The organism is Dactylosporangium sp. NPDC049525 (assembly GCF_040676755.1).
Lineage (GTDB): Bacteria > Actinomycetota > Actinomycetes > Mycobacteriales > Micromonosporaceae > Dactylosporangium.
Genome location: NZ_JBFAPO010000015.1, coordinates 1 through 57,671 on the forward strand (window position 1 = coordinate 1; position 57,671 = coordinate 57,671).

Sequence of the window (57,671 nt, forward strand, 5' to 3'; positions counted from 1 at the left end):
GCCACCAGCGCGACGGCAGCCGCCCGTCGGGTCGTGGGTCCTCGACCCGGGTCCGGCCGGCGAGGGCGACGCCGGCCCCGCGTCCGCGGCCGCCTCCCCCGGGCGCGGCGAGGTCCCGGCGTCCGTGGCCGCCTACCCCGTGCCGGCCACGACGGCGCTGTCCACCGCCGTCGACGAGCTCGTCCGGCGGGCCGAGGCCGAAGACTCGCGGGCGATCGCCGCGCTCGCCGACGCCGGCAACTGGCTGGGCATCGGCGCCGCCGCCGTGTGTGCGATCCTCGACCCCCGCCTCGTCGTCCTCGGCGGCCACTACACCCGGCTGGCGCCGTGGATGCTCACGTCCGTGCGGAGCTCGTTCGACGCGTCCCTGCTGGTGACCGAGGCCGACCCGCCGCAGATCGAGCAGTCCGTCCTCGGCGCGTGGGGCTCGGTCGAGGGCGCGGCGCTGGCGGTGCTGGAGCAGATGCTCGACGGGATCCGGCCGCTACCCATCGCCCTCCATCAGCCGCTTCAAGATCGGGAAGCGGCCGGGTAGCAGCGAAGTATTTTTGACGCCTTGGACAACAAAAATGCCGCCAAGGTCTTGCGGCGGCACATCCGGCGGGTTCACCATCCCCGATAGGTGCCGTCCGGGCACTTGCGACCGCTCCGCCACAGCCGTCGCCACCCCCGCCTTCGCAAGGAGAGTCCCTCCGATGCGTCTCAACCGCCCGAGAACACTCGCGGTCACCCTCTGCGCTGCCCTGATCAGCACGTGGATCGTGACCTCCGCCAGCCCGGCGGCCGCCGCCACGGTCGCCCAGGTCGGCCCCAACCCGATCGTCATCACCCCCGGCACCGGCTCCGACGACCTCGTCGTGCTGATGGCCTCCGCAGCCGAGCGCACCTCCACCATCACCGTGCACAACGAGGGCGACGTGGCCAAGAACCTCCACGTCGAGCACTTCACCACCGCCGCGGACTACCTCGCCTGGACCGTGTCGGTGCCCGCCGCCGCCTCCTACCGGTTCGCCGTGCTGGTCAACGCCTCCGCGGGCCAGCAGTTCAGGCTCGCCGTGCGCGGCACGAGCACGGCGGTGCCGTTCACGACCGCCGGCGGTTGGCTGAAGATCGACGTGGGTGCCCTCGCACTGCCCGCCGGCGCGAGCACCGTCGAACTGCGCCGGACCGGCACCATCAGCGGCGACGCGCAGGTCAAGTCGGTCGAGCTCATCCGCTCCGTGGACTACGCCGCCTACCAGGCGCGCATCGCCTCCCGCCGGGCGGCGGCCAACCTCAGCTGGCTCCGGCAGGCCAAGTACGGTCTGATGTTCCAGTACGGCTCGTGGGGCTTCCCCAGCGGCGGAGGCCCGGCCAAGAGCCTCGAGGCGCAGGCCAACGACTTCAACGTGGCGGGCTTCGTCAACACCGTCAAGCAGACCGGCGCCGCCTACGTCATCTGGTCGTTCAGCTGGTGGGGCTACCGGCCCGACATGCCCAACACCGCACTGGACAACATCATGGCCAACGGCGGCGCCTTCACCGCGCAACGGAACCTGATCGGCGAGATCGCCGCAGCGCTGCACGCGGAGAACATCCGCTTCGCCCTGTACTACCACGAGGGCAAGGAGGAGTCCGCCTTCTGGCAGAAGCAGAACTTTCCCGCGTCGTTCGCCGGTACCGGTACCGGCGACCGCAGCACCTTCTTCACCAACTGGAAGAACATCGTCGGCGAGATCGGCCAGCGCCTGGGCACGAACCTCGACGGGTTCTTCTTCGACGACGGCATGGTCTACTACCCGGCCCGGTTCGAGGAACTCGAGACCGTCGCCCGCACCGGCAACCCGTCCCGCACCGTCTCCTGGAACAGCTGGGTCTACCCGCGCTTCACCGAGTTCCAGGACGTCTGGTTCGGCGAGCTCAACACCGGCCAGGGCACCCCGCCCGGAGCGCCCGCCGGCGGCAACGGCATCCTCACCGCTGGGCCGAACCAGGGCCTGCTGGAACACGGCATGTTTGCCATGGAGAGCGACTGGGGCATCCACGGCCGGGGCCAGCAGATCGGCGGCACGAACTTCGACAGCAACTGGGCGATCGCCCGCGTCACGGCGGCCGCCGCCCGGTCCGTGCCGCTGTCGTTCAACATGATGATGTACGAGGACGGCACCGTGTCCGCGCAGAGCCTCGGCGTGCTCAGCCAGCTCAACAGCAGCGTGCGCGGCACGCCGTCCGGCCAGTTGGTCAACAACACCAACCCGTCGATCACGTACACCGGTGCCTGGTCCGTCTCCAGCGGCCGCGGCGTCGGTGACTACCTCGACGACGTCCGCTACACCACCACCAACGGCGACGCCGTGTCGTACACGTTCACCGGACGTGGCGTGGATCTGGTGACGGAGAAGTTTTCCGACCAAGGCAACGTCGACGTCTACCTCGATGGCGTGTTCCAGCAGACGGTGAACACGTCCAACCCGACTCGGCTCGCTCAGCAGACGGTCTACTCCAAGAACTGGACCGCGTCCGGCAGTCACACCATCAGGGCCGTGAAGCGGGATGGCCGCTACATGCTCCTCGACGCGTTCAGGGTCCGCGCGTAGCACGGCCGACGCTGCCGCGCCTCCATGGCGCGGCGGCATCGCGACACTGCCGCGCCTCCTCTGCGCGGCAGCACCGTGACGCTCCGCGCCGGATCGAGCCGGGCCCGGTCGCGGACTGCCACCAATCTCTACTTCACCGGCACGCCCCGGTTGCAGACCGGCAGGCCCCGGTTCCGGACCGGCACGCCCGGTTCCAGGCACGCAAGAGGAGGAATCAATGAAACCCCCGAGATGGAGAGTTGCGGTCACCGCTGCGACCATCGTTTTGTGCGCGGCGGTCGTGCAGATCGTGATAGCGGAACCTGCCCCCGTTCTTGCCAGTGGGACGCCTGTCTTCAACCCGGACTACAACCAGCTCGTCTCCCGGTCCGACCTCACGCAGACCGGAATGATCACCTCCGGCCCGCAGGGCATGCCGATAGCCAACGGCAAGTTCGGCGGTCCGGTCTGGGAACCGACGAGCAATGTCCTGAGTATGCAGGTAAATCACACGGATACGTTCGTTGCCAACGATGCCTCCGCCAAGGCAAACAACAGCGGCGGCGGCCTCGGAAGGATCAACCTGGATTTCGGCGGCGCCGTCTTCAACTCGGCGACCACCCAGCGCCTGTCCCTCTACGATGCGCTGCTGAACATTGACGGCAATCTGCTGAACGCCAAGGTGATCGCGAAAAACGACTCCGACACCGTTGCCATTCAGATCACCGACAACCGTCCCACGCCAACCCCGGTCAACATCGATCTGAAAATGCTCAGGGCCCCCTCCGTGAACACCGGCACCGGCGGCGCCAACCACGCGGTGTCCACGATCAGCCAGGAGCCGGGCAACATCATCGCTCTCAAGCAGGTGTTCTCCGAAGCCGCCTCCACCGGTATCACCAGCAACAACTTCTACTGCAGCACGGCCGTGGCGATCAAGGTTCAAGGTCGCACAGGAACGACGAGCACGGTGGACTCGCAGACCGTCCGGTTGACGGTGCCCGCCTCCGCCGGCACGTTCACCGTCCTGATCGGTGGCGACACCAGCATGAACACGGCCACCGACGTGAAGAGCAACGCGATCGCCCAGGTCAACACGTCGTCCACCTACAGCTCCATCTTTGCCTCCAACCAAGCCTGGTGGCACAACTTCTGGTCCAAGTCCTACGTCTACCTCCCCACGCAACTGAACTTCGAGAAAAGACGCACCTACTACATGTATTTGGCGGCGATCTCGAACAGAGGCAAATACCCGGGCAAATTCAACGGCTCCATCTGGATCGCCGAGGGCGACACCCGAGACTGGGGTGGCAGCTACTGGAACTGGAATCAGGACTCCCTGTATCAACCTTTCGACGCCGCCAACCACACGGAACTCAAAGATCCGCTGTTCAACATGAGAACGTCGAACCTGGGCAGATATCAGACTGCGGCGTCACAGATGTGGGGCAGCCAAGGCGTCTTCATCGGAGAGACCTCCGGCTTCTCCGGATTTGAAACGCTGCCGACCTCGACCGCCAACGACCTGAAAACATTTCTCACCTACCAGGGGCCCAGAACATCCGCTCTCAATGCTTTCGCCGGCAACAGGGACGGTCTGCTGTCGACCTGGAGCTGGGCGGGTAGCGCAGTGGCGCCGGCATCATGGGTGGTACACACCATGGTTGCCACGCAGGAGACGGCCGAGTACTTCTGGCAACGCTACCAGTACACCAAGGACCTCGCGTTTCTGCAGAATGTTGCCTACCCCTTCATCAAAGGCGCGGCGGAATTCTACCGCACCTATCCCGGCTTCACTTTGGACGCAGATGGCAAGTACCATTTTCACAACACGAACCTGCATGAACACATCTGGGCCGGCACGGACGTCATCGACGATCTCTCCCTGGCCAGGGGTATATTCGCGGTGGCGATCCGGGCATCGCAGCTGACCAACCAGGACGCCGCACTGCGACCGCTGTGGCAGGACCGGCTCGACAAGATTGCCCCCTTTCCGCTCAGCAGCCAGCCGGGAGCAATCGGGGGGTTGACCTCCACCGGCCCACCTGGGCGGAAGGCCGCCAGCCGGCCGCGTTGACCCGGGACAACTACGGATCCGAGAGCCCCAGGTTCAAGATGCTGGAGAAGTTCGATGTCCTGACCCTGGAATCAAGGGATCAGGGAATGGACGGCGGCGACTGGAACACGGCCATCAACACCTACCTGGCGTCCCCGGGATATTCGAACATCCGCAACAACGGTCAGGCGGCCCATCCCACCAGCAGGTTCCTGGTGGATGCGGCACGACTGGGGCGGGCCAATGACCTGGCGGTCATGTTCCCCGTGCAGTACCGTCAATTCTTCGATACGCCCAACCTGCTGCAAAAGGAATCCGACTACTATTCGGCCCAAGGATACGGAACCTGGTCGGCCGCACTGCAAGAGGCATTGTCGCAGAGTGTGGCCCCGAAACCGGCGCTGGACCCGGTGATCCGGGTGTTCCCCGCGTGGCCGACGGCCTGGGACGCCAAATACAAGCTGCTGGCCAAGGGCGGCTTTGTCGTCTCCTCCTCCATGGCCAGCCAGGATGTTCAGTACGTAGAAATCGAATCGCAGCTCGGCGGCACCGCCAAGGTCAGAAATCCGTGGGCCACCAACGTCGTGCTGTATCGCAACGGCGTGCAGGCCGAAACGCTGTCGGGGTCATTGCTCAGCTTCGCCACGACGGCCGGTGAAACCATCGTCATGGTCAGGCCCGGCACGACCCCTGACCAGTACAGAAGTTCCTCGGTGGTGGGAACGGGCGCAAAGGTCAACGACACGGACAGCAACATCTCCTACGGCGGCAGCAGCTGGGCCTACAGTTCCGGACGGAATTCGGGCGACTATCAGGCCGACGTTCACTACGCCACGGCCAACAACGACTCCTTCCAGTTCACGTTCACCGGAACCGGCGTGGACTACGTAACCGAAAAGAACAGCGATATGGGCCAGATCGACATCTACATCGACGGCGTGTTCCAGCAAACCGTGGATTGCGCCAATCCGACCCGGCTCGCACAACAGGTTGTGTACAGCAAACGAGGCCTGGCCACCGGAACGCACACGATACGGGGCGTCAAGAAGACCGGTCAATACATGCTCGTGGACGCCTTCGCCCCGTCCAACGACGGTGCCGGCGGTGGCAGCACAAAGGTCAACGACACGGACAGCCGCGCTGCCTATGTCGGCGGCACCTGGACCTACAGTTCCGGGCGGCTTGAGGGCGACTATCAGGCCGACGTTCACTACGCCACGGCCAACAACGACTCCTTCCAGTTCACGTTCACCGGAACCGGGGTGGACTACGTAACCGAAAAGAACAGCGATATGGGTCAGATCGACATCTACATCGACGGCGTGTTCCAGCAGACCGTGGATTGCGCCAATCCGACCCGGCTCGCACAACAGGTTGTGTACAGCAAACGAGGCCTGGCCACCGGAACGCACACGATACGGGGCGTCAAGAAGACCGGTCAATACATGCTTGTCGACGCCTTCACAACGTACAACTGACGGCTGGGTTGGCGCTCGGGTCCGCGCGACCCTGCAGGCGGCCGGGCGCTGACTGCCCGCCTGCAGGGTCGTGACCCGTCAGAGGTTCTGCCCGCCGGAGACTTTCGACGTCCTGGCCGGTGATCCAGCGAGCGGCCTTCCTCGGAGACGTGGGTGGCGATCAGGCTCCCGTGGTCTTGTCTTCACCACCGTCTATCGCCAACTCCAGAGGAACCTGAGGAGGCTCAGAAGGGAGCGCCAGCCCAGTGAAGTGGCTGTCTGTGACGGTGCCGGTGAGCTGGCTGTTTGCGATGGTGCCGGTGACGTGGCTGTCTGTGACTGCGCTGGACTGCCATTGGTGGCCAGTTGGTAGGCCACGTCCGGCGAGAATGTGCCCGCACCGCCTTGGCAGCCGTCCGCCTCGCCCGGCGGCTTGATCCACAGGAAAGCGTCCACGGCGGGGTCGCCCGTGTTGAGGGTCGGTGCCTCGCCGATGGCGCGCCCGGCGGGGTCGCACCACTGATCGCCCAATGATCCGCTGCCGTTGCGGCTCGTGTCCACGACAAAGTGCAACTGGGGCGCGTTGAGTTGCGTGAGGACGGCCTTGCCGTATGCGACCTCGTCGGCCGTGCGACGGAAGTTCGACGCGTTGGTGTAGAAGCCGTCCGCGGAGGTCTTCACGCCGGCCGCGACAAGCCGTCGGGCCTGCTCGTCCGGCGAGTTCCAGTTTGAGTGACCGCCGTCAAGGTACACCTTGGCAGCGGGGTTGGCGTCCTTGATGGCCTTCGCCGCGAACGCGACCGCACCGTCACGCTCGGCGATCTTCGAGTCGTCGAGGCAGGTTTGCAGCGCGAGCGCGTCCGGCTCGACGATGACGATCGCGCGCCGCGAGCCCAGTCCCTTGGCGAACTGCTGCGCCCACGTCTTGTAGCTTGCGATGTCCGGGGCCCCACCTGCGCTCGCCCCACCGCAGTCACGGTTCGGTAGTGCGTACATGACGAGCAGCGGCACGCTTCCGGCGGCGTTGGCCTTGCCGACGAACCCCGCGACCTCTGATGTAACGGAGTTGGGCTGGTAGGTGGTGAACCATCGGCCATTGGGCTGGCTTGCGATGCGGTCGCGTATGACGCCCGCTCTGGAGTCATTGGGGTTGGCCGCCAGCCAGCGCACGGCCTGTGACTCTGGGTCCCGGAACAGGACACCGGGGGTGGTCGCAGCCGACGCGCTGCCGACCCAAACCATTGCCCCTGCCGAAGCGGCCACCATGACGCCGGTGAGTGTTGCGGTCACGGGACCGCGTGATCTATTGCCTGACAAGAACGCCTCCTCTCACAGATGTTCTTTCAGGGGAGCGCTCCCATGGGACGGTATCGGCTTACGGGGCAGCTTCAAGCTCTGAGCAGGCAACTTAAGGAAAGTTTCAGATATCCGGCTGCGTAGATAGTCACCCGGATCTACGGTCTACCGCAGTCCGGGGTCGCATCGGGCGTGGTCGAAATGACCAGATTTTCCGTTTGGGGGGACGGTTCGGATCCCGTCGCCTGGCCCCCTCCTGGAACTCGCTCGGAGCGGCCCTCATCCCGGTCCGGCGCCACCGCGAAGCATGCCTGTCATGGATGCCGGCAAATCGGTCAATGCCCGCGAACGCGGCGGCCGCTGCCGGGCGGGCAATCGGGAGCGTCAGCGCGGAGCGCAGGTGAACTGGACCCGACTCCAGGCGTTGTTCATGTAGCCCAGCGGGTTCCAAAGGTGCTCAGCGTGTTCGGGTTGACTGGTCGCGCTGGTGTCCCAGGCCCTGGCCGTGATCTGTGCGGGCCCCGGCGGAAGGTGCACGGTCAGCTGCCACAGTCGCCAGGCCCACGGGCTCGGCGCCGCGGCGAGTTCCGCCTGCTGCCAATGCCGACCGCCGTCGACGGACACGTCGACCCGCGCGACCTCGCGGTTGTCACCCGCGTACGCGTAGCCGCTGACCTGTATCGGGCCGGCGGGCACGGTCTGGCTCTCGTTCGGTGACAGGATCGCGGCGTTCAGGGCGGCCACGCCGAGGGACATGCCTCGTCCAGCAGCGACCTCGGCCGGGTCGGCGTCGGCCGGCAGCAGGAGGTAATCCATTGCCTGGAAGTAGTTGCCGGAGGGATGTTCCTGCGCGGTGATGCGTTGCAGCCACTTGACGCTACGCGCGCCGACATAGCCGGGCACCACGATCCGGACCGGTCCGCCGTGCACTGCGGGAAGCGGTACACCATTCATCTGCCAGGCAAGCAGCGCCTCACCGGCCATCGCCTTCGCAACCGGGATGGACCCGCCGAACAGCCGGGACCCGCCGGGCCGAGGTGCCGCATCCGCTTCAACGAACGCGACATGGCCCGCCCGCGGGCGGAGACCGGTGTGGCCGAGCACGTCGGCGAGCGCGGCACCGGTCCATTCGGCAGTGGAGATCGCGGCGGGCCCCCATGGGGTCTGGCCCGGAATGGGCCGGACGGCACTGAGCTCGGCCCGGCGGTTGCCGGCACATGCCAGCGTGGCCACGACCGTGCGGTGGCTGAACTGCTGCTGGAGCTCAGTCAGGGAGAGCGTGAGGGTGCGGTCGACGAGCCCGCCCACCTCGAGGCGCCACGCATCCGGGTCGATCTGCTGGATCGGGCCGTGATTGCGGCTGTAGAACGTGTCCAGCGGGGTGAGCGGCAGGCGATCGAGCGCGGACAGGACCGGCTCCGCGTTGTACGGATCTTCTTCATGCACGATCGTGTCGTCGCGCTTGGCCCACTGCCCCACGCCGTCAGCGTATCGGCGTACCGGTGCCCGCACCGACGAAACACCCGGTCCGCCTGGTTTATCACCTCAGGTGAACCTGAACGTGACCGGTTGCGGTGGGTGATGGGTCGGCTCAGATCGTACGAGCGTCCGTGTCGCACAGGTGCGGTGATCGTCCACAGTGGACAGCTACCGGATCAGTTGGCCGGGGAGGCGGGGTATGGGGATGTTCTGTTCGGCGGCCGGGCCCGTCATCGCGGTGTCGGCGCCGATGAAGTACGCGGGGCGGCCCTGAATGGTGGTGTAGATACGGCTGATGTATTCGCCCATCAGCCCCAGGCACAGCAGCTGAACGGCGCCGATGAACATGATGGCCAACGACAGGGATGTCCAGCCCGGGACCGTGACACCGCTGATGAACGCGATCACCGTGGCGATCGAGAGCAGGATGCAGAGCACGAAGCCGAGACTGCCCATCCACGTGGCCAGTCGTAGCGGCAGCGCCGAGAAGCTGGTGATGCTGTCCATCGCCAGCCGGACCATCTTGCCGAAGGGGTACTTGGTGCTTCCCGCGACCCGCTTCTCCCGGGAGTAGTGCACCTCGCCGCTGGGCAGGCCGAGCCACGGGATCAGCAGCCGGTACACCGGGGCCTGCTCCGGCAGGCTGCGCAGCGTCTCAACCGCCCTGCGGCTGAGCAGGCGGAAGTCGCCACCGTGCGCGGGGACCCGGTTGCCGACCATTCGGCGCATCAGCCCGTAGTACATCCCGGCGGTCGCCCGTTTTGTGACGGTGTCGGTGCGCCGGTCGTTGCGGACTCCGTACACGACGTCGAGCTGCTCGGACCGCGCCAGCGTCAGCATCTCGGCGATCTTTTCCGGCGGGTCCTGCAGGTCGGCGTCGATGCTGATCACATAGTCGCCGTGGGCACGATGCAGGCCGGCGGTGAGGGCGGCCTGATGCCCGCAGTTGCGACTGAACGTGATCACCCGCAGTTGCGGCCAGGTGGTGCGCATAAGGTGCAGGATCGAGCCGGTCGCGTCGACGCTGCCGTCATTGACCGCGACAACCTCGTAACTTTCCGTTATTGCGTCGAGTGCCGGGCGGAGACGCTCCACCAGCAGGGGCAGCGCATCTTGCTCGTTGTACATCGGCACGATGACAGACAGCAACGGCATTGTACTTTCTCCGTTCCGACAACACTGAGTCGCGACACTACACGTGAAGTCAGTCCGCAGGGATCTCTCATGTTCTGGCGGCTGGCGGTAGGCTGCCGCGCAACGGAGAGCCTAGAGCGGAGTCCATCGACCTATGACCATCGCCGCAGAAGAGACCGACGCGCGGCCGGCCGGAGAGGCCGCAGCACCTGTCCGGCCGCTGAGCCGCCTCCTCGGCTGGCTGCCGGCGGTCCTGCTCGCCGCGATCACCGCGGTAGGCCTGCGAGTCTACGACGTCCCGCTGCCTGCGACCGGGTTGTTCGCCCTTTACATCGGGGTCGGCGTGATCTTGCCGGGCACACTCGCCTGGCGCGCGCTGCGCGGCCGTGCCGGCTGGTTCGTCGGTGACATCGCCGCAGGGGCGGCATTCGGGTACGCGCTGGAGACACTCGCCTATATCGCTGCCCGCGCGGCCGGCGCGCCGCTGCTGGTACTGCTGTTCCCCGTCGTCACCATCGGCGCCTTCCTGGCCGTACCGACCTTGCGGCGACACTGGCGAGGAAGCTGCGATCCGGCGGACCGGACACCGTGGTGGCTCGCCTGGACGTTCAGCGGGATCCTCGCGGTGCTGCTTTTCCGGGCCACCAGAGGCTTCCAGTCACACCTCGTCATGTGGCCGTACAACGGCGTCTACGACCCGGACCCGAGCTTCCATCTGGCGATCATCGGCGACGCCAAGCACCACATGCCGCCGGTGACGCCGTGGGTGGCCGGCGAACCGATGCTGTATCACTGGTTCGTCTACGCGGAGATGGCCGCAACGAGCTGGGTGACCGGAATCCAGCCGGTGGTGCTGCTCAACCGGCTGTCCCTCCTGCCTATGATCGCGGCGTTCCTCGTACTGATCGGGGCGATCGCCCGGTCACTGACGGGCCGGTGGTGGGCGGCCGCACTCGCCCCCGCGGCGACGTTCTTCGCGTTGAGCCCAAACCCGTACTCGTGGCGGTTGCAGGACAGCTGGTTCGGCTTCTCCGCGTTTGACGACGGCTCCGTGTTCACGATGGTGACCTGGACCAGTCCGACCCAGACGTTCGGCATCACGATCTTCGCCGCGGCCATGCTGCTCCTGCTCGAGCTGCTCCGCGCGGACCGCCCGTGGCGGGCTGAGCTGCCCAGATGGGTGCTGCTGGCGACGTTGCTGGCGACGCTGACAGGCGCCAAGGCCACCCTCTTGCCGATGCTCCTCGCCGCCCTCCTCGGGGTGATCGTCGTGCGGCTGCTGGTTGCCCGCCGTCTGGACCGTCCGGCAGCCATCGCCGCCGGCATGGCCGGGCTCGGGTTCGTGTTCGCGCAGCTGGTGCTGTACCGCGGCGCGAACCTCGGACTGAGCCTCGACCCACTCGCGGCCCTGCGGATGTTCTCCGCCGCCGCCGCCAGCAACACCGGCTACTCGACGACGGACTCACCCTTGCGGCGGGTCGCGCTCATCGCTGCGATCACGCTCGTGTGCTGGCTGCTCATGTGGGGCGGGATCATCGTGCTGGCCCGGCGTCGGCGGTTCCTCGAGCCGGGGGTGTCACTGCTGTTGAGCCTCGGCGCGGTCGGGCTCGCGATGTTCCTGCTGCTCGGGCACATCGGCGGGGCGCAGGGCTACTTCATCAGCTCGGCCCGGCCCTACCTGACGATCGCCGTCGTCGTGGGGCTGGCGCACGTGCTCGACGAGCGCCTGACCCGCCGGGCCGGGTTGGCGCTCCTGGGCTCCGCGGCAATCGGCGTGCTGGCCATCTACGTGATCCGGCTCAAGGGAGGCCCGTACATCCCGCGGGCGAATCAGGGGTACAGGCACGTCGCCTGGGCGCTGGTGTGGCCGTACGGCGTGCTCGTAGCCGGTTTCCTGCTCGCCGGCGCCGCGCTCGTCGTGGCCGTGCGGCGTGGCCTGCTCACCCGGAAGCTCGCGGTCGGGCTGCTCGTCGTCCTCGGTCTCGGCACCAGCCTGCCGTCAGTCGGTGACGAGCTGCGGCTGATGGTTGACGCCGGACGCACCCAGGGCTGGCGGCGGCCGCCGGACCGCGCGTACCTGTACCCGAACGACATGACGGGCGCGGGCGCGATGTTCCCGCGTGACGCCGTCACCGTCGCGCTCTGGCTGCGGGACCACTCCGACCCGGACGCGCTCGTCGCGACGAACGTGCACTGCCTGTGGGACCCGGACCCGAAGCCAGGCAACCCGTGCGACAACCGGCACTTCGGCCTCACGGCGATCAGCGAGCGCCGGATGCTCGTCGAAGGATGGGGCTACGTCAGCAGCGCCTACCGAGAGGCGGACAAGGCGGGTGTCCCGCTGTGGTTCGCCCCATTCTGGGACCAGCAGCTGCTCGCCGACAATGACGCCGCCTTCAGCGCGCCAACCGCCGATACTGTCGGCCGCCTGCGTGACCGCTACGGCGTCACCTGGCTGTTCGTGGACGAGGCGCGCGGCAGCGTCGGGACTGACCTGCCGAAGTTCGCGACGCTGCGGTTCCGTTCCGGGACCGCTGCCGTATACGAGATCAACCGCTGAACGGCGGGAAAGGCGGGAATACACGGTGGAAGCCACCGAAGTTCGTAAGCTGGTCGAACTCGAGGACCGCCACTGGTGGTACCGCGAGCGCCGGGCGCTACTCGCGCGGGAGCTGCGCAGGCTCGGCAGCGCACCCGGCGTGGCGCTGGACATCGGCGCGGCCGGCGGCGGCAACAGCAGGGTACTCAAGGCGCACGGCTGGCACCCGATCGCGCTGGAGTACGGCGAGGAGGGCGCCAAAGCGGCGGCCGAGCGTGGCCTGGCTGCGATCCGCGCGGACGCCCGACACCTGCCGTTCGCGTCGAAGTCAATCGACCTGGTGCTCGCCTTCGACATCCTGGAGCACATCGAGGAGGACGACCGGGCCGCCGGCGACATCCATCGCGTATTGCGGCCCGGCGGCACCGCCCTGATCGCCGTGCCGTGCGATATGCGGCTCTGGTCGGCCCATGACGTCGCGGTCGGGCACGTGCGCCGCTACACCCGTGACACCCTCACCACGGTGATCGAGAAGGCGGGCCTGCGCATCGACCGGCTGTGGAGCTGGAACGTGCTGATGCGCCCGGCCGCCGCATGGCGCCGCCGCCGCGCCACCAGCAGCGACCTCGACCACGTTGGCGGCCTGCTCAACGCGACCCTCACCACCATCATCAAGACGGAGCGGTACCTGCCGGTGCAGTCCCTGCCGGGCGTCTCGCTGGTCCTCCGCGCGACCCGCAGCTGAAGGGAAGATCCAACATGCTCGACAAGGCCAAGGACCTGCTCGGCAACGTGCAAATGTACGTGGCGCTGCAGAAGAGCCTCGGCGCCGACCGCCTTCGCTACCGGTGCCTCGAGGCGATCGAACCCAAGCCCGGCGACGCGATCCTCGATGTCGGCTGCGGCCCGGCGTACTACTACGAGCGCCTCGGCGACGTGCGCTACTACGGCTTCGACACGTCGCAGCGGTACATCGACTATGCCCGCGGACGCTGGGGCGACCGCGCGGAGTTCCACTGCGCCGTCTTCACCGAGGAGCACCTGGCGGTGCTGCCGCCGATCGACAAGGTGCTGCTACTGGGACTGCTCCACCACCTGTCCGACGAGCAGTCCCGCGACCTGCTGCACCTCGCCGCCCGCGCGCTCGCCCCCGGCGGCATGGTCGTCACCGTCGACACCTGCTACGAGCCGTCGCAGGGCAAAGTGTCACGGTGGATGTCGAAGAACGACCGCGGCGAGTTCGTCCGCGAGCCGGCAGGCTTCGACGCTCTGGCCCGCGAGGCGTTCGGCGACGTGCAGGGCGAGGTGTGGACCGGGATGACCCGCATCCCGTCGAGCTTCTACGCGATGCGGATGACCGCCCCGATCAACGCTTCCCGCACCGCCTGACGCCCGATCGCCGCCCGACGGCGCCGTCGCACGACGGCGCCGTCCTGGCGTTGACCAACACGGCGTTCCTGCCCACCGGCACGATGCCCAGCCGGCAAGGGCCAAGGGCGCGTACCGCAGACGAACGGCGTACTCAGGCCCGCGATACGCGCTCGACCACGGCGCGCCGAAGAACCGCACTCTCGGCTCCAGACCCTCGCGGTCCGCGGCGGCAGCCACGCGTAGGCATCCGCATCCAGGGCCTGCTCCCTGCAGAACACTGCCGCCCAGCGGCGGAACGCCTCGGACCGGTCGAAGAGCACCAATCGGTGCGACCCCGGCGGCGTGCATGAAGAGCCAGCCGACCACGCGCTCGGCCCGCCTCACGCGGCGGCCTGACCACCATGACCCATCTGGCCTGCGAACAGGGCCAGAAGGTCCTGGCCATGACCCTCACCGCCGGTCAACGCGGCGACAGCAGGCCACCCGCGTTCGATCCGATCGTCTACCGGCAACGCCACGCCACGCCGTCGAATGCGGCATCAACCGCCTCAAACGACACCGCGGCGTCGCCACCCGATACGACAAACTCGCAGTCCGCTGCCAGGCAGTCCTCACCATCACCATCATCAGCGGGTGGCTCTGACCGGATTATGAAACGCGCCCCAGAGGACCTCCGGCGCGGCGATCCGCTGTTACGAAGATGCCGGAGGAGTGCTGCCAGAATTATACGACGGCAGCCCGAGACTGTTCAGGATCGCGTCATGGTGCTCCTCGGCGAAGGTGTACTCCTTGCACGCGAGGAGCGCCGCCCGCACACGTTCCGGATCGACCTCCCCCATCGCGAACGGCATGAACCACGCGGGATCCGCACCGATCGGCCCGCTCGGCGACTCGCCGTCGGCGAGCACCCTGCCGTCGAGCATGGACCGGAACACTCCGTCCTCGTCCTCGAACATCTCGACCAGCATGCCGATGTCCGAGACGTAGCGGTGCACCCGCGCCCCGCCGGCATACATCCGGCACTCAACTACGTCCGAGTCGAACACGAACGTTGTGAACGCCGGCCGTCCGGTCCGCTCGGTGATCTCCATCGCCAGACCCCGCGGCCGGTCCTCCGTGTCCACCAGGATCCGCTCCCCGGCGATCTGCCGGACGGTCGCATCCCGGCCGACCGCCCGGATCACCGCCTCGACGGCATCGAGCGGTGCCGCGACCAGAATCGTCTCGTACGTCGTACCCATGGTCTCTCCGATCAGCGTTCCTGTGCGCCGAGCTCCGCCGCGTCACGCAGCACCACCCGATACGGATTCTGACCCGGGTGCAGATACTGGTCCAGATCGCGGGGCCAGCCCGGGCCGCAGCGCGGGCGCCACCGCCTCGAACACCCGGGTCAGGGCAGCCTCGTCGAACTCCCCGTAGCCCTCGGTGGGGTGCAGTTGCGTTGTCTGTTCGTAGTGGCCGCGTCGAAGGTTCTGCATGAAAGCGTGTCCAGCGATGATCACGGTAGCGGTTCGGTCGGTACGCAGTCCGCGCATCGGTCTGAGACGGTGCTTGAGCTGGCTGTGATCGGCCTCGATCGGATTGTTGGCGTAGCGCTCGACGTGATGCCACGCCGACGGAACCAGTTCGTCGAGCACTGCCGGGTAGACCGGTGCCAAGTCGGTGACCACCTCGCTCGGTGTCACCTTCAACATGGCCAACGCCCGTAGGAAGAACCGCCGAGCCGCAGCCGCATCCCGGCGTGCCGAGACCAGCACATCAATGACCTGGCCGTGCTGGTCGACTGCGCGATAGACGTACCGCCAGACCCGTTGACCTTGACATACGTCTCGTCCACGTACCACCTGTCACCAGGCGAATGCCGGCAGAACCTGACCGCGTCGACCATCAGCGGGGTGAACCGCTGCACCCAACGGAACACCTTGACGTGGTCGACCTCGACACCACGTTCGAGGAGCAGTTCTTCGACGTCGCGGTAGGAAAGGCCGAACCGCAGATACCACCGGACCGCGATCACGATCACCTCCGGCGGGAACCGGAACCCCACGAACGCAGACTGCGGCGGAGAGGGCGGTCGGCGGCTTGGGGTCTTCACTGCTCGAGTCTGCCTCAACCTTGCCAACGGCCAATGGTGTCGGGTCGCCGTGCGGGCCCGTCTGCCACAGCCACAGCGTGCCGTCGGCCACTGCGGCGGCGAGATGCCGGCCGTCCGGGCTGTAGGTCAGCCAGTACACGTAGCTGGTCGGGCCGCGGAGCACTCCTCCCACCGGCCTTGGGTGGCCGTCGACGGAGAGGTCCCAGAAGCGGATCGTCGTGTCGGCGCTGCCGACTGCGAGGGTGCGCCCGTCCGGGGTGAAGGCAACGCTGTAGGCGTAGCCGTCGAACCCGCCGAGGGCGGGGCCGAATTCGACCGGGCGGCGGGCGTCGGTGAGGTTCCACACGTGAGCGTTGCCGTCGGTGTCGGCGGAGGCCAGGAGATGGCCGGCGCGGCTGAACGCGATCGCCAGGACCTGGCCCGCGGCGTTCAAAACGGCGACTGGGGCGTCCGTCGCGGTCGCGCGGTCCCATAGATACACCCGGCCGTCGTCGCCTCCTGCCGCGAGCAGTTGCCCGTCCGGGCTGAATGCGACGGACTCGACGAGAGCCGTCGGCCCGTGCAGGAGCCGACCGGCCGCTGGGTGGGCCGGGTCGGTGACGTCCCACAGCTGTACCGCGCCGGTGCGGGTGCCGACGGCGAGGGTGCTGCCTGTGCGGTCGATCGCTGCGGCGGCCGAGTAGGCAGGTGAGCCCGCCGGGGTGCGGATCGGGGGGCCCGCACGCCGGGGTCCTCTCGGCGCTGTGACGTCCCACAGCTGCAAGGTGCCGTCGTGGCTGGCCGTGACGAGGGTGCTGCCGTCGTCGCTGAACCCGGTGTTGAAGATTGCGTCGGTGCCGTCGGCGACGGGGCGGGCACCGTCCACAGCCGCAGGATGCTGTCGGTGCCGGCGGTGAGCAGCGTGTCCTGGTCGCGGTAGCTGACCGCGGTGACCGGGGTCGCGTGGGGCAGGGTCAGGGTGGTTGCCGCGGTGGCGGTGTCCCAGATCGTCACGGTCTTGTCGGAGCTGCCGGCGGCAACGCTGGTGCCGTCCGGGCTGAAGGCGACGCTGTTGATCCACGAGTTCGGGCCCGTCAGCGGATTGCCCCGCGGGCTGGGCCGGCCGGGATCGCGCACGTCCCATAGCCGGACGCGGGCGTCGCTGCCGCCGCTGGCCAGGGTGGCCCCGTCGGCGGCGAACGCCAGAGCGAGGACCGTTCCGTCGGCGGCGCCGACGGGCGGGCCGGCCGGCAATTGCGCGTCGGTGCGGTACAGCTCCACGCGGCCGGTGCTGCCGCCGGCGGCGAGCACGCTGCCGTCGGGGGTATACGCCAGCGCGAACAGCGGCCGCATGGACGCGGTCACCGCCGCTCGGGCGACGGGCGCACGGCTCGGGTCGGCGTCGTCCCAGAGCCGGATCACGCCGTCGAACCCGGTAGCGGCCAACAGCCTGCCTCCGGAGCTGTATTGCGCCGCCTGCAGGGCGCGGGGGGACGCCAGCAACCTGGTCACCGTGGGTTCGACGGGCGCGTCGAGCAGGCTGGAGCGGGCCTCCGTCGTCGGCGAGATCCGGTATGCGGCAAGACTGAGCTGCTTGGCCAGCGCCGGATCGTAGTCGCGCAGCCGCTGCGCCTGCCCAGCGACGAGCCGGGAGATCGCCCGGTCGCGTTCGGCGATGGCCGACTGCCGCTGGCTGAACCCGTATCCGGCGGCCGCGACGGCCGTGACCAGCAGGGCCACCAGCGCGGCGACGACGCCGTAGACCCCGACTCGCGCCGGCAGCGGCAGCCCTTCCACGGCATATCCGGTCAGCACGAACATCGCCCGGCGCCGGCCAGGCTCACCAACACAATGAGCATGCCCGTGTTGATGTATCGGTTGCGCTCGGCCCGGTTCAACAACTCGGGGCTCGCGCCAGCACACCAGATCAGAATCCGCCCACGTCGTGATCTTTTGTCAGCCGGTCGGCACAGACAAGGACCCAGCGGACCGGATCGCCGCCGAAAGAGCCACCCGGTCCTGTCAGCAGTGGAATGGGCCGGCGGAGCCGGCGGCGGCATGCGGCTCCAAACGATTGCGGCCGCTGCCGTGCCGCGGCGATCAGTCGGGTGGCTGGTTCGCCTCCGGGTTCTGCAGGGCGTCGGCGAGCTGGCCGCGCTGGCGGATGCCGAGCTTCTCGTAGGCGCGTTGCAGGTGGTTCTCCACTGTGCGGACGGACAGCACCAGCTGCGCCGAGATCTCGATGTTGCTCAGGCCGGCGGCGGCCAGCGCGCAGATCTCCTGTTCCCGCCGGGTGAGGACGGTCACCGGTGCCGGCTCGTCCAGCCACCTCGGCCAGTGCCCGTCGCAGCGGGCCCGCAGCTCGGCGATCCGCCGGGTCAGCCGCCCCCCGGTGCGCTGGTCCGGGTCGGGCCGCGCCTGTCGCGCCCGCACCGCCGCTTCGAGGGCGAGCGCGGTGTAGTCGCGGTGCTCCCAGGACAGGCTGAGCTCCTCGAGCTGGTCGGGGTCGCCGGCGGCGAGGGCGTCGGCGTAGTCGGCGAACCAGGAGAACAGCGGGCTGTCCGACATGTCCGCGACCCGCCGGGTCTCGGCGGCGACCTCGACGGACGGTTCGATCCGGGACCACAGGTGCAGCGCCTCCATGGCCGAGGCGACGACGCCGGATGCGGTGAACTGCTCGGCCAGCTCGCGCAGGACCTTCACCGCGTCGGTGGGCTGGCTGGTGCTGGCCAGCAGCAGCGCCTTCGCCAGCCGGGCGTAATCGCCGCTGCGGCTGTCCGCGGGCAGCAGCTCGTCGACGGCCTGCAGCGCACGGGTGGCGCGGTCGACCTGCCCCTGGTGCGCCGCCCACCAGGCCTGCATGCTGAGGATGTTCGCGCGGATCGGGAAGAGGGTCAGCGCGTCGGTGACGGCGAGCGCCTCGTTGGTCCACCTCCCGGCCTCCGCGACCCGGCCGCGGTCGCCGTGGCAGATGCCGACCATCATGGCGATCAGGCCCACCCCGTCCGGCGAGCCGTGCGCGACCGCGTCCTGGTAGTACCGGTCGGCCAGGACAGTGGCGTCCGCCAGCTGCCCGCACATCACGAGTGCGTGGATGTGGCACGCCTGGGCCGCGGCTCGCATCGTCGGCCAGGCCGACTGCGGTGATACGGCGCCGGCCAGCTCGGCCGCGGCCTGTTTCGGTGCTCCCGCGTACGCCAGGACGAACGGCAGCAGCGGGGTCAGCGCGAGAGCCAGCAGAGGCTCCTGCGGCGGCCGCTGCAGCGCCGCGACGACCACGGCCGCGGCGTTGATGTCGGACTCGTAGAACACCGCGATGCCGGCCTCGGCGACCAGCATCTCCCCGTGCACCTCCGCTGGGAGCCACTGGCGCGCCTTCTCCAGCAGCGACAGCGCGACGTCGGGCTGCCGCAGCCCCCAGAACAGGTTCAGGGCGCGCAGCGCCGCCGCCCGCGCCTGGATCATGGGGTCGCGCAGCCGCTCGTACGCGGTCGCCAGTAGCGGCTCGGCCTCCTGGGAGCGGCCCAGCGCCACCTGCGCCCGGCCCAGGTACCACGCGCCGAGCGGGCCGGGGATGCTGCGGGCGAGCCGCTCGGCCAGGGCGGCGCCGCCGCGGTCCAGGGCGGCCTCGGCGGCGGCGAGCACGTCGGGGAGGTCGACCGGGAGCTCGGCCTCGCACCGCCAGGACATCACCCGGATGCGGTCCTGGACCGACGCCATGTCGTCCTGCATCGCCCCGACGAGCTCGCGCAGCAGCCGCCGGCGGCGCAACGGTTTCGTGCGGGCGCGGATGGCCTCGCCGAACAGGGGGTGGCCGAGCCGCACCAGGACGCCACGGCCGTCGTCGACCAGCCTGATGAGGCCCCGCTCCTCCAACCGCTCGGCCACCGCCGGTGCGACGAGCCGGTCCAGCACGGCGGGGCGCAGCGGCTCGGCGTAGGCGACGTATGCCAGCGCGGCGGCCTCCTCGTCCGACAGGACCCCGACGGTGAGTTCGACCGCGTCGTACAGCCGCGGTGTTCGCCGCCTGCCGGGCCGCCACTTCCACACGCCCTCCTGGGACCGCAGGCTGCGTTCGGCGATGGCGGCCCGCAGCGTCTCCCGGGTGAAGAGCGGGTTGCCCAGCGTGGTGCGCCACAGCGCGTTGAGGGCGAGGCCACTGACCGGGCCGCCGAGCACCGCCGTCACGAGCTCGTCGTGCCCGGCGCGGTCCAGCGGAGGCACGTCGATGCGGTCGAGCCCGCCGGCCCTGCGGACCAACGCGACGACCGGCGTGTTGACCGCGTTGCTGCGCACCGTCGCGAGGACCCTGACCACGCCGTCGGTGAGCAGCCGCTCCAGCAGCGCGGCGGAGGCGTCGTCGAGCCAGTTGACGTCGTCGACGCCGAGCACGACCGGTCCGGCTGAGCCGGGCGGGCCGCTCCCGGTGAGGCGCTGCCGCGCCAGCTGGAACGCCTCGGCGAGACCGGCGCCAGCCAGTGGCGCGAACCCGGGGACGGAGCCGAACGGCACGTCCTGCCACGACGGGGTCGCGGTGATGCGCAGGACGCCGGCGCCGCGGCCGTCGAGCTCGTCGAGGGCCGCGCCGAGCAGCCGGCTCTTACCGACACCGGGATCTCCGGTCAGCAACACGCCGGCACCGGCGCCGGACAGCATCCGGCGCACCGACGCCAGTTCGTGGACCCTGCCGACGAGCCCGTGGATCGGCGGTGTCGGTTCCCTGTCAGTCGTGCGCAAGCCCGTTCCTCCCGGTACTCAGTTGCCGCCGCCGGCGCCAGAACCAGGCCGCCAGCGGTGTCCGAGTGGGCGCTGACCTGTGCCGGCCCACTCGGAACTCCCGGTATACACACCCTCGTCCAGTTCCTACGTCCATGACTGATTGATCCCTTTCGATTGAGTACCGACTACTCAGGACGTCGCGGGTCGCCGTCGCGGAACCTGGGTCGGACGCCGACAGACCTGATGACCAGGTCGGCCCAGCCGCGAAAGGTGACGCCATGCGACTCGACACACGGATACTGGACGCCACCGAGCGGTACGCGGACGCCGTCGCGTTGGTGTCCGGCCCGCACCGGGTCACCTACGCCCAGTTCGGCGCGCAGGTGCGGAAGCTGGCCGAGGAGATTCGCGCGGCCGGCCCGCGGTCCGTGGCCGCGATCGTCCCGGTGAGCAACCGGCCCGGTGACTATGTCGCCCAGGTGGCTGCCTGGCACGCGGGGCTCGTCGTCGTCCCGGTCCACCGCGGCACCCCGGCCGCGCGGCTCGCCGCGATCGTGGCGCAGACCGGCGCTCGCCTGCTGGTCGGGCAGGACGTGCCGGCCACGTGGTCCGGACCGGTCGAGCACGCGGGCGAGGCGGCCCAGGTCCACCCGGTCGGCACCGGGCCCTCGGCCACGCCCGCGCCGCTCGACAGCGACCAGGCCCTCGTCGTGTTCACGTCCGGCTCCACCGCGCAGCCGAAGGGTGTGGTGCTCTCGCACGCCGCGTTCATCGGCAAGCTCGCCACGATCGAGACGGTCCTGCCGTTCCCCGCCGGCAGCACCACGCTGCAGGTCCTGCAGCCGCACTTCAGCTTCGGGCAGTGGACGTCGCTGCTGACGCTGCTGTCCGGCGCGACCCTGCTGCTGCGGGAGCGGTTCGACACCGGCGACGTGCTGCGCACCCTGGTGGAGTCCGACGTCGCACGGATCGCCGTCGTGCCGACGATGGCACGGATGCTGCTGCGGGACGCGCCGGCCGAGGGCACGGGCGGTAGCCGGCCCGCGCCGCTGTGGATCTGCGGCGGCGAGGTACTGCCACCGGCGGTCGGCGAAGGACTGGGGCGCCTGCTGCCCGGCTCGCGGATCGCGGACGTCTACGGTCTGAGCGAAAGCTGCACGTCGGACTTCATCGTGCCGCCGCAGGAGTACGACAAGGCGGCCGGCACCATCGGCCGGCCCTCCCCCAACGTGATGGCGGCGGTCGTCGACGAACACCGGCAGCCGGTCCCGCCGGGCGAGGTCGGTGAGCTCGCCCTGCGCACCCCGTACCTGATGACCGGCTACCTGGGCGACGCCGCGGCCACCGCGGCGGCGGTCCGCGACGGCTGGCTCTATACCGGCGACCTGGGCCGGCTCCGCGCGGACGGCCGGGTCGAGCTCGCCGGCCGCAGCAAGACGCTGATCAGCCGCGGCGGGATCAAGCTCTCCCCACTGGAGATCGAGAACGCGTACGCCGGCTGTCCCGGCTGCGCGGAGGTGATCGCGGTCGGCATCCCGGACGCCGTGTTCGGCGAGCGGGTCCACCTGCTGATCGTCCCGGACCGGGCCGCCGGGCCGGCGGCCCGTCTCACCGCCGAACGCATGCGCGTCTGGGGACGCGGCCGGCTTGAGCCGGCGAAGGTGCCCGACGTGTTCCACGAGATCCGCGAGATCCCCCTGGGGCAGACCGGCAAGACCGATCGGCGGGCCGCGCGGCAGCTCGTGCTGCACCCGGAGGCCGGCCGCGTGCACCGCATCCGGTAGCCGCCCGCCAGCACCAGGCCACACGCCGTACACGCCGTACACAGCAGTCGACATGGATGGGTGGTTCACAGTGGTACACCAGTCGCACGGATCGTTCCTTCGGGACGCGGTCGCCCTGCCGGAGCGGACCGAGACGGAGAAGACCGTCGCGGAGCTGACGCAGCGGCTGCTCGACACGACCGGCCGGGGCCTCGACCTGCGCGAGGCGGACCTGTCGGGGCTCGACCTGTCCGGACTCGACCTGCGCGGGGCGACGCTGAGCCGGGCGTTGCTGCACGGCACGCGGCTGGTCGGCGCCGACCTCACCTCGGTGACGATGGTCTGCCCGGGCATGGAACGCACCGACCTGTCCGGGGCGATCCTGCGGTCGGCGTACGTGCACGCACTGGCGGCCCAGACCTGCAACTTCGACGGCGCGGACATGACGGACCTCAAGGACGCCACCGGCACGCTGTTTCACGGCTGCTCCATGCGCGACGTGCGGCTCAGCGGCAGCCAACTCGCGGGTGCCGCGTTCTACCAGTGCGACCTGTCCGACAGCGACCTGAGCCGCGCGAACCTGCAGGGCGCCACGATCAACGAGTGCATGCTGGACGGCGCCCGGCTCGACGAGGCGCTGCTGGACCAGCTCACGATCACGAAGTCGAGCCTACGTGCCGCGTCGCTGGCGCGAAGCTCCGGCCGCGGTGTGCAGTTGCAGCGGCTCACCTGCGCCGACGAGCTCACGCTGTCCGGTGCGGGACTGCCCTTGCTGCGCTTGGAGGGCGTGAACGGCCGCGGGCTGCGCGCGGACGGCCTGAAGGCGCCCGACGCGGACATGGTCGCCTGCTCGCTCACCGGCGCCGATTTCACCAACGCCGACCTCACCAACGCCCGCATGTTGCGGGTGACCGCTCCGGGGGTACTGATGCCCGGCGCGTCGCTCAGTGGCGCCTCCGTGCGGCGGTGCGACCTGCACGACGCCTCACTGGTGTCGGCGAAGGGCGAGAATCTCTCCATTGTGGAGTCGGACCTGTCCGGCGCCGACCTGACCGCCTTCACGGGTCGCTGCATGACCGTGCGGGACAGCACCATGACGCGGGCGTGCCTGCGCGGCGCGAACCTCTACCGGGCGATGCTGACCGGCGACCCGCCCAAGGGCATGATTCTTGCCGAGGCCGACCTGCGGGGTGCGACCCTCGTCCAGGCGTACCTGGCGGCGGACCTGCGGCGGGCGGACCTGACCTCGGCGAACTGCGCGTACAGCAGGTTCAGCCAGTCGGACCTCAGCGGCGCGCGGCTGGACGGCTGCAACATGTACCAGTCGACCTGGGTGAAGGTCGTTCTCGTCGGCGCGAGCCTGGCCGGGGTCGCCGCGCCCGTCTTCGCCGACCGTTGCAAGGGGCTGCGGGAGTCCCTGGAGCAGGCGAATTGGCCGGGCGCCGCCGAGCTCGACCAGTTCGTCGAACGCTTCGGCGGGGTGCTGGCCAGCGCCGCGAAAGGCTCGACGTGACCGGCCTGCTGGTGATCGCGGCGCACCCGGACGACGCCGAGCTAGCGATCGGCGGCACGATCGCCCAGCTGCACGAGCGCGGCACCGACGTCGCCGTCTGCGTCGTCGCAGTCTCCGAGTTCTCCGCCGCGGCCGCCGCGCAGCGGGTCGCGGCCGCCGAGTCCGCCGCCGCGGTGCTCGGGCACCGCCTGCACTGGCTGCCGGGCGACGCGCGTGAACAGGTCGAGCAGATCCCGGAGGCGCTGCTCGTCCGGCGGCTCGACGAGCTGGTCGACGCGGTCCGGCCGCGGGCGGTGGCGACGCACTGGGACGGCGACTCGCACGCCGATCACGCCCGCACCGCACGGGCGGCAATCGCCTCGTCCCGGCGATGGGGCGACGTCACGCTGCTGCAGTTCGGACCGAACGAGACCAGGACCGTGCGGTACGCGGAGTTCGTCCCCAACGTCTACGTACCCCTGCCGCCGCCCGCCGTCGAGGCGAAACGGCGCTCCATCGAGTTCTACAACTACGCCGGGCAGGGGCACCGCAGGCTGGACAGCCAGCAGGCCGAGGCCCGCGACGCGGCCCGCGGGTTTGAGATCGGCGCCGCCGCAGCGGAAGCGTTCCGGCTCGTCCGGACCTGCGGCGGGCTGCCCTTCCTCACCGCCACCTGAACCAGCTTCCGCCGAAATAGGCCACACGCGTTGGAGGGACCCCATGAGTACACAGATTGAGGAGCAGCCCGAGGCCGACATGACCGGCATCGGGGCCGCCTACCGCGAAGCGCTCATCTCGGGGCGGCATCGCGCGGCGGTGTGGGGCATCGGGTACATCGGCGCGTCGACCGTCCTGGCCCTCGCCGACAACCGGATCCGCACCTGCGGGTACGACACCGACCAGCTCCAGGTGACCCGGCTCGCGGCCGGGATCACCAGTGCCGCGGTCGAGCTGACCGATGACGTCACCGTGCCGCTCGGCGACGACGTGCTGGTGCACTTCGTCGCCGTGCCGACCGAGCGGCAGGCCGAGCCGTGGCTCGACGCGCTGGCCGACGTGATCGGGCGGCTCGCCCGGGCCACGAAACCGGGCCGGGATCAGCCGCCGCTGGTCATCATCGAGTCGACGCTCACCCCCGGCACCACGACCGACGTGCTGCTGCCGGTGATCGAAGCCGCCGGTCTCGTGCCGGACAAGGACTTCCTGCTCGCCCTCGCGCCGCGGCGGGACTGGCTGACCGAGAGCGACAAGAACCTGCGCGAGCTCGACCGGGTCTTCGGCGGCGTCGGACCCAACTCGGCCGAGGCCGCGCACGGGGTCCTGTCGATCCTGTGCCGACGGTTGCACCGCGCCAACAGCCACGTCGAGGGTGAGCTGGTCAAGTGCGTGGAGAACGCCTACCGGCACGTCATCATCACGATGGCCAACCAGCTGACCCTCGCCTACCCCCAGGTCGACCTGGCCGAGGTGCTGCGCCTGGCCGCGACGAAGTGGAACGTCCAGCTCATCCACCCCAGCTTCGGCACCGGCGGGTACTGCGTGCCGCTGTCCAGCCGGTACCTGTTGCAGGGCGCCCAGCACCACGCGGACAAGCTCTCGCTGCTGTCCGCCGCCGTGGACACGGACAACCGGATGCGCAGGATCGTCGCCAACGCCGTCGCCTGGCAGGGCCCGGTCGCCGTGTTCGGCCTCGCGTACAAGGGCGGGATCAAGGTGGCGACGCTGAGCCCCACCATCGAGATCGCGGCCCGGCTGCGCGAGCTCGGTGTGCCGCACTCGATCCACGACCCGCTGTACACGCCGGAGGAGATCGAGCGGATCACCGGCAGCCCCGCGATGCCCGACCCGGAGACGGCGCTGGCGACCGCCGGGACCGCGCTCGTCGTCACCGACCACGACGCGTTCCTCGACCCTCGGTTCGTCGGCCTGCTCACCGCCGCGCGGGATGCGCCGCTGTTCGTCCTGGACAACTACGGCCTGCTCGAGGACACCCAGTGGCCGGCGCACGTGCGCTACCGCCGGGCCGGCAACGCCGGCTGGCTCGCCGGCGCGCCGAGGTAACGCCGTGGCGGACATCGTCGTGGCCGGGTCCGGCGTCGCGGGGCAGGCCTCGGCCCTCTTCCTCGCCCGCGCCGGGCACCACGTGACGATCGTGGAGCCGGACCCGGCGCAGAGCATCGGACCCGGTGACGACACCGCGATGGACGGCGCCCGGCCCGGCCTGCCGCAGCGGGCGCAGGGGCACAGCTTCCACGGCCTCGCCCATCGCGTGCTGTCGCAGGTCGCGCCGGACGTGCTCACCGCGCTGCGGGCGGCGGGCGCGGAGGAGATCGACTTCTCCGCACGGCTGCCCGAGGAGGACCGGCGGCCGGACGACGCCGGCATGGTCAGCATCCAGATGCGCCGGCACGTCCTGGACCGGGCGCTCACGCGGGCGCTGACCGCCGAGCCGGACGTCGTCCGCCGGTTCGGGCAGCGGGTCACCGGCCTCCTGCCACGGCGCTCGGCCGGCCACACCACCGCGTGCGCCGGTGTCCGCCTCGCGTCCGGCGAACGGGTCGAGGCGGACCTGGTCGTCGACGCCTCCGGCCGCATGTCCGACCTGCCGCGGTGGCTGACCGGGCTGGGCTTCCCCCGCCCGGCCGAGGTCACCCAGCCGTCCGGCACCCTGTACTACTGCCGGCACTTCCGGCACCGCGACGGCCGGCGGTGGGACCCGGCCGAGGGTTTCTTCGGCCCCACCGGCGACCTCGGCTACCTGCGGTTCTCGGTGCTGCCGGAGGACTCCGGCGGGTTCGTCGTCACGATGAACACCGCCGGCGGCAACCGGGCGCTGCGCGTCCTGCGAGACGCGTCGGCCTGGATGTTCGTCGCTGCCCGGATCCCGCGGCTGGCGGAGCTGGTCGCGGCCGACCGGGCGGAGCCGATCTCCGCCGTGCACGCGATGGGCGGGCTGCGCAACACGCTGCGCCGCTTCGGTGCCACCCCCGACACCCACCCGGCCGGCGTCGTGCCGATCGGCGACGCGCTGTGCCACACCAACCCGACGCAGGGCTGGGGCGCCTCGCTGGCACTGTGGCAGGCGTACCGCCTCGCCGAACTGCTGGCCGGCGCGCCGGGCCGGGCCGGGCATGCCGGGCTGCGGGCGCACCCCGCGATCCGGGAGTTCACCGCGCGCGTCGAACCGCACTACGCGGCCGCCTCGGGCGAGGACGCGGAGCGCGCCCGGCTGGCCGCCGACCCGGGACGCGACGTGACCGACCCCGGCAACCCGCTGTTCCTGCGCAAGGTCTGCTACCCGATGGCGTTGCACGATCCGGGTCTGCTGCGGCCGGTGCTGCGCCGCATCCACTTGTTCGACCGACCGGACGCGCTGCCGCGTGATCGGGCGCTGCTGCACCGGGCCCGGGCCCGGTTCGCCGAGCAGCCCCGCCCCGCCGCCGCCGAACCGCCGTCACTGGACGCGCTCCTGGCGGCGCTGGCGCGGCGACCGGCGGCGGAACGGTCGGAGCAGTCAGAGCGGTCAGAGCGGTCAGAGCCGTCGGAGCGGTCAGGGGCACGGCGGTGACCGGGGTGGCGGTGTCGACCGGGTCGCTCTACGACCTTGACGTGCCGACCGAGGACGCGGTCGACCGGCTGGCCGAGATGGGCGTGCGCGCCGTCGAGGTGTTCCTGCAGTGCGACCCGGAGCTCGACGAGCGGTTCCTCGCTGAGCTCCGGGCCCGGTGCGACGCCCGCGGTGTTCGCGTCGTCTCGGTCCACCCGTACGGCTTCGGCTACGAGAACCTGCTGTACAGCCCGTACCGGCGGCAGCGGCGGTGGGCGTTCGCCCGCTACGAGCGCTACCTGGAGGCCTGCGGCACCCTCGGCGCCACCCACTACGTGGCACACGGCCCGCCCCGGCACCTGGCGTACGACGGCGCGGCGCTGCGTCGCGGCTACATCGAGGGGACCGCCCTGCTGGCCGAGCTCGCCGGCCGGCACGGCGTGCGGTACTGCCTGGAGAACGTCAGCTACGGGCTGCTGCGCACCCCGGACGAGGCCGTCGCGCACCTGGCGCAACTCGGCCCGGCCGTGCCGTTCGTCCTGGACTTCAAGAGCGCCTGGAAGTGCGGCGTGGCACCGCAGGCGTTCGCCGCGGCGGTCGGCCGGCACATCGCGTACACGCACGTAAGCTACCGCGGCTCGGCCACCGGCCCGTTCGGCCTGACGTCGGTGGCGGGCCGGCCGGAGCCCGACATCACCGAGACGATGCGCCGGCTCGCCGAGGCGGGCGGGATGACCGGCCCGCACGTCGTCGAGGTGTTCGGGCCGGCCTCCCTCGATGACGTCGCCGCGACCTTCCACGACGTCACCCGCCATCTGTCCGCGTCGCTTCAGCCGCCGTACGAGCCATGAGAAGGGAATTCGCATGACGACGTCCGTCCCTGCCCAGGCCGTGCCGCCGGGCACCGGCGAAGACCGGTACCGCATCCCGCCGATGATGCGGCACCTGAGGGCGCCGCACATCCAGGACAACCTGCGCACCCGCGACTCGATCCGCCAATCGCTGCGGCGCGGCCTGCTCGCCGACGGGTTCCTCGAGGTGGACACGCCGGTCGCCGGGCCTCGCCTGGACGAGTACCGCTCCGGGCACATCCGCACCTGGGACGCCTTCGGTCAGGAGCTCTGGCTGGCGCAGTCCCCGCAGCTGTACAAGCAGATGCTCATCGCCGCGGGGTACCGCCGGTACTTCCAGTTCGCGCACTGCTTCCGCGACGAGCCGCTGGACCAGCAGCGCCCGGACCACCTGCGGGAGTTCGTGCAGGCCGACATCGAGCTGGAGGCGACCGACGCGGCGCAGGTGCGGCGGCTCGTCGAGCGGCTCGTCGCCGCGCTGTGCGCCGACCTCGGCCTGCCGTGCGTGACGCCGTTCCCCCAGCTCGACGCCGTCGAATGCGTCGCGCGGTACGGCACCGACCGGCCGGACCTGCGGACGCACCCGGACGAGCTGGCGTTCGTCTGGGTCAACGACTTCCCGCTCGCGGAGGCCGACCACGACGGCGGACCGCGGTTCGTCCGGCACCCGATGGCGCTGCCGCATCACCTGCCGGCGAGCCCCGCCGACGCCCTCGGCGTCCGGACCCACTCCTACGACCTGGTGCTCAACGGTTACGAGATCGCCAGCGGCGACCTGCGCATCGCCGACGCGGACCTGCAGAGCGCCGTGCTGGACCTGGTCGGGGTCGACACGCGGGCGCTGCGGCCGCTGCTGGCGGTGCTGCGGTCCGGTTGCCCGCCGCACGGCGGCCTGGGCATGGGCCTGGACCGGCTCGCGATGCAGCTCACCCGCAGCGCGTCCGTCGCCGAGGTCACCGCGTTCCCGGCGTGGTCGGGCTACTGGGACGGGGGCGCGCGGTGACCGCACCGCTGACGATCACCGACGCCGACCATCCGCGCCGGCCCTTGCCGGCTGCGGCCGGCGCCGGACCCGACGTGGTCATCAGGGCCGGCCGGCTGGAGATCGGCCCGGGCTGCACGATCGGCCCGGGGACCGTCCTCGCCGGTGACACCGTCACCCTGGGCGCCGGCGTCACGATCGGGCGGGGCTGCGACCTGCGCGCCGGCCGGCTGTCGATCGGCCCCCGCAGCGAGATCGGCGCCGGTGTCACGGTCCTCGCCGCTGAGGCGTTCGAGGTCGGCCGGGCCGCCCGGATCAGCGACCAGGTCCGGGTCGTCTGTCGCAGCCTGGTCGCCGGCACTCTGCTGTACCTCGGCCACGAGGCCACCGTCGGCTACGGCGGCACCACCGAGTCGACCGCGACGCTGCGGCTCGGCGACCGGGTCGCGCTCGGCCCTCGTACCATCGTCAACGCCAACCATCCCGTGGACCTCGGCGACGACGTCGGCACCGGCAGCGACGTGACGTTCTGGACGCACGGCTACCACTTCGGTCACCGCCTGCTGGACGGCTACCGGGCGACGTTCGCGCCCATCGTCCTGGAGCCGGGGGTCTGGCTCGGCTACCACTGCTCGGTCATGCCGGGCGTGCGGGTCGGCGCCGGCACGATCGTCGCCGCCGGCGCCGTCGTCGCCGCGGACCTGCCGGCCGGGTGCCTCGCCGCCGGCGTCCCGGCGAAGGTGAAATCGCCGCTGCGCCCGGTCCCGCCCGAGGGCGCGGCCGCTCTCGACGCGGTCCGGGACGTCCTGGCCGGGTGGGCCGGCGAGCTCGCCTGGAAACAGGTCCCCGTCGTCGCCGACCCCGGCGGGTCGGCCTGGACGGTGGACCCGGGCGCGACGCTCGGCCCAGCGCACCGAGTCCGGCTGGTCCTGGCCGCCGCCGGGCCCGTGGCCGGCCGCGCCGACCTCGTCGAGGTCGTCGTCGCCCTCGGCTACGAGGCGGCGCATACCGGGCCGGAGGCGGCGCATACCGGGCCGGAGGCGGCATATGCCGGGCCGAACGCCGCGCTGTTCCTGCCCCGCACCGGGCGGCTGCACGGCGCCACCTCGGCGGTCATCGAGGACCTCCGCGACCACCTGCGCCGGCACGCGTTGCCGTGCGGCGACGAACGGTGCTTCACCAGCATCACGCCCGAGGCGTTCACCCGCCTGCGGCGCATGACGGCGGCCGGCCCGCCAGCCCTGCAACCGGCGGCCGGCCGGCCGACCCCGCAACCGATGGAGCGACACCCGTGATCCCGCGCATCTCCACTGTCGTGATGACCCACCCGGACCGGATCGAGTCGGCCCAGCGGCTCGTCGACGCCCACCCGGACATGTCGATCCGGATCGTGCTCGACCCGCGGCCGGACGGCCCCCCGGCGGCGGTGCGGACGGCCCGGCGCGCCTGGTCGGCGATGCCCGGCGACGCGTCCCACCACCTGGTCCTGCAGGACGACGTGCGGGGCACCGCGCACCTCGGCCAGCACGTCACCAGTGCCGTCGCGGCGATGCCGGACTCGCCGCTCTGCTTCTTCACCGAGTGGGGGTCCAAGACGGCACAGGCGGTTCGGATGGCCGCGCTGTGCGGCGACGCCTGGGCCGAGATCGTCGACCACCTGCACACCAGCCAGGCGGTGCTGCTGCCCGCGGCGCTGGTCCGGCAGCTGCAGGCGCACATGGCGACCCCGGGTGTCGCGGACGACGACGCCGTCGCCGACGCCGACCTGCTGTTCGGCTTCCTGCGCGAGCGTGGCACCACACCGCTCGTCTCAGTGCCGAACCTGGTTGAGCACATCGAGCTGCCGAGCCTGCTCGGCAACGACATCCTCCGCGGCCCGCGGCACTCGCCGTGCTTCGATCCGAGCCTGCCGACGCATGACTGGGGCAGCGGTGTGTGGCGGCCCGCGGCGGTGCTGCCACAGTTCTCCACCCGCGACGCACGCTCGTACTGCCACCTGCGGGAGACCGGCGGCGGGTGGACGTCCCCGCAGACCGTCGACTGGCTGCGCGAGCGCGGCCTCGCCCTCCCGGAGCTCGTCGAGCGGTTCCGCTCCCGCCTCGGCGCACTGCCGGCCGCGGCACGGATCCGCGCCGTCATCGCCGAGACGATGCTGTTCGAACTGTGGGTGACCGCCTACGCCGCCGGTGTCGTGCTGCGGGAGCACTACGGGCTGGATCCGGACACCGCCGGCGGGCGGCTGCGCGCCCCGGTCGCCGACCGGGCCTGGGCAAGCCTGGTGCCCGGCGCGCTGCGCAAGATCCTGCCGCTGCCGGTCAGCCACTGGCTCGCCGAGGAGCTGCGGGCGCTGGTCCGCGACGCCGTCAGCGCGGGCGGGTCGACGCGATGAGCGCGAACCTCGATTCGCGGCCGGTGCCGCCACCGCTGCTCGTCGTCTACGCCCCGGGCAGCCCAACCCCGGCCACGCTGATCCGCAGCCTGTCCGGGGTCGCGGACGCCTGCTTCGTCGTACTCGCCGAGCACGCGCCGGCCACGCTGGACGCGTTCCCCCCGGCCGCCACGATCGTCGTGGGGGCCGGCGAGCCTGAACGGGCGGCGGCGTGGGCCGCCGGGCGCGGCGTGCGTGGCGTCGTGACCTACAGCGAGCTCGCCCTGCGGTTCACCGCCCAGGTGGCCCGGACGCTGGGCCTGCCGCACCACGATGTGCGGGCGGCCGAGACCATGACCGACAAGCTCGCGCAACGCCGGGCGCTGGCCGCCGCCGGGGTGCCGGTGCCGGCCTTCGCGGAGATCAGGGGGCCCGGCGACGTCGACGGCGCCGCCGCCGCGGTCGGCTTCCCGGCCGTGCTCAAGCCCCGGCGCGGGATGGGCAGCGCGCTGGTGGAGCGGGTCACCGGCCTTGAGCGGCTGCGGGCGGTGGTCGCCGCGTCGTGGGCCGGGTTCGACGCCGACGAGCGGCTGCGCGGCACCGACCCGGCCTTCGTCCTGGAGCAGCAACTGCGGGGGGTGCGCTGGCATGAGGACCCGCGCTTCGGCGACTACGTGTCGGTCGAGTCGCTGCTCGACCGGGGACGGATCGTCCACCTCGCGATCACCGACAAGACGCCCCTGGCCGAGCCGTTCCGGGAGGTCGGGCACCTGATGCCGAGCAGCCTCCCGGACGGGCGGCTGGCGCAGATCCACGAGGCCGCGACCGCCGCGCTGCGGGCCGTCGGCGCGTACCACGGCGCCACCCACACCGAGATCAAGCTGACCGCCGACGGGCCGCGGGTCATCGAGGTGAACGGCCGTCTCGGTGGCGCGATGGCCCGGCTCATGCGCAACGCCGCCGGCTTCGACGTCATCGCGGTGATCGCGGCGAACGCGCTCGGCCGTGACGACGCCGGGCCGCCCCGGTTCACCCGGTATGCGCTGACCTACTGGCCGCCGCCACCGGCCGGGATCGTCGACGTCACTGCGGTCGGCGGTCTGGATGACATCGTCGCGCTGCCCGGTGTGGAGCATCTCGCGCTGATGAACCCGGCCGGCAGCACGATCGACAGCCGCGGCGGCACGAGCACCGTCGCGATCGTGCGGGCCGTCGGCGAGTCGCCCGCGGACCTGCTCGACCTGCGCGACCAGATCGACGCGCTGCTGCGGGTCGAATACCGGTACCGGCAGGAGCCGGCGTGACCAGTTCGGAAGGCTTTGCGGGAGCCGGCCCGACCGGGAGTCCGCTACGTGAGGCGCGGTTCCGGCGGTTGTGGTTGGCGCGCGGCGTCACCTCGGTCGGCGGGGCGATGGCCCCGATCGCGCTGACGTTCGGTGTGCTGAGCGTCGGCACCATCGGCGACCTCGGTGTCGTCCTGGCCGCGCAGACCGCCGCCAACGCCGGATGCAGCCTGCTCGGCGGCGCGCTCGCCGACCACCTGTCCCGGGCCCTGCTGATGGTCGCCTCGGACCTGCTGCGCTGCGTCACGCAGGCGCTGCTCGGGATCCTGTTCATCGTGGACCGCCCGGCGGTGTGGGTGGTCGCGCTGCTCGCCGCCGCGCACGGGGCCGGCAGCGCGTTGAACGGCCCGGCCCGCACCGGGCTCGTCAAGCAGCTCGTCGACCCGGACCGGCTGCAACGGGCCAACTCGACGCTGACCGCCTCGGAAAGCGTCGTGTCGGTCGTCGCGCTCGCCGCCGCGGGGGTCCTCGTGGCGGCGGTCGGACCCGGGCCCGCGCTCGTCATCGACGCCGCCACGTTCCTGGCCAGCGCCGCGCTGCTCGCCCCGCTCGCCCGCGGGCTCGGCACCGCCGGAAGCCGCCCGCGCGTGCTGCGCGACCTGCGGGCCGGGCTGCGGTACGTGCGCGGCACACCGTGGCTGCCGCCGTCGCTGGCGCTGCTCGGGGTGTTCCAGTTCCTCTTCCTCGGCTCGGTCCTGGTGCTCGGCCCGGTGGTGATCGAGCAGCGCGGCGAGCCGGCGTCGTCGTGGGCCACGGTCATGGTCTGCTTCACCGTCGGCGCCCTGGCCGGCAGCCTGCTGGCCGGCCGGCTGCGCCCTTCCCGCCCGCTGTTGGTGAGCTTCCACGCGATCCTGCTGGCACTGCCGGTGCTGGTCCTGCTCGCGGTGTCCGCACCCACCTGGAGCATCGCAGTGGCCCACGGGGTGTCCGGGCTCGTCATGGGCTTCGGCGGCGTCGTCTGGTCGACCGTGCTGCAGCGCTCGGTCGACGACGCCCTGCTCGGCCGGGTCTACGCCCTGGACTGGCTGGCGTCGGCGGCGCTGCGCCCGGCGGGCCTGATGCTCGCCGGCGCGGCCGCCGCCGTCCTCGGGCCGGCCGCCGTCCTGCTCGGCGCCGCCGCTCTGCTGGCCGCCGTCGTGCTGCTGACCGCGAACCTGCCGAGTGTCCGGTCGCAGCGGTTCCAGCCGCCAGGCCCGCGGGCCGTGCCCGAGCCTGTGCCCGCGCGGGCCACGACGAAGGAGTCCACATGACCGTGATCGTCGTCGCGGCGAACCCGCCCGTGCTGGAACAGGCGGTCCTCGACAGCGGGGTGCAGGACGTCGTCTCCGTGGTGCCGCAGCGGATCGCCGACACCCGCGCCGCCGTGACCTACCCGGTGCATGTCGTGCCCAGCCTGTCGGACCTGCCCGCCGTGGCCGCGGTCGCCGCCGCCCACCCGGGCGCGACCGCGGTCCTGGCGCTGCAGGAGGAGGCGATGGTGGCCGCCGGGTTCCTGCGGGACCTGCTCGACGTGCCCGGTCCGCGGCTCGGCGAAGCAGTCCGCTTCACCGACAAGGCCGTGATGAAACGCCGGCTCGATCGCGCCGGTCTCCCCGTCGCCCGGCACATCCGGGTGCGCACCCTCGACGAGGTCGCCGCGGCCGCCGACCGGCTCGGATGGCCCGTCGTCAGCAAGCCGGTCACCGGCGGCGCCACCCAGCACGTGTGGCGCCTCACCGACCGGGCGGAGCTCGACCGGCTCCGCGGCGGCGGGCACCTCACCGGCGAAGGTCCGTTCCTGGTCGAGGAGTACGTCGACGTCGTTCAGGAGTACCACTGCGAGGCCCTGTTCGCCCGCGGCGCCGAGGTGTACGCGCACGTCGGCCGCTACCCGCAGCCGCTGCTGCACGGCCTCGGCGACACCAACGGCACCACGTTCCTGCCGGACGACTCGCACGAGGCGCAGACGGTCGCCGAGCTGCACCGGTCGGCGGCACGCGCGCTCGGCCTGACGGACGGGTTCACCCACGGCGAGTTCTTCGGCACCCGGCAGGGGCTCCTCGTCGGCGAGGTGGCGGCCCGGCCCGGCGGCGCCGGCATCCCCCGGGCGCTGCAGCTGCAGTACGGCATCGACGTGCGCGGGTGGGCGATCGACCTGGCGCTGGACCGGCCGCTCCGACCGGCCGGACCGCCCAGCGACGGCGTGGTGACCTGGCTGGCGCTGGCCGCGCGCCCCGGCCGCATCGCCCGGATCAGCTCCGCCGAGGAACTGCTGGCCCACGACGGCGTGATCGAGGCCGTCCTGCGCTACCAGCCCGGCGACGTGTTCGACCGCCCGCGCGCCGCCACGGCCTACTCCGGCCACGTCTATCTCGCGTCGCGCCGGATCGCCGACGCCGCCGCTGACATCGCCGGGCTGCTGGCCCGGTACCGGTTCGAGATCGAGATCGAGGTGGACGATGCGACCCACTGACCCGCCGCTGCCACGCGTCGCGCTCACCCCCCGCCTGCGCGGGTTCGGCACCACCGTCTTCGCCGAGATGTCGGCGCTGGCCGCCGAGCACGGGGCGATCAACCTCGGGCAGGGGTTCCCGGACAGCGACGGCCCGACGGTCGTCAAGGAGGCCGCCGTCGCCGCGATCCGGGCAGGACACAACCAGTACCCGCCCGGCCCCGGCATCCCCGAGCTGCGGGCGGCGATCGCGGAGCACCAGCGCCGCTTCTACGGCATCGAGCTGGACCCCGGCAGCGAGGTCCTGGTCACCACCGGCGCCACAGAGGCCGTCGCGGCCGGCATCCTCGCCTTCACCGGCCCCGGCGACGAGGTCATCGCCCTGGAGCCGTTCTACGACTCCTATGCCGCCTGCGTCGCGATGTCCGGCGCGACGCTGGTCCCGCTGACCCTGCGCCCGCCGCACTTCACGGCCGACGAAGCCACGCTGCGGGCCTGCGTGACCCCCCGGACCCGGCTGATCCTGCTGAACTCGCCGCACAACCCGACCGGTGTCGTACTCAGCCCGGCGGAGCTGCGCGGCATCGCCGAGGTCGCGGTCGAGCACGACCTGATCGTGCTGGCCGACGAGGTCTACGAACACCTCGTGTACGACGGCACCCACATCCCCATCAGCACCCTGCCCGGCATGCGGGACCGGACCGTGACCGTCTCCTCGGCGGCCAAGACGTTCGCCCTCACCGGCTGGAAGATCGGCTGGGCGACCGGACCGGCGGACCTCGTCGGCGCGGTCCGCACCGCGAAGCAGTACCTGACCTTCGTCAGCGGCGCCCCCTTCCAGCCCGCGATCGCGGCCGCGCTGCGCCTTGAGGACGGCTACTACACCGGCCTCCGGCAGGACCTGCGTCGCAGACGCGACATCCTCGCCGACGGTCTCACGTCGGTCGGGTTCGAGGTGTACCGCCCGGCCGGCACCTACTTCGTCACCGCCGACGTCCGCCCGCTCGGGTTCGAGGACGGGTACGCCTTCTGCCGGCGGCTCCCCGAGTGGTGCGGGGTGGCGGCCGTGCCCAACGCCGTGTTCTACGCCGATCCGCGGGAGGGTCGCGCGTTGGTGCGGTTCGCGTTCTGCAAGCGGCCGGACGTGCTGCGCGAGGCGATCCGACGGCTGGCCTCGATGTCCCGTCCCTCCTGACATCCCTACCCCCGACCAGAAACGGAGTCCTCCCATGGGCCACGGCCACCCCCACCATCACCACCACGACGCGCCACTCGGCGGCGGCGACGGCGCCCTGCCGGCCGCGCTCGACGGCGCCGTGCCGGACAGTGAACTGTCCCCGGCCGACCTGTCCAGGCGCGGGTTCCTGCGCGGCGCCGGCCTGCTCGGCGCCGGCGCGGCGGCCGGGGCGAGCCTGCTGCCGGGAGCCGCGCACGCGCACACCGCCGAGGACGTGGACCGGCACGGCAACACCCGGCGGCACGGCTCCGGGTACACCTGGCTGGCCGGCGACCACCACATCCACACGCAATTCAGCGGCGACGGGATGTACCGGGTGAGCGACCACGTCCGGCACGCCTCCGCGTACGGGCTGGACTGGATGGTCATCACCGACCACGGTGGCCCCCAGCACGCGAAGATCGGCGTGGACAAGGTGAACCCGCAGATCCGGGCGGCCCGCGACGCGTACCGCGACATGCTGGTCTTCCAGGGCCTGGAGTGGAACATCCCGATGGCCGAGCACGGCACCGTCTTCGTGCTGCCGGGCGCCAACGAGGTCCCGGTGCTGAAGGAGTTCGAGAACAGCTTCGACGGCACGGCGGTCGGCGCGGTCGACCCGTCGCTGGTCACCGAGGCCCTCGCCATCGCCGGCGTGCGGTTCCTGGCCCGGGCCGTGGACCAGCGGCTCATCGGCGACGCGCTGTTCGTCGCCAACCACCCGGCCCGCCGGGGGCTCGACTCGCCGCACGAGTTGCGGGACTGGCGTGACGCCGCGCCACGGATCGCCGTCGGCTTCGAGGCCGCGCCGGGGCACCAGGCGGCTGGCATCCCGAAGCCCAGCGGCTTGGGCGGCTCGCGCGGCGGCTACGACAAGGTGCCCAGCTCCGCGTCGTTCCCCGGGTACCCGCTGGACAGCTACCGCACCTACGGCGGCTTCGACTGGATGACCAGCACCGTCGGCGGGATGTGGGACAGCCTGCTGTCGGAGGGCAGGCCGTGGTGGATCACGGCGAACTCCGACTCGCACGTCGTGTACGGCGAGACGGCGACCCGCCCCGCTACCGGCGACTTCGGCAACAACGGCCACCACGACGACCCGGTGTACGGTCAGCCGACCCTGCTCACCGCCGACGACTTCTGGCCTGGGTACTACACCCGCACCCACGTCGGCGCGCGCGGCTTCGGCTACGCCGCGGTGATGGAGGGCATCCGGGCCGGCCGGGTCTGGGTCGACCATGGCGGGTTGATCAGCGACCTCGACGTCCAGCTGCGGCAGCACGGCACCCGGGGCGGCGTCACGCTCGGCGACACCCTCGTGGTGCACCGCGGCGCCCGGGTGGAGCTGGTCATCCGCATCGAGCTGGCCAACACGCCGAACTGGGCCAACTTCGTGCCAGCACTGGCCCGCGTCGACGTCATCCGCGGCGAGGTGACCGGGCCGGTGGCGGACCGCGACACGTTCCTCGCGCCGAAGACGAAGGTGGTCACGTCGTTCGCGGTCGGCCGGTCGACCGGCAGCGTCACGCTCACCTACGACCTCGGCCCGATCGAGACCGCCGGGTACGTGCGGCTGCGCGGTACCGACGGCAGGCGCTCCGCGCCCGGCCTGCTCGGCGCGGCGGTCGATCCGGCCGGCCCCGCTCCGGACGTGGCGGGCGACGCCGACCCATGGCAGGACCTGTGGTTCTACGCCAACCCCATCTGGGTCGCACCCCGGTGACCCGATACCTGCCGCCCGGTCCGGGCAGAATCAATGGAAAACCCTTCATGACCGGCCCATGTACGATATTCCGGGCCATGTCGCGAAGGATGAATGGCGCCCTCACATGAAGATGAGTTGGATGGCGATGCATCGTTATCGGTCACACACCTGCGGTCAGCTCCGAAAGGCGGACGCGGGACTGGACGCCCGGGTTTCCGGATGGCTACACAATCGGCGCAATCTCGGCGGTGTTCTCTTCGTCGATCTGCGCGACCATTACGGCATCGTGCAGCTGGTGGCGCGCCCCGGCAGCGACGCGTTTGAATCGCTCAGCAATGTTCCGAAGGAAACGGTCGTCTGCGTTTCCGGTGCGGTGCTGGCGCGCAGCTCGGAGAACGTCAACCCCAACCAGCCGACGGGTGAGATCGAGATCCTCGCGGACACCGTCGAGGTCCTCGGGTCAGCCGGCCCGCTGCCGTTCAGCGTCTTCCCCGAGGACCCGGTGTCCGAGGAGAAGCGGCTGACGCACCGGTTCCTGGACCTGCGCCGCGGCCAGATGCACCGCAACATCATGCTGCGGTCCGCGGTCATCCGCAGCCTGCGGACGCGGATGCTCGACCTGGGCTTCACCGAGTTCCAGACGCCGATCCTGTCGGCGACCAGCCCGGAGGGCGCCCGCGACTACCTGGTGCCGTCCCGGGTCTATCCGGGCCGGTTCTACGCACTGCCGCAGGCGCCGCAGCAGTTCAAGCAGCTCATGATGGTGGCCGGATTCGACCGGTACTTCCAGATCGCGCCGTGCTTCCGCGACGAGGACAGCCGGGCCGACCGGTCGCCGGGCGAGTTCTACCAGCTCGACATCGAGATGAGCTTCGTCGAGCAGAGCGACGTCTTCGAGACCGTGGAGTCGGTCATCACCGACGTGTTCCGCGAGTTCGCCCCACACCGGGAGACCACGTCGCCGTATCCGCACATCACCTACCGCGACGCACTGCTGCGGTACGGCACCGACAAGCCGGACCTGCGGGCGCACCTCGAGCTCGCCGACGTCTCCGACGTGTTCGCCACCAGCGAGTTCCGGGCGTTCGCCGGCCGGCACGTGCGTGCCCTGGCCGTGCCGGACACCGCCGGGCAGCCGCGGTCGTTCTTCGACCAGATGGAGGCCCTCGCCGTCGCGCGGGGGGCCAAGGGACTGGCCTGGGTCCGGTTCGACGACGACGGCAAGGTCACCGGGCCGATCGCCAAGTTCCTCGCCGACGACGAGGTCCAGGCGCTCGGCGGCGCGGTCAAGGCAACCGGGGGAACGGCGGTGTTCCTCAACGCCGGCGACCCCGCAGAGGTCTCCAAGATCATGTCCGAGGTACGGGTCCAGGCGTCCAAGCGCACCGGCCGGTTCGACGAGGACGCCTTCCGCTTCTGCTGGATCGTCGACTTCCCCATGTACGAGATGGACGACGACGGCCGCATCGAGTTCAGCCACAACCCGTTCTCGATGCCGCAGGGTGGCCTCGAGGCACTGCGGACCAAGGACCCGCTGGACATCCTCGCCTGGCAGTACGACATCGTCTGCAACGGCATCGAGCTGTCCTCCGGCGCGATCCGCAACCACAGCCCCGAGGTCATGTTCAAGGCGTTCGAGATCGCCGGCTACCCGGCCGAGCGCGTCGAGCAGGAGTTCGGCGGGATGCTGCGGGCGTTCCAACTCGGCGCGCCGCCACACGGCGGGATCGCGCCCGGTGTGGACCGCATCGTCATGCTCCTCGCCGACGAGCCCAACATCCGCGAGGTCATCGCGTTCCCCCTCAACCAGAACGCACAGGACCTCCTCATGGGCGCGCCCACGGAGATCTCCGCCGAGCGCCTGGCCGAGCTGCACCTGAAGATCGACCGGAAGCCGCCGCGGCCGGCCGGGACACCGGGCGCCACCAACCCCGCATAACCGGCGCCACCATCCGACGACCGGCGGCTCAGCCCCGTATTACGAGCCGCCGGTCGTGCTTCCGGCCGTTTCTGACGTCGTTGCTGCGGACGCAGTTCCTGCACAATTTCCTGCCGTTTCCGCATTCACCTCAGGGACTATCTTTTGTCTTCGATCTCCGTCGTCATGCCCACCTGCGGGAAGCCCGGATATCTCGCCTACACGCTCGCATCCCTGAGCGTGCAGACCGATCGGAATTTCCAGCTGATCGTCGTCGACGACGACGACGGGACCAGCCGGGCGACCGTCCAGCAGTACCGCGCCGATGTGCACCTGGTCTATCTGTCGCAGAAGAATGCCGGCCGTTCGGCGGCCCGGAACACCGGGATCGGCGCCGCCGACGGCGACCACGTACTGTTCCTGGACGACGACCGGATCGCCGCCCCCGACCTCGTCGCCCAGCACCACTCCGCACAGCGGCACTCCAGCGGCGTGGTGATCGGCTGGAAATCGCGCTGCCTCACCAGCTGGCGCCGCGACGCCCTGCCCATGCAGGAGTCGGACTTCCTGCAGCTCGCCACCCGGCATCCGGCGATCGCGGCCCGCATGGCGGTCGAGGACTTCGACCTCATCACGCCCGCCGACATCCACACCGATCACGCGGCGGCGCTCGACATCGCGGGGCTCGGCGACGACGGCGACAACTACCCGCAGATCGTGCGCCGGTACGGCACCAGGTTGACCGGCTTCCGGCTGCCGTGGGTCCTCGGCACCACAGCCAACCTGTCCGTCCCCCGCGCCCTGCTGGAGGACGTCGGGGGCTTCGACGAGCAGTACCACGGCTGGGGCATGGAAGACACCGATCTCAGCTACCGCCTGCACCGCGCCGGCGCCCCCTTCCGGGTGGAGCCGTCCGCGGTGAACTGGCACCAGATCCACCCGCTCGGCCCCGGCCCGCTCCGCCGCGACCTCCGCCGGCGCGAGACCGACCTGACCCGCAACCTGGCCCGCTTCTGCGACCGGCACCGCACGGTCGAGACCTATCTCTACTGGCGCAAGTGGAAGTCGAAGCTCAGCCTCGAGGCCGCTAGCGACCTCCTCGACGTCCTGGACCGCGCCGGCAGCGACACCTGGCGGGCCGAACTGCTGGACACGTACGCGACCCTCGTCGCCACCGACCTCGCCGCGCCCTGAAATGCCGCCGAACATCCGCCCATACTGTCCGGCCTCCCCAGTCACCGACGCGCTCGCCCGCGGCGCGCACACAGCACGGCAGGCCGGACTTCAGGCGAGGATTCGCTGGCGACGCCCGTGGCCGCATCCCGTAATCAGCTGTAAGCCGCGGACGGGACGCTCGGGTGGTAAGCCGAGTGGATTCACGCCGAAATGGGTCGCCGAGCGGCCGGCTTCGGTCACAGTCTCGCCATGCGGAGAACGCTCGCTGCCCTGCTCTGCCTCGCCTTGGTCATCGCGACGGCAGGGGTGTCTATCGACCCCGGCCGGCAGGCGTCCGACGCAGGCTGGACGGCTCCCACAGATCAATCGACGATGGCGCTCATCGCGGCCCCCGCCCGCCCGACCACGCTCAGCGTCGTAGCGGCCGGAGATCTGTTCGTGCAGCCTGCCCTGACCGCTCAGGCCGCCGCCGACGCGCGCACCGCCGGCAAGCCCGGCCATGACTTCACACAGATCCTCGCCCCGCTCACCCCGATCGTTCGGGAGGCGGATCTCGCGGTCTGTCACATCGAGCAACCCCTCGCCAAGCCGGAGGGGCCGTTCACCGGATGGCCGATCTTCAGCGCGCCACCGCAGCTCGCCGACGCCGCGGCCGACAGTGGCTTCGACACCTGCTCCACCGCCTCGAACCACACGCTGGACTACGGCGAGGAGGGCGTGCATCGCACGCTCGACAACCTCGATCGGGTAGCACTGCGGCACAGCGGATCGGCGCGCACGGCGGAGGAGGCCGCCACGCCCAACGTCTTCGACGTGCGCGGTGTGAAGATCGCTCAACTGGCATACACCTTCAGCTTCAACGGCATCCAACGGCCGGCGGGCAAGCCGTGGATCGCCAACCTCATCGACGTTCAAAAGATCCGCGCTGAGGCGCACGCAGCCAGACAGGCCGGCGCGGAGATCGTCATCCTGTCGATGCACTGGGGAACGGAGTACCAGAACCAGCCCGACCAAGGCCAGACCGGCCTCGCCGCACAACTGCTCGCCGACCCCGACATCGATCTGATCATCGGCATGCACGTACACGTCGTACAGCCCTTCGAGAAGATCGGCGACAAATGGGTGGCCTACGGCCTAGGCAACCTGCTCGTTCGTTTCGCGGACGGGTCACAGGAGAACACCCAGGACTCGGTCGTCCCCCGGTTCACGTTCACTGAGATCGCGCCCAGCAAGTGGCAGGTCACCGACGTCGCCGTGCACGCCTTCTTCATGAGGTACTACCCGCAGCCCCGCCTGGTCGACGTCGCGGCGGCGACGAAGAACGCTACGCCCGGCGCCGACTACGCCGGCATCCTCCGGCGCATCACCGGCTACGTGAACATGCGGGGCGCCGAGGCCGACGGGCTGCGAACAGTGCGCTGAGCGCAACCCAGGCTGTGGGCTCGTAAGGGCGCTGTTGCGTTTGCCGATCGGAGGGTGCGTTTGAGCGAGTGCGGCCGGGTCTTCAGATAGCGGTAGCAAGCTCGGTGAACGCCGCGGCGACGCCTGCGCGCCGCCGCAGCGTCCCGGCGGACGGAGACGAGCACATCGATGACCTGGCCATCCTGGTCCACGGCCCGGTACACGTACCGCCACACACCACTGACCTTCACATACGTCTCATCGACACACAGGGCTGGACGCCGGCGGTTCGAGAACTTCACCGGTCAAGCCTGCCTGACCAGGGCAACGCTGAACGAAACGGACCCGCGGGCGGGATCAGGGCGATTTCCAGGGGTTTGCGCCCCGCGGGGTGACGCAACTGTGCAAGCTTGCCTACATGCCAGGTCGTGCCCGTGCCGTGCGGGGTGGGTTGCGGCACGCAGGTGGCACGCTCACCGGTACGCGCGAGTCACGGAAGGAGCGCCGACGGCCAGCATGGCGCCGCCATTAGCGGATGAAGACGAGCGGGGACAGCGGGGGCCACTGCTTGGCCGCGGGATGCTACTGCTCTTCATAGCTCTGGTCGGCTGTTTCACCGCTTGGGGCATAGCGCAGGACCTGACCACGCCGATGGTGGCGGGCTTCAAGCGCATCTTCGAGATGAGCACCTTCCAGGCGTCGCTCGTCCAGTTGGCGTACTTCGGCGCATACTTCCTGTTGGCGCTCCCTGCGGCCTTTATCAACCAGCGCTTCGGTTACAAGACGGGAATCCTTACCGGACTGGGGCTGGCGGCGCTGGGTGCCTTCCTCTTCTATCCGGCGAGCAAGATCATGACGTACGAGGCGTTCCTAGTGGCCTTGTTTGCGATGGCCGCCGGCTGCTCGATCCTGGAGACCTCCGCGAACCCGTTCGTCATGTCGCTCGGCCCGGAAGAGACGGCGACCCGACGGCTGAACTTCGCCCAGGCATTCAATCCGGTGGGGACGAACATCGGTGTGCTGCTAGCTTCGACGCTCATCCTGCCCAAACTCGCGGACCCGGTGGACATCTCGTCGCTGAGCCCGGCCCAGCTGCACGTCATCCGCGCCGGCGAGCTCGGCGCCGTCATGGGCCCTTATCTGGGGCTGGCCTTCCTCCTGTTAGTCATCGCCGTCGCCATCGCGGTTCAGAAGGCGCCGCCGATCGTCGAGGAGTTCCCCGATGCTGGCCCGCACACCGGCGGCACCGGCCAACTCTTCGGCGTGCTGTGGCGCAGCAAGCGGTACCGCTTCGGGGTCATCGCCCAGTTTGCGAACGTCGCGGCTCAGGTGTGCACCTGGACGTTCCTGATCCAGTATGTGCAGCAGGCACAGGGCGGCAGCCTGCAGAAGGGCGGCTTCTACCTTCAGGTCAGCTTGCTCGTCTTCCTTGGATCACGCTTCCTGATGACGTGGGTGATCGGTCGCGTGCGCGCCACCAAGGTGCTCGCCGTGCTGGCCTTGCTGGCGGTGGTGCTCTGCGTGTTCGCGATATTGAATCCCAACCTCGCCGGGGTCCTCGCCGTGGTCGCGCTGTCCTTCTGCCTGTCGCTCATGTTCCCGACGATCTACGGCGTTGCCCTCGAAGGGCTCGGGCCAGCGACCAAGTTCGGCGCCGCCGGCCTCGTGATGGCGATCGTGGGCGGCGCGATCATGCCGCTGGTACAGGGCAAGCTCGTGGACAAGACGAGCGCGGCGATCTCCTTTGTCGTCCCAGCGGCCTGCTTCGCCGTCGTCGGGCTCTACGCCCTCTACGACCTCAGGGCCGCGCCCGGTTCCGTCCGCAGGAGCACTGCGTCGAGCCAGCCCGGGGACGCCGGGCCGAGCACCGTCACCGGGGGCGCGGCATGAGACACCCGCTGCCAACGGTTGCCGAGGGCGCGCAGGGCGGCGTGGTGGCTGCCGCCGGCGGCGACCTTGACGTCGTAGGAGGCTCCCGATGACGAAGGAAGGTAATGCCGTCAGCCGCCGGCGCCGCGCGGTCGCGGCAGTCGTGGTCATGGTGCTCGCCGTGGCCGGCTGCGGCGCGCAGAAGCCGACGAGCGCCACGACGGACACCAAGCAGCTCGAGGTCGTGTCGTGGTGGACCTCGGGGTCGGAGGCCGCCGCATTGAACGTCCTCTTGTCCGCCATGCACCAGACGAATCCGAATGTCGACGTTGTCAACGCCGCGGTCACAGGCGGCGCCGGGTCACAGGCGGTCGTGGCACTGGCGAAGCGGCTACAGGAGGGCAACCCACCCGACGCCTGGCAGACCTTCGCGGGCAAGTCCGTGCAAGGCTACGCCGACCGCGGCGTCATCCGTGACGTCACGTCGGTCTTCACCGGCAGTGACCTCCACACGACAATGCAGCCGACCATCCTGCGTTCGCTCATGCACGGCGGCAAGCCGTATGGGGTGCCGACGGGTGCCCATCGCAGCAACATGCTGTGGCTCAACGCCGAGCTACTCCACCGAGCCGGCGTCCCGCTGCCCTCCGGCGACTACACCCTCGCCGTCTTCCTGGACGGCCTGCAGAAGGTCAAGGCGTCCGGGGCCATCCCCCTGTGTCTCGGCGGCAAGGACCGGTTCACCACCGTCGAGCTGTTCGAGAACGTGCTACTCAGCACGATCGGGGTGAAGGGCTGGCAGGACATGGCCGGCGACCGCCTCAATTGGCGCAGCGCGCAGGTGCGGGCGGCGCTGCGGACCTTCGGCGACATCCTCGCCTACGCCGATCCCGAGGCCGGGACGTTGACCTGGGACGCGGCGACAAAGAAGCTCGCCACCGGTGGTTGCGCCTTCGAGTCCCTGAACGACTCGGCGTACGGCGAGCTGGTCGCCGACGGCGCGCAGGAGGGCAAGGACTTCGGAGCTGTGGCGTTTCCCGGCACCGGCGACAGCTTCCTCGCGGTTGTCGACGTCTTCGTGGCCGCGACCAGGGCCAAGAACGCCAAGAACGCCCTTGCCTTCCTCGGCGACATCAGCAAGCCGTCGACCCAGATTCCGTTCAGCAAGGCGAAGGGGTCGGTACCGGTGCTCCGGAACATCGACATTTCGTCCCTGTCCGACTACCAGCGAGATGCCTCGAAGAGCCTCTGGGGCTCATCGGTGCTGCTTTCGGTCGCCCACGGCGAGGCCATGAGCCCGGAGTTCCAGGAGGGCTTCTATGACGCCGTGTCGACCTACGTGCGGACCCGCGATCCGGACGCCTTCGCCCGGGATCTCGAAAACGCGGTCACCAAGGACAAGATTCCGCCACGCTGACGCGGCGCCAGGCATGGCGGGCGGGGTGCCGGCCGGGTACACCTGCGCCGCGTCAGTGACGACCTCTGCGGGTGTCACCTTCAAGGGGTCCAACAGCGATCTGCTCGACCAGGCATCCACGTCGGGAAATGGAAAGAGGATCTCCGCAGGTAGTCCTACCTGCGGAGAGCCTCCACGTCTTGCCGTCGTCGTACGAAACCTCGACCGTCAGCGTGGTCAGGTTCCCGTACGTGGCACCGGCCTGCTGCTGAACGGTGACCGGATACTTCGCCGTGCCAGTACGAGCCGGGTTGTGATCGTCGAGCGTGGCGCGAACCGCACGGCCAACGCGGGCAGCACCGTGGCGTCCACTCTGGACGATGCAAACATCCACGCCACCGACAGCCGCATGGTCAGCAGGCCCTCGCACTGTGTTTGACGATGGAGGGCATGTTCACAGCCGGCGGCTCGTCGTTCGTCCAGCGCATCTCCGTCACGGCCCGGTAGCTGAACAGCGCGCCCTTCGGCACCCACGACAGGTAGTCGGCCGGCTTGAGCACCCGGGTCTCGAACGAGAGCGTGTCCCCGGTGTCGGGGCTGAACACGATGCTCACCGCGTAGGGCCCACCCGAGTCGGCGCGCTGCTCCTCCACCGTGTCGTTGCTGGTGATGGAGACGGCGACGCCGTTGCGTCCCTCGCCGTCCTTCACCGCGCCGAGCGACGTCACGCCGGGCATCCCGGCGAGCACCTTGTATGCGGCGGCGCGGACCTGCGGCGTGATGGGGTTGAAGAACAGCAGGTTCTGCACGCCGGCGAAGAGCGACTCGCCGAGTTCCACGTCGGTCTTGTGCGGCATGTTCTGCTTCTGGATGACGCCGATCAGCCACTGCTTCAGCGCGGCCGGGTCGGACGGCAATGCGCGGATCTGGTCCGCCGTCAGGTACTCACCGAGGACCCGGAACTGGGACGGCTCCTTGACGGGTGTGAGCTTGCCGTTGCCGGCGTTCCCAGCACCGTCGCCGGACCTGGAGACCCGGCTGGTCCTGGCGGCGTCGACGGTGTAGCTCTCGTTCGGGTCCGGCGGGCAGCCCGGCCTCTGGTCGATCGGCCAACTGCTCGGCGACCCGGCCTTCTTCCAGGCCGCCTGGTCCGCGTCGGAGGCGGGCTCCGCTCCGGCCCAGCGGGACTCGAACACGTTGAAGCTGTCCTGGTTCGAGTACCACTGGCTGTTGGAGTAGTGGCCCATGATGGCGTATTCGGCGCCCTTTTGACCGACCTGTATGAGCTGGCCCTCCTCCCAGGTGGACAGCCAGTACTTGCCCGAGCCGGGGTCGGTCTGGTGCAGCGTCTGCTCGGCCGCGGTGAGCAACAGCTCCTGCGCCGACCGGTTGTCCGGCTTGAGCGGCCCGGTGTTCGGCGTGCGGGTTGGCCCGGGGCGGCTGCGGGCGCCGGGCGGAGCGGGAGAGTCCGGGCTCAGGACGTGCGCGCCGACCACGATCCCGGTCGACACGGCGAGCACACCCGCCGCGACGGGCAGCAGGAGCCGTACCCGCCAGCGCGACGCGGGTTTGGCGTAGATCTGGCGTCCCAGACGGCGTCGCGCCTCGTTCACCGTCTCCACCGACGGCGGGCTCACCGGCCTGGCGCCGGCGAGCAGTTCAAGTTCGTCCATGGAGACCGTCACCTTTCGATCGGGTTGATGTTGTCCAGGGCGACGCGCAGCCGCTTCCTGGCGCGATGCAGCCGGGACCCGACCGTGCCCACCGGAATGCCGAGCGCCGACGCGACCTCGTCGTGCGACAGCTCGCCCCAGACGACGAGCAGCACCACGTCGCGGTCGCCGGGCTGCAGATCCGCCAGCGCGGCAACGAGCCCGTCCCGGGCCGCTGCCGCCGACACACGGGAGTCGGCACGGTCCACGTCACCCGAGTACGCGGGCTGCGCCGCCACCCGCGTGTGTGCCCGGTAGCCGCGCTCCTCAATACGCCGATGCTCGCGGACGAGGTTCGTCGCGATCCCGTACAGCCAGGCGCGAACCGTCCCACGCCTCGGGTCGAAACGGTCCCGCTGCCGGAATGCGACGAGGAACGTCTCGGCCGCCACGTCGTCGCCACCCGCGCCGCCGAGCCGTCGCGACGCGTACCCGTGCAGTGCCGTGAAGTACCGGTCGAACAGCGTCGAGAAGCTCTCCGGATCGGAAAGCGACCGCGCCAGCAACTCGGCGTCGTCCCCCTCCACTGCCACCTTCGAACCCATCCGGCTCCCTTCTTCGGTCATACCCTTCATGTCCTGATTGACGGCGCAGGAAATGATCTTCACGGTGTACTGGCATCGGCAGCTGACCGCCCGACACTGGACGTATCCGCACGCACGGCCCGGCCAGCCATTTATCGACCGGGCACCAGCAGCACGTCCCTGCCCTCGGATGATCACGGTTTGGAGCACGAAGTATGCGATGGCCGCGGCGAGCAGGTTCAGGCCGTACATGACGACCGGGGTCGGCTCGAACCTCGACTCGTCCATCCAGGCCGTCGTGAACGGCAGCAGCGACAAGCAGAACAGCAGTGCCAGGTTCGCCCACAGCACGCCGCCGCTGACCTGCAGTACCAGATGGAACATGTGACACCTCGCCGGCGTGTCACACGTCGCCGGGCTGCCCTGTCTTGACTGGTACTCACCCGCGTACCGCATGGAGGAAAGATGAGCTTCCCCGCCAGCGACGACGCCTTCCTGCACAGGCTCGAGCGCAACGTCAGGGCAGAGTTGACGGAGGCCGAGACCAGCCCGCCCGAGGACGCCCTCGCAGTACCGATCGACGAGTGGATGTTCGATCCGGCGGATGCCCAGCGCGAGGAAGCGGGCCTCCGCAGCCTTCTCGGCGCAGTCGAGGCCCTGAAAGACGGCTCACGGCCCGCCGAGCTGGACGGCGACCGAGATGCCTGAGAGCGGCAGCCACGTGGCCGCCCGCTCGCATTGTCTCGGCCTGGTGCGCGCCGCCTGCTCACCTTCAGTACACCCCGAAGTATTTGACGACCGCGAGTCACAACCGGCGGTGCCGTCCGGTCATAGCTGACGCAGACAGGTAAACCCCGCAACAGAGGGAGTGAAAGACATGAAGATCGCCGTGCTGGGTGGTACCGGGCTCATCGGGTCGCAGGTCGTCAAGATCCTGCAGGCCGAGGGGCACGAGGCGGTGCCGCTGTCCCCGTCGAACGGCGTGGACCTGCTCACCGGCGAGGGCCTCGACACCGGACTCAAGGGCGCCGACGTCGTGCTGAATCTGACCAACTCGCCGACCTTCGACGAGGCATCGGCCGACTTCTTCCGCACGACGATGGACAACCTGCTGGCGGCCGCGCAGCGCGAGGGCGTCGGCCACGCCGTGATCCTCTCGATCGTCGGCGTCGACCGGGTGCCGGACCTCGCCTACTACCGCGCCAAGGCGCTGCAGGAGGAGATCCTGAAGGCCGGCCCGGTGCCGTACTCGATCGTCCGCGCCACTCAGTTCTTCGAGTTCGTCGACGCGATCCTCTCCTGGACCACGGACGGCGACACGGTGCGGCTGCCCAGCACGCCGGTACAGCCGATGGCGTCGGCCGACGTCGCGAAGGCGGTGGCCGACGTCGCCGTGGGTGCGCCGCTGCAGGGCACCCGGAACGTGGCCGGCCCGGAGGTCTTCACGCTCGACGAGTGGGGCCGCGCCGCGCTGGCCGCCAAGGGCGACCAGCACACGGTCGTCGTCGACCCGACCGCCGGCATGTTCGGCGCGGTGTCCGGCGACGTCCTGATCGCCCCGGAGGGCGCAGTCCTCGCGAAGACCACCTACCGCGACTGGCTGACCCGCTAGGCGCCGTGATCGGCGGCCGGCGCCTCGTCGAGGTGCTGGCCGCCGATCACTTTCAGAAGCTCAAGTTTCTCGTTGCTCTCGCTGCCGGGCTGCGCGGTGTAGACGACCGGTTGCTGCGACTGGTCCGGATCGATCAGCCGCTGGCAATGCAGGTCGGAGAGCACCGCGACCTCTTCGCGGCGTAGGCCGTGCGTGCGCCTCCGCCGCCCGCGGGGCAGCCCGACATCCTCCGGTTGCAGGGCTTCACGACGGGTGCGCAGGTACTCGGCCAGCCCGGGCGCGGTCCATGCTCACACCGCCGCGAACTCGACACCGGCGAGACGCTGCGAGACATCCCACAACCTGGCGGCCCCGGCCTCGTCGCGTGCCGGACGGTAGAGGTCCAGCTCGGCCGGACCGCCGGTGAACTGGCCGAACCCGTCCGGGCCGTAGAAGTGGCCACCCTCCGCCTCGGGGCTGGTGGCCGCGTACAGGGCCGGAAGCAGGCCCCGGTCGACGCCCTGGACCAGCAGGCCCCAGCTCGCCAGGCGCTTCATGACGGCCTCGATAGGCGAGGGCTTCTCCCGGCCCATGTTGGGGCCGGCGGCATACAGGCCGGTCAGGGTCGTGCCCGGGTGGGCGGCGTTGCTGACGATTCCCCACCCAGCCGCTCTCGAACGCCGGTCAAGCTCGAGCGCGAACATCAGGTTCGCGAGCTTCGACTGGTTGTACGCGCGGACCGGCGCGTACGCCCGCTCGCTCTGCAGGTCCTCCCAGTTCAGCTTGGCGTGCCGCGCCGCGCTGCTGGTCATGGTCGTCACCCGGGCCCCGCCTGCGCTCAGTAGCGCCAGCAGCCGGCCGGTGAGCGCGAAGTGCCCGATGTGGTTGGTCCCGAACTGGAGCTCGAGGCCGTCGGCGGTGGTGTGCCGCGTGGCCGGCGTCATCAGCCCGGCATTGTTGATCAGGATGTGGATCGGCCGCCCCTCGGCGTTCAGGGTGTCCCCCAGCGCCTCCACCGACTTCAGCGAGGCCAGGTCGAGTTCGTGGAGCGACACGTCGGCACCGGGCACCTCGGCGCGGATGCGGGTCAGTGCGGCCTCGCCCTTGGCCTCGTCGCGGACCGGCAGGAGAATCTCGGCGCCGGCCGCGGCCAGGTGGGTCGCCAGGCCGAGGCCGAGGCCGCTGCTCGCTCCAGTCACCACGGCGAGCCGTCCGGTCAGATCAATGGAGTTCTGCATGGTCACCTTCTTCATGCCTCAACGTTGACGCCGCTGCTCGTTCGCAACCATGTCCTGCCAGTACAAGGCTCAGTTGCGGTGCCAGCCCCGCAGCTTCGCGGGATTCAGGACGACCCAGAGGGCCGTGGCCCGCTCCTCGCCGCAGCTGACGGCGATCACGGCCACGGCGGTGCCGGACCGGCGGATCACCAGGCTGGCACGCCCGTTGACGCTCTCGATCGTCAGGTCGGCTCCGGGCAGCAGAGCAACGAGCAGCCGGGCGACCTTGGCTGCTCCCTGCACGGGACGGATCGGGGCCGGTACGCGGCCGCCGCTGTCGCACACGGCAACGGCGTCCGGATCGAGGACGGCCTCGATCGCGATGACCTCGCCCGTTCGGCAGGCAGCGGCGAGCCGGCGTACGACCTCGTCATGGACGCGGGGCATCGCCTGCCAGCACACTCGCCTCCGCAGCACCCGCCCGTTGAGTGGGTGCGGGTACGTGTGGGCCGGCACCGGACAGGAACGCCTCCCGGGGGTGCTGCACCGATGCGAGGGAGACGATGTCGCGGCCGAACGGCACGGCGGTCGCCCAGACCGCGAACACCCGGAACTTCCGCTCCCAGGTGGGCACCGCCAGCACGTGGTAGCCGCGGTGCATCAGCCAGGCCGGGAAGCCCTTGATGACCAGGCGGTGAAACTGGAAGATGCCGCGGCCGAGGCCCAGCGTGGCGACCACGCCGAGGCTGTGGTGCAGGTACGGCTTCGGCTCCCTCCCATGCAGGGTGGCGATCAGGTTCTTGGCCAGCAGCTTGCCCTGCCGCACCGCGTGCTGGGCGTTGGGCACCGTCGCCGCGCCGGGCTGCTCCGCGCCGAGGTCGGGGACGGCCGCGTCGTCGCCGGCGCCCCACGCGTCCGGCACCGGCGCCTCGTCGGTGCCGACCCGCAGGTCGGGCCGGACCATGAGCAGCCCGCGCTGGTCGATGGGCAGGTCGGTGTGGTTGTGCACCATCGGGTTCGCGGCGTTGCCGACGGTCCAGACGATCAGCTCGGAGTCGAACTCCTCGCCGGTGGACAGCACCACGTGGCCGTCGATCGCGGAGAGCAGCTGGGCGTTCAGGTGCACGTGCCCGCCGCGCTTCTCCAGCGAGCGCACCACCCATTCGCCCGGCTTGTCGGTCACCTCGGGCAGGATCCGGCCGCGCGCCTCCACCAGGTGGAAGCTCAGCTCGGCTGGGCTCAGCTCGGGGTAGCGTCGCACCAGCCCCTTGGCCAGCGCCAGCAGCTCGCCGAAGCCCTCGACACCGGAGAAGCCGCCGCCGACGAACGTGACGGTGAGCAGCTTCCGGCGCAGCGGGCCGGGCGGGAGCCCGGCGGCCTGGTCGAAGGCGGTCAGCAGCCGGTCGCGGATCGCGACGGCCTCCTCGACGTGCTTCATGCCGATCGCGTGCTCGGCCACGCCCGGGATCGCGAGGGTACGGGTCACCGCGCCCGCGGTCACGACGATGATGTCGTATCCCAGTTGGTAGGAGTCTCCCACCGCGGGGTGCACGGTGACGGTCTTGCGCGCGTGGTCGATCCTGGTGACCCGCCCGGCGATGACCTCGGTCTTCTTCAGGTGCCGGCGCAGCGAGACGGCGGCGTGCCGTGCCTCGACCGAGCCGGCCACCACCTCGGGCAGGAACGGCTGATAGGTCATGTACGGCCGGGGGTCGACGACGATCACGCGCGCCTCGCCCCGGCGGAGCTTCTTCTCCAGCTTCCAGGCCGTGTAGAAGCCGGCGTACCCGCCGCCGACGATCAGGATCGTGCGCACCATGGACCCCTGTCTCTCGCTGTCAGCAGCTATGACAGGGCAGGCGCCTACTTTGTGACAGCGGCAAATGCTGCGATCTTGTCAAGATTCATCATCCACAGCACCTGGTCGATACCGGTCTCGGAGGCGGTGATCGTGACCATGCCGAGCGGCGTGTTGCCGCGGCGCATGACCGCGCTGGTCTGCCCGTTCGTCGTAACCCACTGCACGTCCACCCCCTCCCAGTACCAGGCGGAGAACGCCGCGATGTATTTCGCCACGCGGGCCGCGCCCACGACCGCCTTGCGGGAGACCTGACGCGCGCCGTTGCCGTCGGAGACGCTCGCCACCTCGGCCGCGAACAGCTTCTCCAGCGTCTCGAGATCGCCGGTGCGGGCGGCATCGAGGAAGGTCGCCAGCAGCTGCCGCTGCGCGGTCGCCGGCACCGGAATCTTGCGCTCGCCGGCGATGTGCTTGCGCGCCCGGCTGACGAGCTGGCGTGCGCCCGGCTCGGTGGACTGCAGGATCATGGCGATCTGCGTGTACGGGTAGTCGAACGCCTCCCGCAGCACGTACGCCGCCCGCTCATGCGGCGTGAGCTTCTCCATCAGCGTCAGGACCGCGAGCTCCAGCGCCTCCCCGCGCTCGGCGCCCAGGAACGGGTCCGCGCTGGTGTCGACCGGCTCCGGCAGCCAAGGCCCGATGTACGTCTCGCGGCGCACCCGGGCCGACTGCAACTCGTTGATGGCCAGCCGCGTCGTGGTCGTCGCCAGAAACGCCCCCGGATTGTTCACCACGCTGCGGTCCGTCGTCTGCCAGCGCAGCCAGACGTCCTGCACCAGATCCTCGGCCTCGCTGACGCTGCCGAGCATGCGATACGCGATCCCGAACAAGCGTGGACGCACGCCCGTGAAGATCGACGCCGCCTCGTCGAGATCCCCCACCGCTACCTGTTCCCCCAAGGTCGTTCGCGACTCCCAGGCTAGCCGCTGTCACAGATTCGGAACCTGCCCTGTCTCGGCTTACGACAGCACGTCATCACCGAGAGAACGGGGGCACACCACCGAGCACGTCCTGGAGCCGAAGGCGCGGGAGATCGACTACAGCATCCTAGGCTGCTAGGTCAAAGCGGTGCTTGAGCTGGCTGTGATCGGCATAAGGCTATGAACGGGAATTGCTGACGGCCCGGTCCAGGGCCCGGTCGAGAACCACGAGCAGCGCGTCGCGCACCGACAGGCGGTCGCGGGCGTCGAACGCGATCACCGGCACGTGGTCGGCGACGGCGAGTGCCCACCGGACGCTCTCCAGGTCGTTGGCAAGCGCGCCGTCAAAGGCGTTGACCGCCACCACGAACGGCAGCCCCGATTGCTCGAAGTAGTCCACGGCCGGGTAGCAGTCGTCGAGGCGGGAGCTGTCCACGACGACGAGCGCGCCGAGGGCGCCATGGGCGAGATCGTCCCACATGAACCCGAAGCGTGCTTGACCAGGCGTGCCGAACAGGTACAGCTTGAGCGCGCGGTCGATCGTCACGCAGCCGAAGTCCATCGCGACGGTGGTGGTGACCTTGTTGACGCGGTGCCCGGCGTTGTCGATGCCGACCCCCGCGGAGGTCATCTCGGCCTCGGTGGTCAGGGGAGGAATCTCGGAGATCGCGCCGACCGTCGTGGTCTTGCCCACGCCGAAGCCACCGGCGACAACGATCTTGACCGGTACGGGTGCTGCGTCAGGAGATCGCACGGAGTCCATGGATTACTCGCAAAATGACGTCGGGACTGTGGACGGGGTCGACCTCGAGCTGGTGGATGTCCAGATATCCGGCGGCGCACAGGTCGCCGACGAGGATCTTGGTCACGCCGAGATGCAGGTGGGCCTGAGCGGAGATCTCGGCAACCGACACCGGGGAAACACAGGTGGTGAGGATCGCCTGGAGCTCGGTCGGCATGAACCGCACGTCCGACGGCGCCCCCGGCCGGATCGTCACCTGCGTCTCCAGGTTCACCGCCGGGTCGTCGCCCTGCACCCGCCCGGCCGTCAGGACGTACGGCCGCAGGTTGTCCGGTGCGCGGTGCGCAGGGCGGTCCCACGCTGCCGGCGGAGCCGGTGAGACCGGCGCGACCGGTGAACGCAGATACGGCCGGATGCCGGGCGGCTCCTGCCCGGGCGGCACGGTCACCGCAGGACCGCGTTCTTCAACTCGGCGATGAGCTGCGGGGTGAGCGCCGCGCCGGCCCGGCTGGCGAAGAGCGTCATCTCGTAGGCCACCGTGCTCAGGTTGGCCGAGCGGGTCGCGATGACACCGAGGACCGACCCGGCGCTGATGGAGGTGATCAACAGGTAGCCGTCGACCATGTCGACGATGACCCGGTTGAGCCCGCCGAGGGTGTACCAGGCGGAAGCGCCGCTGGCGAGGCTGGTCATCCCGGAGACGACGGCGGCCAGGCGCTCCGCGTTGGCCCGCTCCTTCGAGGCCGACGTAGCCATCAGCAGGCCGTCCGAGGACACCGCGATGGCCTCCACCACGCCGGCGGTGCCGGACGTGAACGAATCGAGCAGCCAGTTGAAGGTCTGCACCTCCGTGCTCATCGGTGCGGCGTTGAGCGTCCCACCAGAGGTTTGGCGGTGCGTGCTGTCCTGGATGAACGGACTCGTCATTGTGATGATCCTTCTGATCTGAGCTCGCGCAGTGCGCGCAGGACGCCGGATTCGAACTGCTCGACAAGGTTCCATGCACTGTCGGGATCGTGGGACGACTGGCTCTCCACCAGGTGGAGCCCTGGTCTCGGGATGGCACCGGGGTCCTGCAACGTGGCACCCGGCACCCGTCTGCTCAGGTTCCGGCCGGCGGTGGCCGGCCGCACCGGCGTTGACTGAAACTGCGGCGTTGGCTGCAGTGGCGGCGTTGGCGGGAGCGGTGGCGTCTGGTCGGCCGGGAGTGTTGTGGCGTCGTGCTGCGCTCGGCGTACACCATCCTCCAACGCCTCGACGAGTGCCTGCGCGCTGCTCGGATCGGGAGGAGCCGCCACGAACTGCGCCGCGTTCCTGGCGGCCTGAGTGCCGGCCGACAGCTGCGCCCCCGGCACCCGCCGTCGCAACGCTTGCCCCTGTCGCGATGGTTGCCGCAGCAGCGCGGGGATCTCAGCGGTGGCGTCGGCATCCAGCGGTGCCACGACAGCGGCGATGGCCGGCGGTGACGCGACGGCGGCGAGCGTGCGCGGCGCGGCGAACGCGTTCCACGGCTGCCGGCCGTCGATCGAGTGGGTGGCCCGGGTGAGTGCGCCGATGTCGATGACCGAGGCGATCATCTCCCGCGATTGCGGCTCCGGCGCGGCCGAACCGTCCAGTAGCTCCCGCCCGACGACGACGGTCGCGGTGACGCCACCGCCGGGCGTGTCGCTCAACGACACCTGCAGCCCGTGCCGACGAGCCAGCCGGCCCACCACGAACAGGCCGAGCACCTCCGTCGGGGCGAGGTCGATGCGCTCGCGGCGCTCCAGCCGGGCGTTCTCGACCGTGAGCCGCTCGGCCGGCATGCCGATGCCGTGATCGACGATCGACACCCGCACGTCGTTCGCGCTCTCGCCGGTGGTGACGGCGACCCGGGTGTGCGGCGGCGAATTGGAGGTCGCGTTCTCCATCAGCTCGGCCAGCATCAGGACCAGGTCGCTGATGACCGCGGGCGCCAACATGATCGTGCCGGTGAGCTGCACGTCGACGCGGTCGTACTCCTCGATCTCGCCGAGCGCCAGGCGGACCGCGTCGGCCAGCGCCAGCGGCGCCAGGTGCGGGTTGGTGCCGGTACCGCCGGACAGGACGACCAGGCTGCTGGCATTGCGGCGCAAGCGGCTGGCGACGTGGTCCAGCCGGTACAGCTGCCGCAGCCGGTTGGGCTCCGTCTCCTCGCGCTCCAGCTGGTCGATGAGGCCGAGCTGCCGGCCGACGAGGTTCTGCGTGCGGCGGCCGACATGACCGAACATCTGCGCGACGTTGCGGCGACTGGCCACCTGCCGCTCGACCAGCTGCGCCGCGGTCTGCTGCACGCGCTCGAAGGTCCGGGCAAGATCGCCGATCTCGTCCCGGCCGCCGACGGTGATCCGCTCCAGGCGTACCGGCTCGGGCGCGGCGGACTCGTCGTCCGCGACCCGGACCAGTTCGTCCTCGGTGACCTGCGCGACGCGGGCGGCGGAGGCGGTCAGCAGGGTCAGCGGCCGCGCGACCGTGCGCGCGATCGCCGTGCTCAGCAGGATGACGAGCAGCAGCAGGACGAGCATGCCGGCGACGAGACCATACGCGGTGGTGGTCTGCCGCCGCTCCAGGTCGGTCATCGTGGCGGTGACGTCGGTGACGATCCGCTTCTCCACGAAGCGGCCGAGCGCGATGTAGGACTCCAGCGACGGGAACAGCGTGGCGACCCGCAGGTCGGCGATCGCCGCGGCCGGGTCGGTCTCGACGCTCTCCACGAAACCGCCGCCGACACGGGAGGCGAACGCGGCCGTGACCAGACCGTACAGATCCACCTGTTCGGGGGTCCCGGAGGCGGTGAACCGGTCCAGGTTCGGCTGCACGGCGGCGGCGTTGGCGGCGTACCTGGCGAGATCACGCTGGGCGCGGGTGGCGACCATGACGGTCATCAGTGCGGCGCCGGCGCTGTTGCCCTCGTCGACCCGCAGCAGCGCGTCCAGCGCCAGGAGCTGCCG

Annotated in this window: 44 protein-coding genes and 6 pseudogenes (1 of these 50 running past the window's edge); 29 read left to right on the plus strand and 21 right to left on the minus strand. The window is 70.4% G+C overall.

The annotated features are described in order from the left end of the window. The 4 genes from AB0K00_RS22170 to AB0K00_RS22185 all read left to right on the plus strand — a co-directional run. Positions 1-535: ROK family protein (locus AB0K00_RS22170; protein ID WP_363523386.1), on the plus strand; the 535-nt coding region annotated here is incomplete at its 5' end. A 160-nt stretch (positions 536-695) separates the two neighbouring features. Beyond that, positions 696-2,576 (plus strand): hypothetical protein, encoded by a 1,881-nt coding sequence (locus tag AB0K00_RS22175; RefSeq protein WP_363523387.1) that lies wholly within the window; start codon positions 696-698, stop codon positions 2,574-2,576. 217 nt (positions 2,577-2,793) lie between these two features. After that, positions 2,794-4,632 (plus strand): hypothetical protein, encoded by a 1,839-nt coding sequence (locus AB0K00_RS22180; protein ID WP_363523388.1) that lies wholly within the window; start codon positions 2,794-2,796, stop codon positions 4,630-4,632. 38 nt (positions 4,633-4,670) lie between these two features. Further along, the gene (locus AB0K00_RS22185; protein ID WP_363523389.1) at positions 4,671-6,089 is read left to right on the plus strand and encodes a glycoside hydrolase family 95-like protein; all 1,419 of its coding nucleotides are present in this window, start codon (positions 4,671-4,673) and stop codon (positions 6,087-6,089) included. A gap of 192 nt (positions 6,090-6,281) precedes the next feature. On the opposite strand, the gene AB0K00_RS22190 is transcribed toward AB0K00_RS22185, so the two are convergent. From AB0K00_RS22190 to AB0K00_RS22200, 3 genes are all read right to left on the minus strand, one after another. Beyond that, positions 6,282-7,358 (minus strand): glycoside hydrolase family 6 protein, encoded by a 1,077-nt coding sequence (locus AB0K00_RS22190; protein ID WP_363523390.1) that lies wholly within the window; start codon positions 7,356-7,358, stop codon positions 6,282-6,284. Positions 7,359-7,748: 390 nt separating this feature from the next. After that, complete coding sequence (locus tag AB0K00_RS22195) at positions 7,749-8,843, minus strand: sulfite oxidase (protein ID WP_363523391.1); 1,095 nt, start codon at positions 8,841-8,843, stop codon at positions 7,749-7,751. A gap of 168 nt (positions 8,844-9,011) precedes the next feature. Then, complete coding sequence (locus AB0K00_RS22200) at positions 9,012-9,998, minus strand: glycosyltransferase family 2 protein (RefSeq protein ID WP_363523392.1); 987 nt, start codon at positions 9,996-9,998, stop codon at positions 9,012-9,014. A 133-nt stretch (positions 9,999-10,131) separates the two neighbouring features. Here AB0K00_RS22200 and AB0K00_RS22205 point away from each other — a divergent pair, with 133 nt between their 5' ends. From AB0K00_RS22205 to AB0K00_RS22220, 4 genes and pseudogenes are all read left to right on the plus strand, one after another. Next, complete coding sequence (locus tag AB0K00_RS22205) at positions 10,132-12,537, plus strand: hypothetical protein (protein ID WP_363523393.1); 2,406 nt, start codon at positions 10,132-10,134, stop codon at positions 12,535-12,537. Positions 12,538-12,562: 25 nt separating this feature from the next. Next, positions 12,563-13,261 (plus strand): class I SAM-dependent methyltransferase, encoded by a 699-nt coding sequence (locus AB0K00_RS22210; protein WP_363523394.1) that lies wholly within the window; start codon positions 12,563-12,565, stop codon positions 13,259-13,261. Positions 13,262-13,275: 14 nt separating this feature from the next. Then, positions 13,276-13,905, plus strand: coding sequence for a methyltransferase domain-containing protein (locus tag AB0K00_RS22215; RefSeq protein ID WP_363523395.1), 630 nt, complete (start codon positions 13,276-13,278; stop codon positions 13,903-13,905). A 315-nt stretch (positions 13,906-14,220) separates the two neighbouring features. Then, positions 14,221-14,530 (plus strand): annotated as a pseudogene (locus tag AB0K00_RS22220) (IS5/IS1182 family transposase); the annotation flags it as partial. A gap of 49 nt (positions 14,531-14,579) precedes the next feature. Here AB0K00_RS22220 and AB0K00_RS22225 read toward each other — a convergent pair. The 5 genes and pseudogenes from AB0K00_RS22225 to AB0K00_RS22245 form a co-directional block, all read right to left on the minus strand. Next, entirely contained in the window at positions 14,580-15,128 is a 549-nt protein-coding gene (locus tag AB0K00_RS22225) for a hypothetical protein (RefSeq protein WP_363523396.1), read from the minus strand. A 207-nt stretch (positions 15,129-15,335) separates the two neighbouring features. After that, a pseudogene (locus AB0K00_RS22230) lies at positions 15,336-15,934 on the minus strand (IS6 family transposase); the annotation flags it as partial. Positions 15,935-16,058: 124 nt separating this feature from the next. Next, a pseudogene (locus AB0K00_RS22235) lies at positions 16,059-17,042 on the minus strand (WD40 repeat domain-containing protein); the annotation flags it as partial. Further along, positions 16,973-17,782, minus strand: a pseudogene (locus AB0K00_RS22240) (hypothetical protein); the annotation flags it as partial. The pseudogenes AB0K00_RS22240 and AB0K00_RS22235, both read right to left, overlap by 70 nt. Before the next feature lie 279 nt (positions 17,783-18,061). Continuing rightward, positions 18,062-20,698, minus strand: a complete 2,637-nt coding sequence (locus AB0K00_RS22245) for a LuxR family transcriptional regulator (protein ID WP_363523397.1) — start codon at positions 20,696-20,698, stop codon at positions 18,062-18,064. Between the two features lie 260 nt (positions 20,699-20,958). On the opposite strand from AB0K00_RS22245, the gene AB0K00_RS22250 reads away from it, so the two are divergent. The 17 genes from AB0K00_RS22250 to AB0K00_RS22330 all read left to right on the plus strand — a co-directional run bounded on the left by AB0K00_RS22250 (position 20,959) and on the right by AB0K00_RS22330 (position 42,894). Further along, positions 20,959-22,464, plus strand: a complete 1,506-nt coding sequence (locus AB0K00_RS22250) for a class I adenylate-forming enzyme family protein (protein ID WP_363523398.1) — start codon at positions 20,959-20,961, stop codon at positions 22,462-22,464. Positions 22,465-22,516: 52 nt separating this feature from the next. Further along, positions 22,517-23,956 (plus strand): pentapeptide repeat-containing protein, encoded by a 1,440-nt coding sequence (locus AB0K00_RS22255; protein ID WP_363523399.1) that lies wholly within the window; start codon positions 22,517-22,519, stop codon positions 23,954-23,956. After that, positions 23,953-24,612, plus strand: a complete 660-nt coding sequence (locus AB0K00_RS22260) for a PIG-L family deacetylase (RefSeq protein WP_363523400.1) — start codon at positions 23,953-23,955, stop codon at positions 24,610-24,612. Before AB0K00_RS22255 ends, AB0K00_RS22260 begins: the two co-directional genes overlap by 4 nt. Positions 24,613-24,655: 43 nt before the next feature. After that, positions 24,656-25,996 carry a UDP binding domain-containing protein gene (locus AB0K00_RS22265; RefSeq protein WP_363523401.1) on the plus strand — a complete coding sequence of 447 codons (1,341 nt, stop codon included), beginning with the start codon at positions 24,656-24,658 and terminating at the stop codon, positions 25,994-25,996. Between the two features lie 4 nt (positions 25,997-26,000). Continuing rightward, positions 26,001-27,503, plus strand: a complete 1,503-nt coding sequence (locus AB0K00_RS22270) for an FAD-dependent oxidoreductase (RefSeq protein ID WP_363523402.1) — start codon at positions 26,001-26,003, stop codon at positions 27,501-27,503. Then, entirely contained in the window at positions 27,500-28,333 is an 834-nt protein-coding gene (locus AB0K00_RS22275; RefSeq protein WP_363523403.1) for a sugar phosphate isomerase/epimerase family protein, read from the plus strand. Before AB0K00_RS22270 ends, AB0K00_RS22275 begins: the two co-directional genes overlap by 4 nt. Positions 28,334-28,346: 13 nt before the next feature. Further along, the gene (locus tag AB0K00_RS22280) at positions 28,347-29,336 is read left to right on the plus strand and encodes an amino acid--tRNA ligase-related protein (RefSeq protein ID WP_363523404.1); all 990 of its coding nucleotides are present in this window, start codon (positions 28,347-28,349) and stop codon (positions 29,334-29,336) included. Next, the gene (locus AB0K00_RS22285) at positions 29,333-30,610 is read left to right on the plus strand and encodes an acyltransferase (RefSeq protein WP_363523405.1); all 1,278 of its coding nucleotides are present in this window, start codon (positions 29,333-29,335) and stop codon (positions 30,608-30,610) included. The genes AB0K00_RS22280 and AB0K00_RS22285 overlap by 4 nt, the downstream gene beginning before the upstream one ends. Further along, positions 30,607-31,704 carry a hypothetical protein gene (locus AB0K00_RS22290; protein ID WP_363523406.1) on the plus strand — a complete coding sequence of 366 codons (1,098 nt, stop codon included), beginning with the start codon at positions 30,607-30,609 and terminating at the stop codon, positions 31,702-31,704. The genes AB0K00_RS22285 and AB0K00_RS22290 overlap by 4 nt, the downstream gene beginning before the upstream one ends. Continuing rightward, entirely contained in the window at positions 31,701-32,987 is a 1,287-nt protein-coding gene (locus AB0K00_RS22295; RefSeq protein WP_363523407.1) for an ATP-grasp domain-containing protein, read from the plus strand. The genes AB0K00_RS22290 and AB0K00_RS22295 overlap by 4 nt, the downstream gene beginning before the upstream one ends. Next, entirely contained in the window at positions 32,984-34,276 is a 1,293-nt protein-coding gene (locus AB0K00_RS22300) for an MFS transporter (protein WP_363523408.1), read from the plus strand. The genes AB0K00_RS22295 and AB0K00_RS22300 overlap by 4 nt, the downstream gene beginning before the upstream one ends. Then, positions 34,273-35,478: a hypothetical protein gene (locus AB0K00_RS22305; RefSeq protein WP_363523409.1), complete on the plus strand. Its 1,206-nt coding sequence runs from the start codon at positions 34,273-34,275 to the stop codon at positions 35,476-35,478. The genes AB0K00_RS22300 and AB0K00_RS22305 overlap by 4 nt, the downstream gene beginning before the upstream one ends. Beyond that, a complete protein-coding gene (locus AB0K00_RS22310; RefSeq protein WP_363523410.1) occupies positions 35,465-36,652 on the plus strand; it encodes a pyridoxal phosphate-dependent aminotransferase in 1,188 nt (395 codons plus the stop codon). Before AB0K00_RS22305 ends, AB0K00_RS22310 begins: the two co-directional genes overlap by 14 nt. A 34-nt stretch (positions 36,653-36,686) precedes the next feature. Beyond that, the gene (locus AB0K00_RS22315) at positions 36,687-38,396 is read left to right on the plus strand and encodes a PHP domain-containing protein (RefSeq protein WP_363523411.1); all 1,710 of its coding nucleotides are present in this window, start codon (positions 36,687-36,689) and stop codon (positions 38,394-38,396) included. Between the two features lie 127 nt (positions 38,397-38,523). After that, complete coding sequence (gene aspS, locus AB0K00_RS22320; RefSeq protein ID WP_363523543.1) at positions 38,524-40,317, plus strand: aspartate--tRNA ligase; 1,794 nt, start codon at positions 38,524-38,526, stop codon at positions 40,315-40,317. A 144-nt stretch (positions 40,318-40,461) separates the two neighbouring features. Continuing rightward, a complete protein-coding gene (locus tag AB0K00_RS22325) occupies positions 40,462-41,490 on the plus strand; it encodes a glycosyltransferase (protein WP_363523412.1) in 1,029 nt (342 codons plus the stop codon). 267 nt (positions 41,491-41,757) lie between these two features. Next, positions 41,758-42,894, plus strand: a complete 1,137-nt coding sequence (locus tag AB0K00_RS22330) for a CapA family protein (protein WP_363523413.1) — start codon at positions 41,758-41,760, stop codon at positions 42,892-42,894. A gap of 122 nt (positions 42,895-43,016) precedes the next feature. Here AB0K00_RS22330 and AB0K00_RS22335 read toward each other — a convergent pair. Next, positions 43,017-43,139: pseudogene (locus AB0K00_RS22335) on the minus strand (DDE-type integrase/transposase/recombinase); the annotation flags it as partial. Positions 43,140-43,389: 250 nt separating this feature from the next. On the opposite strand from AB0K00_RS22335, the gene fucP reads away from it, so the two are divergent. Both fucP and AB0K00_RS22345 read left to right on the plus strand, forming a co-directional pair. Continuing rightward, a complete protein-coding gene (fucP, locus tag AB0K00_RS22340) occupies positions 43,390-44,763 on the plus strand; it encodes an L-fucose:H+ symporter permease (RefSeq protein WP_363523414.1) in 1,374 nt (457 codons plus the stop codon). 88 nt (positions 44,764-44,851) lie between these two features. Then, positions 44,852-46,159: an ABC transporter substrate-binding protein gene (locus AB0K00_RS22345; RefSeq protein ID WP_363523415.1), complete on the plus strand. Its 1,308-nt coding sequence runs from the start codon at positions 44,852-44,854 to the stop codon at positions 46,157-46,159. Between the two features lie 392 nt (positions 46,160-46,551). Here the strand turns inward: AB0K00_RS22345 and AB0K00_RS22350 are convergent, their stop codons facing one another. Further along, positions 46,552-47,811 (minus strand): CU044_5270 family protein, encoded by a 1,260-nt coding sequence (locus AB0K00_RS22350; protein WP_363523416.1) that lies wholly within the window; start codon positions 47,809-47,811, stop codon positions 46,552-46,554. Between the two features lie 8 nt (positions 47,812-47,819). Beyond that, complete coding sequence (locus AB0K00_RS22355; protein ID WP_363523417.1) at positions 47,820-48,875, minus strand: sigma-70 family RNA polymerase sigma factor; 1,056 nt, start codon at positions 48,873-48,875, stop codon at positions 47,820-47,822. Here AB0K00_RS22355 and AB0K00_RS22360 point away from each other — a divergent pair. Together AB0K00_RS22360 and AB0K00_RS22365 are read left to right on the plus strand one after the other, a co-directional pair. Beyond that, the gene (locus AB0K00_RS22360; RefSeq protein ID WP_363523418.1) at positions 48,840-49,082 is read left to right on the plus strand and encodes a hypothetical protein; all 243 of its coding nucleotides are present in this window, start codon (positions 48,840-48,842) and stop codon (positions 49,080-49,082) included. The two genes, AB0K00_RS22355 and AB0K00_RS22360, sit on opposite strands and share 36 nt — an antisense overlap. 169 nt (positions 49,083-49,251) lie before the next feature. Then, positions 49,252-49,986 (plus strand): SDR family oxidoreductase, encoded by a 735-nt coding sequence (locus AB0K00_RS22365; protein ID WP_363523419.1) that lies wholly within the window; start codon positions 49,252-49,254, stop codon positions 49,984-49,986. Here the strand turns inward: AB0K00_RS22365 and AB0K00_RS22370 are convergent. From AB0K00_RS22370 to AB0K00_RS22415, 10 genes and pseudogenes are all read right to left on the minus strand, one after another. Further along, entirely contained in the window at positions 49,983-50,150 is a 168-nt protein-coding gene (locus AB0K00_RS22370) for a hypothetical protein (RefSeq protein ID WP_363523420.1), read from the minus strand. The genes AB0K00_RS22365 and AB0K00_RS22370 overlap by 4 nt on opposite strands. Beyond that, positions 50,136-50,258 (minus strand): annotated as a pseudogene (locus tag AB0K00_RS22375) (transcriptional regulator); the annotation flags it as partial. The pseudogene AB0K00_RS22375 and the gene AB0K00_RS22370, both read right to left, overlap by 15 nt. 18 nt (positions 50,259-50,276) lie before the next feature. Then, positions 50,277-51,218 carry an SDR family oxidoreductase gene (locus AB0K00_RS22380; protein ID WP_363523421.1) on the minus strand — a complete coding sequence of 314 codons (942 nt, stop codon included), beginning with the start codon at positions 51,216-51,218 and terminating at the stop codon, positions 50,277-50,279. Positions 51,219-51,272: 54 nt separating this feature from the next. Beyond that, complete coding sequence (locus AB0K00_RS22385; protein ID WP_363523422.1) at positions 51,273-51,629, minus strand: siderophore-interacting protein; 357 nt, start codon at positions 51,627-51,629, stop codon at positions 51,273-51,275. Further along, complete coding sequence (locus tag AB0K00_RS22390; protein WP_363523423.1) at positions 51,613-53,001, minus strand: NAD(P)/FAD-dependent oxidoreductase; 1,389 nt, start codon at positions 52,999-53,001, stop codon at positions 51,613-51,615. Before AB0K00_RS22390 ends, AB0K00_RS22385 begins: the two co-directional genes overlap by 17 nt. Positions 53,002-53,045: 44 nt before the next feature. Then, positions 53,046-53,921, minus strand: a complete 876-nt coding sequence (locus AB0K00_RS22395; RefSeq protein ID WP_363523424.1) for a sigma-70 family RNA polymerase sigma factor — start codon at positions 53,919-53,921, stop codon at positions 53,046-53,048. A 217-nt stretch (positions 53,922-54,138) separates the two neighbouring features. Next, complete coding sequence (locus AB0K00_RS22400; protein ID WP_363523425.1) at positions 54,139-54,714, minus strand: ATP/GTP-binding protein; 576 nt, start codon at positions 54,712-54,714, stop codon at positions 54,139-54,141. Next, entirely contained in the window at positions 54,701-55,150 is a 450-nt protein-coding gene (locus AB0K00_RS22405; RefSeq protein WP_363523426.1) for a DUF742 domain-containing protein, read from the minus strand. Before AB0K00_RS22405 ends, AB0K00_RS22400 begins: the two co-directional genes overlap by 14 nt. Continuing rightward, the gene (locus AB0K00_RS22410; protein WP_354790776.1) at positions 55,147-55,629 is read right to left on the minus strand and encodes a roadblock/LC7 domain-containing protein; all 483 of its coding nucleotides are present in this window, start codon (positions 55,627-55,629) and stop codon (positions 55,147-55,149) included. The genes AB0K00_RS22405 and AB0K00_RS22410 overlap by 4 nt, the downstream gene beginning before the upstream one ends. Beyond that, positions 55,626-57,671, minus strand: partial view of a nitrate- and nitrite sensing domain-containing protein gene (locus AB0K00_RS22415; protein ID WP_363523427.1) — the 3' portion only. The gene runs 483 nt beyond the window's last position; the window shows 2,046 of its 2,529 coding nt (coding positions 484-2,529); its start codon lies beyond the right edge, outside the window — the gene reads right to left on this strand; its stop codon occupies positions 55,626-55,628. The genes AB0K00_RS22410 and AB0K00_RS22415 overlap by 4 nt, the downstream gene beginning before the upstream one ends.

Bases quoted from the DNA above. Each gene is read 5' to 3' on its own strand.
- AB0K00_RS22205 (WP_363523393.1), top strand. From the start codon at position 10,132: ATGACCATCGCCGCAGAAGAGACCGACGCGCGGCCGGCCGGAGAGGCC.
- AB0K00_RS22365 (WP_363523419.1), top strand. From the start codon at position 49,252: ATGAAGATCGCCGTGCTGGGTGGTACCGGGCTCATCGGGTCGCAGGTC.
- AB0K00_RS22185 (WP_363523389.1), top strand. From the start codon at position 4,671: ATGCTGGAGAAGTTCGATGTCCTGACCCTGGAATCAAGGGATCAGGGA.
- aspS (WP_363523543.1), top strand. From the start codon at position 38,524: ATGCATCGTTATCGGTCACACACCTGCGGTCAGCTCCGAAAGGCGGAC.
- AB0K00_RS22250 (WP_363523398.1), top strand. From the start codon at position 20,959: ATGCGACTCGACACACGGATACTGGACGCCACCGAGCGGTACGCGGAC.
- AB0K00_RS22175 (WP_363523387.1), top strand. From the start codon at position 696: ATGCGTCTCAACCGCCCGAGAACACTCGCGGTCACCCTCTGCGCTGCC.
- AB0K00_RS22255 (WP_363523399.1), top strand. From the start codon at position 22,517: ATGGATGGGTGGTTCACAGTGGTACACCAGTCGCACGGATCGTTCCTT.
- AB0K00_RS22315 (WP_363523411.1), top strand. From the start codon at position 36,687: ATGGGCCACGGCCACCCCCACCATCACCACCACGACGCGCCACTCGGC.
- AB0K00_RS22350 (WP_363523416.1), bottom strand. From the start codon at position 47,811: ATGGACGAACTTGAACTGCTCGCCGGCGCCAGGCCGGTGAGCCCGCCG.
- AB0K00_RS22310 (WP_363523410.1), top strand. From the start codon at position 35,465: ATGCGACCCACTGACCCGCCGCTGCCACGCGTCGCGCTCACCCCCCGC.
- AB0K00_RS22215 (WP_363523395.1), top strand. From the start codon at position 13,276: ATGCTCGACAAGGCCAAGGACCTGCTCGGCAACGTGCAAATGTACGTG.
- AB0K00_RS22265 (WP_363523401.1), top strand. From the start codon at position 24,656: ATGAGTACACAGATTGAGGAGCAGCCCGAGGCCGACATGACCGGCATC.
- AB0K00_RS22380 (WP_363523421.1), bottom strand. From the start codon at position 51,218: ATGAAGAAGGTGACCATGCAGAACTCCATTGATCTGACCGGACGGCTC.
- AB0K00_RS22360 (WP_363523418.1), top strand. From the start codon at position 48,840: ATGAGCTTCCCCGCCAGCGACGACGCCTTCCTGCACAGGCTCGAGCGC.
- AB0K00_RS22305 (WP_363523409.1), top strand. From the start codon at position 34,273: ATGACCGTGATCGTCGTCGCGGCGAACCCGCCCGTGCTGGAACAGGCG.
- AB0K00_RS22345 (WP_363523415.1), top strand. From the start codon at position 44,852: ATGACGAAGGAAGGTAATGCCGTCAGCCGCCGGCGCCGCGCGGTCGCG.
- fucP (WP_363523414.1), top strand. From the start codon at position 43,390: ATGGCGCCGCCATTAGCGGATGAAGACGAGCGGGGACAGCGGGGGCCA.
- AB0K00_RS22410 (WP_354790776.1), bottom strand. From the start codon at position 55,629: ATGACGAGTCCGTTCATCCAGGACAGCACGCACCGCCAAACCTCTGGT.
- AB0K00_RS22225 (WP_363523396.1), bottom strand. From the start codon at position 15,128: ATGGGTACGACGTACGAGACGATTCTGGTCGCGGCACCGCTCGATGCC.
- AB0K00_RS22390 (WP_363523423.1), bottom strand. From the start codon at position 53,001: ATGGTGCGCACGATCCTGATCGTCGGCGGCGGGTACGCCGGCTTCTAC.
- AB0K00_RS22180 (WP_363523388.1), top strand. From the start codon at position 2,794: ATGAAACCCCCGAGATGGAGAGTTGCGGTCACCGCTGCGACCATCGTT.
- AB0K00_RS22200 (WP_363523392.1), bottom strand. From the start codon at position 9,998: ATGCCGTTGCTGTCTGTCATCGTGCCGATGTACAACGAGCAAGATGCG.
- AB0K00_RS22295 (WP_363523407.1), top strand. From the start codon at position 31,701: ATGAGCGCGAACCTCGATTCGCGGCCGGTGCCGCCACCGCTGCTCGTC.
- AB0K00_RS22385 (WP_363523422.1), bottom strand. From the start codon at position 51,629: ATGCCCCGCGTCCATGACGAGGTCGTACGCCGGCTCGCCGCTGCCTGC.
- AB0K00_RS22280 (WP_363523404.1), top strand. From the start codon at position 28,347: ATGACGACGTCCGTCCCTGCCCAGGCCGTGCCGCCGGGCACCGGCGAA.